This window comes from Ruegeria sp. I3, from assembly GCF_056532525.1.
In genome coordinates this window covers 1-55,118 of the sequence record NZ_JBQFNI010000003.1, presented here as the reverse complement: position 1 = coordinate 55,118, position 55,118 = coordinate 1, and the positions used below count along the sequence as shown (strand labels likewise).

General features: G+C 57.4%; 58 protein-coding genes (1 of these 58 running past the window's edge). 33 read left to right on the top strand and 25 right to left on the bottom strand.

Annotated features, from left to right (window positions below; translation table 11 throughout):
• On the top strand, positions 1-107 hold the final stretch of the coding sequence (locus ACR0L9_RS08790; RefSeq protein WP_480895441.1) for a YggS family pyridoxal phosphate-dependent enzyme. 553 nt of this gene lie to the left of the window's left edge; the window shows 107 of its 660 coding nt (coding positions 554-660); the start codon falls outside the window, past its left edge; the stop codon is at positions 105-107.
• On the opposite strand, the gene ACR0L9_RS08785 is transcribed toward ACR0L9_RS08790, so the two are convergent.
• Together ACR0L9_RS08785 and ribA are read right to left on the bottom strand one after the other, a co-directional pair.
• Positions 91-591, bottom strand: coding sequence for a L,D-transpeptidase family protein (locus ACR0L9_RS08785; protein WP_480895440.1), 501 nt, complete (start codon positions 589-591; stop codon positions 91-93). The two genes, ACR0L9_RS08790 and ACR0L9_RS08785, sit on opposite strands and share 17 nt — an antisense overlap.
• Positions 588-1,682 carry a GTP cyclohydrolase II gene (gene ribA / locus ACR0L9_RS08780; RefSeq protein ID WP_170425856.1) on the bottom strand — a complete coding sequence of 365 codons (1,095 nt, stop codon included), beginning with the start codon at positions 1,680-1,682 and terminating at the stop codon, positions 588-590. Before ribA ends, ACR0L9_RS08785 begins: the two co-directional genes overlap by 4 nt.
• A gap of 161 nt (positions 1,683-1,843) precedes the next feature.
• Between ribA and ACR0L9_RS08775 the strand changes: the two genes are divergently transcribed.
• The 5 genes from ACR0L9_RS08775 to ACR0L9_RS08755 all read left to right on the top strand — a co-directional run bounded on the left by ACR0L9_RS08775 (position 1,844) and on the right by ACR0L9_RS08755 (position 5,493).
• Positions 1,844-2,530 (top strand): response regulator transcription factor, encoded by a 687-nt coding sequence (locus tag ACR0L9_RS08775; protein WP_170398869.1) that lies wholly within the window; start codon positions 1,844-1,846, stop codon positions 2,528-2,530.
• A gap of 318 nt (positions 2,531-2,848) precedes the next feature.
• On the top strand, positions 2,849-3,637 hold the full coding sequence (locus ACR0L9_RS08770; protein ID WP_170562325.1) for an exodeoxyribonuclease III: 789 nt from the start codon (positions 2,849-2,851) through the stop codon (positions 3,635-3,637).
• An 87-nt stretch (positions 3,638-3,724) separates the two neighbouring features.
• Complete coding sequence (locus tag ACR0L9_RS08765; RefSeq protein WP_170398864.1) at positions 3,725-4,642, top strand: thioredoxin family protein; 918 nt, start codon at positions 3,725-3,727, stop codon at positions 4,640-4,642.
• 27 nt (positions 4,643-4,669) lie between these two features.
• Positions 4,670-5,311 carry an LON peptidase substrate-binding domain-containing protein gene (locus ACR0L9_RS08760; RefSeq protein WP_170398861.1) on the top strand — a complete coding sequence of 214 codons (642 nt, stop codon included), beginning with the start codon at positions 4,670-4,672 and terminating at the stop codon, positions 5,309-5,311.
• Complete coding sequence (locus ACR0L9_RS08755; RefSeq protein ID WP_480895439.1) at positions 5,308-5,493, top strand: Trm112 family protein; 186 nt, start codon at positions 5,308-5,310, stop codon at positions 5,491-5,493. The genes ACR0L9_RS08760 and ACR0L9_RS08755 overlap by 4 nt, the downstream gene beginning before the upstream one ends.
• Here the strand turns inward: ACR0L9_RS08755 and ACR0L9_RS08750 are convergent.
• Positions 5,490-6,716 (bottom strand): FAD-dependent monooxygenase, encoded by a 1,227-nt coding sequence (locus ACR0L9_RS08750; RefSeq protein WP_480895438.1) that lies wholly within the window; start codon positions 6,714-6,716, stop codon positions 5,490-5,492. The two genes, ACR0L9_RS08755 and ACR0L9_RS08750, sit on opposite strands and share 4 nt — an antisense overlap.
• Positions 6,717-6,804: 88 nt before the next feature.
• Here ACR0L9_RS08750 and ACR0L9_RS08745 point away from each other — a divergent pair, with 88 nt between their 5' ends.
• From ACR0L9_RS08745 to ACR0L9_RS08730, 4 genes are all read left to right on the top strand, one after another.
• Positions 6,805-8,133 carry an amidase gene (locus ACR0L9_RS08745; protein ID WP_480895436.1) on the top strand — a complete coding sequence of 443 codons (1,329 nt, stop codon included), beginning with the start codon at positions 6,805-6,807 and terminating at the stop codon, positions 8,131-8,133.
• A 108-nt stretch (positions 8,134-8,241) separates the two neighbouring features.
• A complete protein-coding gene (locus tag ACR0L9_RS08740) occupies positions 8,242-9,423 on the top strand; it encodes an aminotransferase class I/II-fold pyridoxal phosphate-dependent enzyme (protein ID WP_170425846.1) in 1,182 nt (393 codons plus the stop codon).
• Between the two features lie 14 nt (positions 9,424-9,437).
• Positions 9,438-12,356 carry a DNA translocase FtsK gene (locus ACR0L9_RS08735; protein ID WP_480895435.1) on the top strand — a complete coding sequence of 973 codons (2,919 nt, stop codon included), beginning with the start codon at positions 9,438-9,440 and terminating at the stop codon, positions 12,354-12,356.
• Positions 12,357-12,395: 39 nt separating this feature from the next.
• Positions 12,396-12,992 carry a LolA family protein gene (locus ACR0L9_RS08730; RefSeq protein WP_170398828.1) on the top strand — a complete coding sequence of 199 codons (597 nt, stop codon included), beginning with the start codon at positions 12,396-12,398 and terminating at the stop codon, positions 12,990-12,992.
• A gap of 15 nt (positions 12,993-13,007) precedes the next feature.
• Here the strand turns inward: ACR0L9_RS08730 and ACR0L9_RS08725 are convergent, their stop codons facing one another.
• Together ACR0L9_RS08725 and ACR0L9_RS08720 are read right to left on the bottom strand one after the other, a co-directional pair.
• Positions 13,008-13,589, bottom strand: coding sequence for a transglycosylase SLT domain-containing protein (locus ACR0L9_RS08725; RefSeq protein ID WP_480895434.1), 582 nt, complete (start codon positions 13,587-13,589; stop codon positions 13,008-13,010).
• 60 nt (positions 13,590-13,649) lie between these two features.
• On the bottom strand, positions 13,650-14,531 hold the full coding sequence (locus ACR0L9_RS08720) for an AEC family transporter (RefSeq protein ID WP_170611299.1): 882 nt from the start codon (positions 14,529-14,531) through the stop codon (positions 13,650-13,652).
• 80 nt (positions 14,532-14,611) lie between these two features.
• Between ACR0L9_RS08720 and hspQ the strand changes: the two genes are divergently transcribed.
• Entirely contained in the window at positions 14,612-14,938 is a 327-nt protein-coding gene (gene hspQ, locus ACR0L9_RS08715; RefSeq protein ID WP_170398818.1) for a heat shock protein HspQ, read from the top strand.
• A 24-nt stretch (positions 14,939-14,962) separates the two neighbouring features.
• Here the strand turns inward: hspQ and ggt are convergent, their stop codons facing one another.
• From ggt to ACR0L9_RS08700, 3 genes are all read right to left on the bottom strand, one after another.
• Entirely contained in the window at positions 14,963-16,540 is a 1,578-nt protein-coding gene (ggt, locus tag ACR0L9_RS08710; RefSeq protein WP_480895433.1) for a gamma-glutamyltransferase, read from the bottom strand.
• Positions 16,541-16,752: 212 nt separating this feature from the next.
• A complete protein-coding gene (locus ACR0L9_RS08705; RefSeq protein WP_370644320.1) occupies positions 16,753-17,169 on the bottom strand; it encodes an ATP-binding protein in 417 nt (138 codons plus the stop codon).
• A 55-nt stretch (positions 17,170-17,224) separates the two neighbouring features.
• Positions 17,225-17,563 (bottom strand): STAS domain-containing protein, encoded by a 339-nt coding sequence (locus tag ACR0L9_RS08700; protein WP_170398809.1) that lies wholly within the window; start codon positions 17,561-17,563, stop codon positions 17,225-17,227.
• A gap of 101 nt (positions 17,564-17,664) precedes the next feature.
• Between ACR0L9_RS08700 and ACR0L9_RS08695 the strand changes: the two genes are divergently transcribed.
• Both ACR0L9_RS08695 and ACR0L9_RS08690 read left to right on the top strand, forming a co-directional pair.
• Positions 17,665-18,837: a thiolase family protein gene (locus ACR0L9_RS08695; protein ID WP_480895432.1), complete on the top strand. Its 1,173-nt coding sequence runs from the start codon at positions 17,665-17,667 to the stop codon at positions 18,835-18,837.
• A gap of 75 nt (positions 18,838-18,912) precedes the next feature.
• The gene (locus ACR0L9_RS08690; protein ID WP_480895431.1) at positions 18,913-19,365 is read left to right on the top strand and encodes a GAF domain-containing protein; all 453 of its coding nucleotides are present in this window, start codon (positions 18,913-18,915) and stop codon (positions 19,363-19,365) included.
• Positions 19,366-19,376: 11 nt separating this feature from the next.
• On the opposite strand, the gene ACR0L9_RS08685 is transcribed toward ACR0L9_RS08690, so the two are convergent.
• On the bottom strand, positions 19,377-19,661 hold the full coding sequence (locus ACR0L9_RS08685; RefSeq protein ID WP_170398800.1) for a DUF1294 domain-containing protein: 285 nt from the start codon (positions 19,659-19,661) through the stop codon (positions 19,377-19,379).
• 117 nt (positions 19,662-19,778) lie between these two features.
• On the opposite strand from ACR0L9_RS08685, the gene ACR0L9_RS08680 reads away from it, so the two are divergent.
• The 9 genes from ACR0L9_RS08680 (at position 19,779) to rarD (ending at position 30,495) form a co-directional block, all read left to right on the top strand.
• Positions 19,779-20,348, top strand: a complete 570-nt coding sequence (locus ACR0L9_RS08680) for an XRE family transcriptional regulator (protein ID WP_170425828.1) — start codon at positions 19,779-19,781, stop codon at positions 20,346-20,348.
• Complete coding sequence (locus ACR0L9_RS08675; protein WP_480895430.1) at positions 20,348-20,971, top strand: LysE family translocator; 624 nt, start codon at positions 20,348-20,350, stop codon at positions 20,969-20,971. Before ACR0L9_RS08680 ends, ACR0L9_RS08675 begins: the two co-directional genes overlap by 1 nt.
• A gap of 4 nt (positions 20,972-20,975) precedes the next feature.
• Entirely contained in the window at positions 20,976-21,356 is a 381-nt protein-coding gene (locus tag ACR0L9_RS08670) for a GFA family protein (protein WP_480895429.1), read from the top strand.
• Positions 21,357-21,371: 15 nt separating this feature from the next.
• Positions 21,372-23,822, top strand: coding sequence for a GcvT family protein (locus tag ACR0L9_RS08665; protein ID WP_480895428.1), 2,451 nt, complete (start codon positions 21,372-21,374; stop codon positions 23,820-23,822).
• Between the two features lie 24 nt (positions 23,823-23,846).
• Positions 23,847-24,893 carry an alcohol dehydrogenase family protein gene (locus ACR0L9_RS08660; RefSeq protein ID WP_480895427.1) on the top strand — a complete coding sequence of 349 codons (1,047 nt, stop codon included), beginning with the start codon at positions 23,847-23,849 and terminating at the stop codon, positions 24,891-24,893.
• 11 nt (positions 24,894-24,904) lie between these two features.
• Positions 24,905-25,798 (top strand): homocysteine S-methyltransferase family protein, encoded by an 894-nt coding sequence (locus ACR0L9_RS08655; protein WP_170514791.1) that lies wholly within the window; start codon positions 24,905-24,907, stop codon positions 25,796-25,798.
• Between the two features lie 9 nt (positions 25,799-25,807).
• A complete protein-coding gene (locus tag ACR0L9_RS08650; protein ID WP_480895426.1) occupies positions 25,808-26,788 on the top strand; it encodes a GlxA family transcriptional regulator in 981 nt (326 codons plus the stop codon).
• Positions 26,789-26,877: 89 nt separating this feature from the next.
• Positions 26,878-29,331 (top strand): GcvT family protein, encoded by a 2,454-nt coding sequence (locus ACR0L9_RS08645; protein WP_480895425.1) that lies wholly within the window; start codon positions 26,878-26,880, stop codon positions 29,329-29,331.
• Positions 29,332-29,589: 258 nt separating this feature from the next.
• Complete coding sequence (gene rarD, locus ACR0L9_RS08640; RefSeq protein WP_480895424.1) at positions 29,590-30,495, top strand: EamA family transporter RarD; 906 nt, start codon at positions 29,590-29,592, stop codon at positions 30,493-30,495.
• On the opposite strand, the gene ACR0L9_RS08635 is transcribed toward rarD, so the two are convergent.
• Both ACR0L9_RS08635 and ACR0L9_RS08630 read right to left on the bottom strand, forming a co-directional pair.
• On the bottom strand, positions 30,492-31,043 hold the full coding sequence (locus tag ACR0L9_RS08635) for an SGNH/GDSL hydrolase family protein (protein ID WP_480895423.1): 552 nt from the start codon (positions 31,041-31,043) through the stop codon (positions 30,492-30,494). The genes rarD and ACR0L9_RS08635 overlap by 4 nt on opposite strands.
• Positions 31,044-31,198: 155 nt before the next feature.
• Positions 31,199-31,609, bottom strand: a complete 411-nt coding sequence (locus tag ACR0L9_RS08630) for a nuclear transport factor 2 family protein (protein WP_170398766.1) — start codon at positions 31,607-31,609, stop codon at positions 31,199-31,201.
• Positions 31,610-31,706: 97 nt separating this feature from the next.
• On the opposite strand from ACR0L9_RS08630, the gene ACR0L9_RS08625 reads away from it, so the two are divergent.
• Positions 31,707-32,354, top strand: a complete 648-nt coding sequence (locus ACR0L9_RS08625; protein WP_480895422.1) for an RluA family pseudouridine synthase — start codon at positions 31,707-31,709, stop codon at positions 32,352-32,354.
• 2 nt (positions 32,355-32,356) lie between these two features.
• On the opposite strand, the gene ACR0L9_RS08620 is transcribed toward ACR0L9_RS08625, so the two are convergent.
• Positions 32,357-32,548 (bottom strand): hypothetical protein, encoded by a 192-nt coding sequence (locus tag ACR0L9_RS08620; RefSeq protein WP_170398761.1) that lies wholly within the window; start codon positions 32,546-32,548, stop codon positions 32,357-32,359.
• Between the two features lie 104 nt (positions 32,549-32,652).
• On the opposite strand from ACR0L9_RS08620, the gene ACR0L9_RS08615 reads away from it, so the two are divergent.
• From ACR0L9_RS08615 to ACR0L9_RS08600, 4 genes are all read left to right on the top strand, one after another.
• On the top strand, positions 32,653-33,345 hold the full coding sequence (locus ACR0L9_RS08615) for a helix-turn-helix transcriptional regulator (RefSeq protein WP_170406614.1): 693 nt from the start codon (positions 32,653-32,655) through the stop codon (positions 33,343-33,345).
• A gap of 118 nt (positions 33,346-33,463) precedes the next feature.
• Positions 33,464-34,135: a YiaD family glycine zipper/OmpA-like lipoprotein gene (locus ACR0L9_RS08610; protein WP_170398755.1), complete on the top strand. Its 672-nt coding sequence runs from the start codon at positions 33,464-33,466 to the stop codon at positions 34,133-34,135.
• A gap of 96 nt (positions 34,136-34,231) precedes the next feature.
• Positions 34,232-34,774 carry an NAD(P)H-dependent oxidoreductase gene (locus tag ACR0L9_RS08605; protein ID WP_170646722.1) on the top strand — a complete coding sequence of 181 codons (543 nt, stop codon included), beginning with the start codon at positions 34,232-34,234 and terminating at the stop codon, positions 34,772-34,774.
• 45 nt (positions 34,775-34,819) lie between these two features.
• A complete protein-coding gene (locus tag ACR0L9_RS08600; protein WP_480895421.1) occupies positions 34,820-35,632 on the top strand; it encodes an HTD2 family dehydratase in 813 nt (270 codons plus the stop codon).
• On the opposite strand, the gene ACR0L9_RS08595 is transcribed toward ACR0L9_RS08600, so the two are convergent.
• The gene (locus ACR0L9_RS08595) at positions 35,624-36,658 is read right to left on the bottom strand and encodes an NAD(P)/FAD-dependent oxidoreductase (protein WP_170406605.1); all 1,035 of its coding nucleotides are present in this window, start codon (positions 36,656-36,658) and stop codon (positions 35,624-35,626) included. The two genes, ACR0L9_RS08600 and ACR0L9_RS08595, sit on opposite strands and share 9 nt — an antisense overlap.
• Before the next feature lie 55 nt (positions 36,659-36,713).
• Between ACR0L9_RS08595 and mnmC2 the strand changes: the two genes are divergently transcribed.
• A complete protein-coding gene (gene mnmC2, locus ACR0L9_RS08590; RefSeq protein ID WP_480895420.1) occupies positions 36,714-37,379 on the top strand; it encodes a tRNA (5-methylaminomethyl-2-thiouridine)(34)-methyltransferase MnmC2 in 666 nt (221 codons plus the stop codon).
• On the top strand, positions 37,376-38,254 hold the full coding sequence (locus ACR0L9_RS08585) for a DMT family transporter (protein ID WP_170596824.1): 879 nt from the start codon (positions 37,376-37,378) through the stop codon (positions 38,252-38,254). Before mnmC2 ends, ACR0L9_RS08585 begins: the two co-directional genes overlap by 4 nt.
• Here the strand turns inward: ACR0L9_RS08585 and ACR0L9_RS08580 are convergent.
• The gene (locus tag ACR0L9_RS08580) at positions 38,219-40,192 is read right to left on the bottom strand and encodes a transglycosylase SLT domain-containing protein (protein WP_480895419.1); all 1,974 of its coding nucleotides are present in this window, start codon (positions 40,190-40,192) and stop codon (positions 38,219-38,221) included. The genes ACR0L9_RS08585 and ACR0L9_RS08580 overlap by 36 nt on opposite strands.
• A 123-nt stretch (positions 40,193-40,315) precedes the next feature.
• Here ACR0L9_RS08580 and dapA point away from each other — a divergent pair, with 123 nt between their 5' ends.
• A complete protein-coding gene (dapA, locus tag ACR0L9_RS08575; RefSeq protein ID WP_170611261.1) occupies positions 40,316-41,188 on the top strand; it encodes a 4-hydroxy-tetrahydrodipicolinate synthase in 873 nt (290 codons plus the stop codon).
• A gap of 133 nt (positions 41,189-41,321) precedes the next feature.
• On the opposite strand, the gene ACR0L9_RS08570 is transcribed toward dapA, so the two are convergent.
• The 5 genes from ACR0L9_RS08570 to pdxR all read right to left on the bottom strand — a co-directional run bounded on the left by ACR0L9_RS08570 (position 41,322) and on the right by pdxR (position 49,397).
• Positions 41,322-42,209 carry a dimethyl sulfoxide reductase anchor subunit family protein gene (locus tag ACR0L9_RS08570; protein WP_170425791.1) on the bottom strand — a complete coding sequence of 296 codons (888 nt, stop codon included), beginning with the start codon at positions 42,207-42,209 and terminating at the stop codon, positions 41,322-41,324.
• A complete protein-coding gene (locus ACR0L9_RS08565) occupies positions 42,209-42,958 on the bottom strand; it encodes a 4Fe-4S dicluster domain-containing protein (protein WP_170398728.1) in 750 nt (249 codons plus the stop codon). Before ACR0L9_RS08565 ends, ACR0L9_RS08570 begins: the two co-directional genes overlap by 1 nt.
• Positions 42,959-43,049: 91 nt before the next feature.
• Entirely contained in the window at positions 43,050-45,866 is a 2,817-nt protein-coding gene (locus ACR0L9_RS08560) for a molybdopterin oxidoreductase family protein (RefSeq protein ID WP_480895418.1), read from the bottom strand.
• A 170-nt stretch (positions 45,867-46,036) separates the two neighbouring features.
• Positions 46,037-47,812 carry a sulfoacetaldehyde acetyltransferase gene (gene xsc, locus ACR0L9_RS08555; protein WP_170398722.1) on the bottom strand — a complete coding sequence of 592 codons (1,776 nt, stop codon included), beginning with the start codon at positions 47,810-47,812 and terminating at the stop codon, positions 46,037-46,039.
• Between the two features lie 124 nt (positions 47,813-47,936).
• Positions 47,937-49,397 (bottom strand): MocR-like pyridoxine biosynthesis transcription factor PdxR, encoded by a 1,461-nt coding sequence (gene pdxR / locus ACR0L9_RS08550; protein WP_170398719.1) that lies wholly within the window; start codon positions 49,395-49,397, stop codon positions 47,937-47,939.
• A gap of 146 nt (positions 49,398-49,543) precedes the next feature.
• Here pdxR and ACR0L9_RS08545 point away from each other — a divergent pair, with 146 nt between their 5' ends.
• Positions 49,544-49,852, top strand: a complete 309-nt coding sequence (locus ACR0L9_RS08545) for an ArsR/SmtB family transcription factor (RefSeq protein WP_170398716.1) — start codon at positions 49,544-49,546, stop codon at positions 49,850-49,852.
• A complete protein-coding gene (locus tag ACR0L9_RS08540; RefSeq protein WP_480562321.1) occupies positions 49,845-50,876 on the top strand; it encodes a permease in 1,032 nt (343 codons plus the stop codon). The genes ACR0L9_RS08545 and ACR0L9_RS08540 overlap by 8 nt, the downstream gene beginning before the upstream one ends.
• 42 nt (positions 50,877-50,918) lie before the next feature.
• Here the strand turns inward: ACR0L9_RS08540 and ACR0L9_RS08535 are convergent, their stop codons facing one another.
• Entirely contained in the window at positions 50,919-51,308 is a 390-nt protein-coding gene (locus ACR0L9_RS08535; RefSeq protein ID WP_480895417.1) for a hypothetical protein, read from the bottom strand.
• 54 nt (positions 51,309-51,362) lie between these two features.
• Positions 51,363-52,124: a DUF1013 domain-containing protein gene (locus ACR0L9_RS08530; protein WP_170398707.1), complete on the bottom strand. Its 762-nt coding sequence runs from the start codon at positions 52,122-52,124 to the stop codon at positions 51,363-51,365.
• Between the two features lie 130 nt (positions 52,125-52,254).
• On the opposite strand from ACR0L9_RS08530, the gene ACR0L9_RS08525 reads away from it, so the two are divergent.
• Entirely contained in the window at positions 52,255-52,884 is a 630-nt protein-coding gene (locus ACR0L9_RS08525; protein ID WP_480895416.1) for a ribonuclease T2 family protein, read from the top strand.
• On the opposite strand, the gene ACR0L9_RS08520 is transcribed toward ACR0L9_RS08525, so the two are convergent.
• The 4 genes from ACR0L9_RS08520 to ACR0L9_RS08505 form a co-directional block, all read right to left on the bottom strand.
• A complete protein-coding gene (locus tag ACR0L9_RS08520; RefSeq protein WP_480895415.1) occupies positions 52,881-53,369 on the bottom strand; it encodes a hypothetical protein in 489 nt (162 codons plus the stop codon). The two genes, ACR0L9_RS08525 and ACR0L9_RS08520, sit on opposite strands and share 4 nt — an antisense overlap.
• Positions 53,370-53,546: 177 nt before the next feature.
• Complete coding sequence (locus ACR0L9_RS08515; protein WP_480895414.1) at positions 53,547-53,906, bottom strand: hypothetical protein; 360 nt, start codon at positions 53,904-53,906, stop codon at positions 53,547-53,549.
• A gap of 77 nt (positions 53,907-53,983) precedes the next feature.
• Positions 53,984-54,577, bottom strand: coding sequence for a recombination mediator RecR (recR, locus tag ACR0L9_RS08510; RefSeq protein WP_170398696.1), 594 nt, complete (start codon positions 54,575-54,577; stop codon positions 53,984-53,986).
• A 64-nt stretch (positions 54,578-54,641) separates the two neighbouring features.
• Positions 54,642-54,986: a YbaB/EbfC family nucleoid-associated protein gene (locus tag ACR0L9_RS08505; protein WP_170398693.1), complete on the bottom strand. Its 345-nt coding sequence runs from the start codon at positions 54,984-54,986 to the stop codon at positions 54,642-54,644.
• Positions 54,987-55,118: the final 132 nt, after the last annotated feature.

Genomic DNA, 55,118 nt, shown 5'->3' with positions numbered 1-55,118 from the left:
TGTCGATGGGAATGAGCAGTGATTTCGAATCCGCGATCGCCCTGGGTGCCACACATGTCCGTGTCGGGTCTGCCATCTTCGGGGCGCGGGTCAAGCCTCAGGAATGATCAGCCGTGTGCCCGGCGTGATTTGCTGGGCAATCCAACGTAGGTGATCGCGCCTGAACGCGATGCAACCTTCGGTTGGAAACCGTGGACGTCGCCATTGATGCAGGAAGATGGCTGATCCCCGACCGGGTTCTGAATTGGGATAGTTCCAATCGGTTATCAGGATCAGGTCATAAAGCGGATCTGGGCGACGCAGTTTTTCGTGACTGAAATCATGAGGCGCGTGCACCAAATGGTTATACGCATCGTCCTCTATGTCATCAGACCATAAATCGCGGGGTCCGATCGGTCGTGCCCAATGCGCCGGTCGTGGCATTCGGTCTGCGCGATAGAGCATACCCACAATGTGATGCACACCTGATGGTGTTGCCCCATCACCTTCCTGCTTGGTTGGGCTCAAGCCCCCTTTGCCTATAGCGCAGGGGAACAGGTGCCCGAGATACCGAACGCCACGCGGTGTCAAAACCAGATCGCTTGGTGTCACAGCAGGTGGCCTGACTTTGCCGCTTTGGTCGCCAGATACGCGCGGTTGAAATCTGTTTCACCTACTTTCAACGGAACCCGTTCGGTGACGGCGATACCTGTGCGTTCCATCATCGCGATTTTTGCAGGGTTGTTGGTCAGTAGACGGACCGAATTGAAGCCCAGCGATTTCAGGATATCCGAGCCGAGCCTGAAATCCCGTTCATCGTCTTCGAATCCAAGCCGGTGGTTAGCCTCGACAGTGTCAAATCCCTGATCCTGAAGAAAATAGGCGCGCATTTTGTTGGCGAGCCCGATCCCACGCCCTTCCTGATTCAGATAAAGCAGGACACCCGCACCCTCGTCCCCCATCTGGGCCAAGGCCCCGCGCAGTTGCGGGCCACAGTCACATTTCAGGCTGCCCATGAGATCGCCTGTGAAACAGGCCGAATGCAGCCGCGCGAGGACGGGCTTGTCGCGGTCGGGGCGACCGATTTCAACCGCATAGTGTTCCTCTCCACCATCTTCGGGGCGGAATACATGCAGGCGCCCGGCCTCCGACACTTCCATTGGCAGGCGTGCGGCGACGACAGGATGCAGAGCACTGCGATCTGTCAGATGTGGCGCGGCCCGGGCATGGTCAATGCAGGTCAGACCATGATCTGCCGCAAATTCGCGCCCGTCTTGAATTGGGGCGACGACCGCGGCCGGAAGCAAGTGCGCCGACTTGGCCAGCGCAATAGCGATCCGGTGCAGATTTGCGCTGCCTTGCCGTTCGGTCATCAGCGGGCCTTTCATCGGGGCGTTTAGATCATCGGACGGGTCGGCCACCGCCTGCACCCAGCTCAGCCCAGCATCCGCCGGGATCATGACGCGAGCAAGATCGCCGTCATATGCGCGCGCTTTAAGTGTTTCAGCGCGCCGAACCGTTATGGCGACAACGGGATCCCCGCCCAAGCCGCGCAAATCGGCCAACCTTTGCGGGCTCAGGGTCTCGGTGGCAAATGCGAGTACTCCAAATCCCAGTTCGTCGGTCAGAACAACGGGAACACCCATACGCAGGTCAGCCCGCGCCCGTGCCAGCAATTCGGTGATGTCGGGAGTGAGACTCATGCAGTTTACCTTGAAACGATCAGACCCTGTCCTACCCCGATCACTGGAAAATGTGAAACATTTCCTCGGCGTCAGACACGAGGGCGTGAGACGATTGCAGCAAATCTTGCTGATTGCATTCTTCATACGCAAGTGATGGAAAAGGCTTAGGAGGACCGTACATGGCTCAGCTCAAGAAAATCCTGCTGGTGGATGACGACGAAGACCTGCGCGAGGCGCTCAGCGAGCAACTTGTCATGACCGAAGACTTTGACGTGTTCGAGGCGTCCGATGGCGCGTCGGCAATGGAGCGCGCGCGCGAAGCAATTTACGATCTGGTGATTCTGGATGTCGGCCTGCCGGATACCGATGGCCGTGAGCTGTGTCGCCTGATGCGCAAGCAGGGCGTCAAAAGCCCGGTGCTGATGCTGACTGGGCACGACAGCGATGCTGACACGATCCTGGGCCTTGATGCTGGCGCTAATGATTATGTCAGCAAGCCTTTTAAATTTCCGGTTCTTCTGGCCCGGATTCGGGCCCAACTGCGCCAGCATGAACAATCCGAGGATGCGGTCTTTGTTCTGGGGCCCTACACCTTCAAACCGGCCATGAAGATGCTGATGACCGAAGATGATCGCAAGATCCGCCTGACCGAGAAAGAGACCAACATTCTCAAGTTCCTCTATCGATCAACTGACGGCGTCGTTGCACGTGATGTTTTGTTGCACGAAGTCTGGGGTTACAACGCGGGCGTTACAACACACACCCTTGAAACCCATATCTATCGTCTGCGTCAGAAGATTGAACCCGACCCGTCGAATGCACGCCTTTTGGTCACAGAATCGGGCGGATATCGCCTTGTTGCTTGACTAATGGTGGATTGACTTGGATCAAAGTGATACTCTGTAGGCATCTTTAGATTACTCCCAACCCGCGCATGTCCGGGTTATGACATGCACCTCCCTGTTGGACTGCCGGGCCTGATGGCCCGGCTTTTTTCGTAGGGTGCAACTGTATCGTGCAGGGCGATATCGGCACCGGGCATCCGATTTCATTCAATGAAATCGGACCGGAAACTTTGCAAGTTTCCGTAACCGCCGGGTCAGGCAACATTGCTTTGTTTTTCGATGGCACCTCGCTTGGCGCCGCGCTAACCTGCGGCAACTTCGACAAAGGAACCCCCGGATATGCCCTTCACCCTTGCCACATGGAACATCAATTCGGTCCGCCTGCGCGAGCCTATCGTTCTGAAATTGCTGCAGGAAGAGGCACCGGATGTGCTGTGTCTACAGGAATGCAAATCGCCGGTCGACAAAATCCCGACCGAAGGGTTCGCCGAGCTGGGCTATACGCATATGATTGCGCGGGGCCAGAAGGGGTATAACGGCGTCGCCATACTGTCGCGCCTTCCGCTTAAGGAAGTAGGGGATAAGGATTTCGCGGGTCTGGGTCATGCGCGACACATTGCGGGGCGGTTGGAGAATGGCGTGACCATTCATAATTTCTATGTCCCCGCTGGGGGCGACGTGCCGGATCGCGAAGTGAACGAGAAGTTTGGCCAAAAGCTGGATTACCTCGCTGACATGCGCGATTGGTTCCGTGCGGAAAAGCCGAAAAAGTCCATTCTGGTAGGCGATCTGAATATTGCGCCCCGCGAAGATGATGTCTGGTCGCACAAGCAGTTGCTGAAGGTGGTTTCACATACGCCGATCGAGGTTGAAACGCTGGCCGAGACTCAGGATGCAGGTGGCTGGGTCGATATCACCCGGCAGGATATTCCCGAGGGCCAGCTATACAGCTGGTGGTCTTATCGGGCACGAGATTGGGATGCCGCCGACAAGGGACGCAGGCTGGATCATGTCTGGGCTACGCCCGATATCTCGAACGCGGGTCATTCCAGCCGCATTCTGCGCGACGCGCGCGGATGGGAAAAACCCAGTGATCATGCCCCGGTATTTGCCACGTTTGACGTCTGACCGAAGCAAATTCGCCGAACTCTCCCCTTGGTTTCTGCCGCATTGGACTGCATATAGGGCGCAAGTTCGAACCAGAGAGTATAAGCCATGGACCTTCTGAACGGCGCAGGCAGCCCCCAAGCCACTGATCTGATTAAAGACGGGACCGAGGCCACCTTCATGGCCGATGTGGTCGAAGCCTCACAAGAGACGCCGATCATCGTTGACTTCTGGGCGCCTTGGTGCGGCCCCTGCAAAACGCTGGGCCCGGCGTTGGAAGAGGCCGTGACCGCTGCCAAGGGTGCGGTCAAGATGGTCAAGATCAACGTGGACGAAGCGCAGATGATTGCAGGACAACTGCGCATCCAGTCGATTCCGATGGTCTATGCATTTCACAAAGGCCAACCGATCGACGGGTTTCAGGGCGCTTTGCCAGGGTCCGAGATCAAGGCCTTCATAGATCGTGTGATCGAAGCCGCGGGCGGTGAAAGCCCGGGTGGTCAACTAGATGATGCTGTGCAAGCTGCCGAAGAAATGTTGACCGAGGGGGCCGCTGTAGACGCGGCACAGACTTTTGCCGCCATACTGGGTGAAGACCCCAATCACGCTGCCGCTTATGGCGGGTTGGTGCGCGCGCATATCGCATCGGGGGATCTGGATCAGGCTGAGGCGATCCTCAATGGCGCTCCTGCCGAGATTTCCACTTCACCCGAGGTTGAAGCGGCCCATGCGCAACTGGAATTGGCCAAGCAGGCTGCAGATGCTGGTCCGGTAGGTGAGTTGACTGCAACAGTTGAGGCCGAGCCAGACAACCATCAAGCCCGTTTCGATCTGGCGCAGGCCCTGCATGCCAATGGCGATGTCGAAGAGGCAGTGGCTCAACTGTTGGAATTGTTCCGCCGCGATCGCGAGTGGAATGATGGGGCGGCAAAGGCGCAGCTCTTCACAATTTTCGATGCGCTCAAGCCCAATGACCCGATTGTTCTGAACGGGCGGCGCAAGCTCAGCTCGATGATATTTGCCTAATCCCCGATCAGAACTAAACTCGGGTACATGATGCATCCTGCCGATTTGCCGGAAACGGTATCCGTTTTCCCTTTGCCCGGAGCGCTGCTGCTGCCACGGTCTCGCCTGCCGCTGCATATTTTTGAGCCGCGCTACCTACAGATGCTGGACGACGCGCTGAAAACGCAAGAACGCCTGATCGGGATGGTGCAACCGAATACCTGTCAGGGCGACGAAACCAAGCTGCACCAGATCGGCTGCGCTGGACGGGTCACCCAGTTTTCCGAGACCGAAGATGGCAGGTATCTGATTACGCTGACGGGAATCTCTCGGTTCAGGGTCAAATCAGAGTTGGACAGTTTCACCCCGTATCGCCGGGTTTCGGTGTCCTGGGACGGGTTTGACCGAGATCTCGGCAAGGCCGAGGTGGATGATGGTTTTGATCGGAACAGGTTCCTGCGGCTGTTGGAACGGTTTTTTTCGTCCCGTCAGTTGTCCACCGATTGGGACACAATGAAAGATGCCGATGATGAGCTTTTGGTCAATTCCCTGTCCATGATGCTGGAATTTGACCCGGAGGAAAAGCAGGCTTTGCTTGAGGCCCCTTGCTTACGCACCCGGCGCGAAACCTTGGTGACATTGATTGAATTCGCCATGCGCGGCGGATCGAATGAGGAAAAACTGCAATGAGCGATACCGAACACGCCTTTGACCGCCATATGCTTGAGGCGTTGATTTGTCCGCAGACCCACACGACGCTGCACTATGATGCCGAACGGCAAGAGCTGGTGTCAAAAGCCGCCGCTCTGGCCTTTCCAATCCGCAACGGTATTCCAGTGATGCTAGTGGATGAGGCCCGAGATCTGGACTAGATCGGGTGTCCCTGCAGCAGTTTCGGCAGGTCTCCGGTCAGACCTGCAGCCTCGCGCACGAAACCTCGGCGCAGCCCGGGCAGCGATCCGACGATACCCATTCCAATATCCCGACCTATGCGGAGTAGGGGATTATCGTTCGAAAACAGCTTGTTGAACATATCAGTCGCCATCGCAAGCGAGGCTGTGTCGAACCGGCGCCACTCTTGATAGCGCTCCAGCACAAGCGTTGATCCGATATCCTCGCCACGTCGTCCCGCAAGGGTCAGAACCTCGGCCAATGCACCGACATCACGCAGACCTGCGTTCAGGCCTTGCCCGGCGATGGGGTGCATGCCATGGGCGGCGTCTCCGACCAAAGCCAACCGGTCCGAGATGAAGGAATTGGCGATGGTCAGGTTCAACGGGTATGTGAACCGGTCACCCTGCAGGCGGATATCCCCCAGGAAATCGCCAAAGCGCGGGCGCAGAACTTGTAGGTAATCTGCCTCGGGCAGCGTATTGATCTGCGCGGACGTCTCAGTGCGTTCGCTCCAGACGATGGAACTGCGGTTCCCGGTTAGCGGCAGAATCGCCAACGGGCCGGGGGGCATGAAGAACTGATGGGCGATACCGTGATGCGGTAGCTCGTGTTCAATGGCGCAGACCAGAGCGGTCTGGCCATAGTCCCAGCCGGTTCGTTTGATTCCGGCGCGCATAGCGGTGCCGCTGCGGCGGCCATCGCAACCCACCAGTAGGCTGCCGGACAAGGTGGCCCCGTCATCCAGCGTCAGCGTTGCCCCGTTTGCCGAGATGTCCTGAGACACGACCGTTTTGCCGCTGATTTCGGTAATCCCGTCTTGTTCGGTCATGGCCTCCAGAAAAGCCCGCCGCAGGTGGCGATCTTCAACCATAAAGCCCATCGGGCCTTCTTCGATCTCGGCATGGTCGAAATGCATAAAGAATGGGGAAGGTCCGGCACCGGCATGGCCATCCGTTACCTTGATCTCCAGCATCGGCTGGGCGTGCTCTTCCACCTTTTCCCAAACGCCTATTGCGTCGAGCAGACGTTGCGACGCCAATGCCAGCGCATAAGCGCGCCCGTCGAAGGCCGCATTCTTGCGCACTTTCTCTGCCAGAGCGTCAACAACCACGACTGAATGCCCGGTCTGGGCCAGCGCCAGCGCAAGGGCAGGGCCGTTCAGGCCACCACCAACGATCAGGATATCGGATCTGTGTTCCATGTGCTGCAGTATGCGCGCCCTTTCGGGATTGTCCATGTGCGGTCCTGTCGCTACCGTCCGATCACGGAATTACTCGGGAGGGGACCGGATGCAAGACTGGCTGACCATGACGGCATGTGATTTGGGCCGTGGCATCGGAATGGGGCAGATCGATCCGGTTGAACTGACAGAAACTTATCTCAGCGCGATTGACGCCCATCCACATCGCGATCGGATCTATGCCCGGGTGACCCACGATCGCGCCCGCGCCGAGGCCCTTGCGGCGCAAGAGCGGGCAAAGCTTGGCCTACGTCGGTCTTTGTTGGATGGCGTCCCGATCAGCTGGAAAGACCTGTTTGACACGGCAGGCGTAGGGACCGAGGCCGGTTCGGCCCTGTTGGAAGGCCGCGTGCCCGAATCCGATGCGCAGGTGGTGCGGAACGCGACCGCGATGGGTACGGTCTGTCTGGGTAAAACGCATATGAGCGAATTGGCGTTCTCGGGTTTGGGTCTAAACCCTGTGACGGCTACGCCTCCATGCGTGAATGACGAAGACGCAGTGCCGGGCGGCTCATCTTCAGGTGCAGGAGCTTCGGTGGCTTGGGGGCTTGCTGCAGGCGGCGTTGGCTCGGACACGGGTGGATCGGTGCGGATTCCCTCGGCCTGGAACGATCTGGTGGGGCTGAAAACCACGGCGGGGCGCGTTAGCCTTGAGGGCGTCGTGCCGCTGTGTCTGAAATTCGATACCGTTGGGCCGCTGGCGCGATCAGTTGAGGACGCCGCACAAATGCTTGCCGCGCTTGAGGGCACCGCCCCGGCTGATCTGCGCGGGGCGTCATTGATCGGTCGCCGCTTTGCTGATTTGCAGAACGTGGCCAAGGACGATCTGCGCGAAGCTCCAGCCAACGCCTATGATGATGCGCTGGCGCGCCTGAAAGAGGCCGGGGCCGAGATCGTTCCGCTTGACGTGCCTGAGCTGAACGAAGCGATGAGCCTGTCGGGCGTGCTTTATACAACCGAAGCCTACGGCTTGTGGCGTGATGTGATAGAAGCGAACCCCGAGGCGATGTATCCCGAAATCCTTGAACGGTTCCGAATGGGCAAGGCCTATTCCGGCCCCGATTACGTGGCCGCTTGGTCAAAACTAACCGCTTGTCGACAGGCTTGGGATGCGGCCACTGCGGGCTTTGATGCCGTGCTTGCGCCGACGGCCCCGATCCTACCGCCCAATCTCGACCGGTTGATGAATGATCATGACTACTATGTTACCGAAAATCTCTTGGCTCTCCGCAACACCCGGATCGGCAATCTGATGGGGCTTGCGGCACTGACTTTGCCCACGGGAACACCCGGTTGCGGGCTGATGATGTTGGGCTATCCGGGGTCGGAAGAGGCCTTGTTACGGCTCGGGTCAGCAGCCGAAAGCGCTTTGACCTGAATGCCACAATCCCCTGATTCGGCACCTCTTTGTCTGGACGAAGCCCGGGTCGATCTGTAATCTGCCATAAAACGGGGCGCAAAATGACCCCGAAATTGAGGCAGTATCATGAATTTCCCCGAGCGGTTTTCGAACCTACCGGAATACGCATTTCCGCGTCTGCGCGCCCTGTTGGATCATCATCAGCCGGGTGGTGAAGTCGTTCACATGACCATTGGCGAGCCCAAGCATGATTTCCCATCTTGGGTGACCGACGTGATCATGGAAAACGCCGCCGGGTTTCAGGGCTATCCCCCGAACGAAGGCTCACCTGAATTGCGCGCAGCGATCACGGGTTGGATCAACCGCCGCTATGGTGTGTCGATGGATGCAGATGCCAATGTGATGGCACTGAACGGCACGCGCGAGGGTCTGTACAATGCCGCAATGGCGTTGTGCCCTGAGAAGAAGAACGGACAGCAGCCAATCATCCTGTGCCCGAACCCGTTTTATCAGGTTTACATGGTCGCCTCGATTTCGGTCGGCGCGCAGCCCTATTTTGTACCTGCAACCGCTGCGACCGGCCATCTACCGGACTATGCAGGCCTGCCCGAAGAGATTCTGAACCGCACTGCAGTGGCTTATATCTGCTCACCCGCGAACCCTCAGGGGGCGGTCGCCTCGCGCGATTACTGGGTCGAGCTGATTCAATTGGCTGAAAAGTACGATTTCCGCATCTTTGCCGATGAATGCTATTCCGAAATCTACCGCGACGCCGCGCCGGTTGGCGCGCTGACCGTTGCGCAGGAACTGGGTGCTGACCCCGAACGTGTCACGCTGTTCAACTCTCTGTCCAAGCGGTCGAACTTGGCCGGGCTGCGGTCGGGGCTGATCGCAGGTGGACCTGAAACAATCAGCCGTGTCAAACTGTTGCGCAGCTATGCGGGTGCCCCTTTGCCCGCCCCGCTGCAGGCCGCCGCCGCCAAGGTTTGGGCGGATGAAGCGCATGTGCAGGAAAACCGCGCGCTGTATCAGGAGAAATACGCCGTCGCGGATGAGGTTTTCGCAGGCGTACAGGGCTACATGCCGCCCGAGGCCGGGTTCTTCCTGTGGCTACCCGTCGAAAACGGCGAAGAAACCGCATTGAAGCTTTGGCAGGAAACCGGCGTACGGGTTCTGCCGGGTGCATATCTTTCTCAAGGTGATCCGGGGCAAAACCCGGGCGAGCAATTTATCCGGGTCGCGATGGTGGCCCCAAAAACAGAGATGAAGCGCGGGCTGATTACACTCCGCGACTGCATCTATTCGTGAGGTACGAGGGCAAAATGGCATCATATAACGCGCGAAACCGTGACCCGCTGCTGGACAGCAACACGCAAGCCGCCATTGAACGGCGTAGCAAAGAACTGATCGGGATCGCTTTGATCCTGTTGGGGTTGGCCGCTGCAGCGATGATCTGGTCCTATACGCCCGATGATCCAAACTGGATGGTTTCGACCGATGCGCCCGTGCAAAACTGGATGGGGCGCATTGGGGCCTCGATTGCCGCGCCGTTGTTTATGATCGTGGGTTGGGGCAGCTTGGGTGTCGCCTTGGTGCTGATCACTTGGGGCGTTCGATTTGCAGGTCATTTAGGTGAAGACCGTGCCATTGCCCGCCTGATTTTTGCGCCGATCTGGATCGCCGTTCTGGCTGTCTATGCAGCGACTCTGGTGCCGGGTGCCGAATGGCGGGCGACGCACAGCTATGGCTTGGGCGGTCTATTCGGCGATACAGTGATGGGCGCGATTTTGACGTTGTTGCCGATCTCATCGCATTTCCTGGTCAAGCTGATGTCGCTGGCGATGGCGGTCGGTATGCTGGCTCTGGGTGTATTTGTGTTGGGTTTCGGCAAAGCGGACGTTCGCAATGGCTTCCGGGCGTTTCTGTTGGGACTGGTCATGGCCTATGATCTGTTGATGAACGCGCTGGGACGCGGGGCATCGGCGACAGCGCGGGCAGCACGGGACCGGAAGGCCCAATGGGCCGAGCGCAAGGCCGAACGTGCAGTTTCGGTTCAGGCGGATTTTGACGACGACCTGGCCTACGCTGATCCGGTCTTTGAAGACCCTGAGATTGAAGCGCAGGAACCTGTCGCCAAGACAGGCCTTCTGGCTCGAATGCCTTCCCTGATCCGTCGTCCTGACCCAATGCCCGAGCCTGAGTTGGTCGAAAACGTTGCGGTCGAAGGGTATTACGACATGCCGGGTGAGGATCGCATCCGGTCCAAGATTTCCGCCGCTGTACGCAATCGTAAAGTGGCCGCTGGTGTGCTAACGCCCGAACCCGATCCCAACTTGCCATTGACCAAAGGGCGGGGCAGGGGACCTGACCCGTTGATTTTGAACTCTGGCGCGGCAGACGAGTTGCCGCCCGAACCCCCGATGACCTCTGCAGGTTTGCCCCCCGAACCACCGCTGACAGCAGGATCTGATGTTGAGACGCTGGCGGCAGACTCCGAGGCTGATAATTGGATGCAGCAGGACTATGTTTCCGAACCGGACTATGATGATGAGGCCGTGTTTGATGATGCCCCCGAACCCGCGCTCCAACCGAGACAGGCTGTCAAGATTCCTGTCGCTGAGCCGCGTAAACCTGTAGTAGCTCAACCGGTCCGACGCACTCCTCCACCTTCGCGCAGGGCGCAAGCCGAAGCACAGCCGACACTTTCTTTCGAGGAACGGCATTCCGATTTCGAACTGCCACCGCTGGGCCTTCTGTCCAACCCTGCAAGCATCCAACGCCATCACCTAAGCGATGAGGCGCTCGAGGAAAATGCGCGGATGCTGGAAAACGTGCTGGATGACTACGGCGTCAAGGGCGAGATCGTAAGTGTCCGCCCCGGTCCGGTTGTGACCATGTACGAATTGGAGCCTGCACCGGGTTTAAAAGCCAGCCGTGTGATCGGTTTGGCCGACGATATCGCACGCTCAATGTCGGCTTTGTCCGCGCGGGTTTCAACTCTACCGGGGCGCTCGGTTATTGGCATTGAACTGCCCAATGAAAACCGTGAGATGGTGGTGCTGCGCGAAATCCTCGCCAGTCGCGATTTCGGCGATGGTAATCATGCGCTGCCCTTGGCGTTGGGCAAGGATATCGGTGGTGAGTCCGTGGTGGCGAACTTGGCAAAAATGCCTCACCTCTTGATCGCTGGTACGACCGGTTCCGGTAAGTCGGTGGCAATCAATACGATGATCCTGTCGCTGCTTTATAAGCTAACGCCGGATGAGTGCCGCCTGATCATGATCGACCCCAAGATGCTGGAACTGTCGGTCTATGACGGTATCCCGCACCTGCTCTCGCCCGTTGTGACCGACCCGAAAAAGGCGGTTGTGGCCCTGAAATGGGTCGTGGGCGAGATGGAGGATCGCTATCGCAAAATGTCCAAAATGGGCGTGCGCAATATCGCGGGCTACAATGGCCGCGTGAAAGATGCGCTGTCCAAGGGCGAGATGTTCAGCCGCACGGTCCAGACCGGCTTTGACGATGAAACCGGCGAGCCAATGTTCGAGACCGAAGAATTCGCGCCCGAAGCAATGCCTTATATCGTTGTGATCGTCGACGAAATGGCCGACCTGATGATGGTCGCGGGCAAGGAGATCGAGGCCTGCATCCAGCGTCTGGCGCAGATGGCGCGGGCTTCGGGCATTCACCTGATCATGGCCACTCAGCGCCCCTCTGTTGATGTGATCACCGGGACGATCAAGGCGAACTTCCCGACCCGGATTTCGTTCCAGGTGACTTCGAAAGTCGACAGTCGAACCATTTTGGGCGAGATGGGTGCCGAACAACTTCTGGGGCAGGGCGACATGCTGTATATGGCGGGCGGGGCTAAGATCACCCGTTGTCACGGTCCGTTTGTCTCGGATGAAGAGGTCGAAGAAATCGTCAACCACTTGAAACAGTTCGGTCCGCCGGCCTACATGAGCGGCGTGGTCGATGGCCCGGCCGAGGAAAAGGCTGACAATATCGACGCTGTTCTGGGCCTAAACACGGGTGGCAACACGAACGGAGAAGACGCCCTTTACGACCAGGCAGTGGCGATTGTGATCAAAGATCGCAAATGCTCGACGTCCTACATTCAGCGAAAACTTGCCATTGGCTACAACAAAGCTGCGCGGCTTGTTGAGCAGATGGAGGACGAAGGCGTTGTTTCCGGGGCAAATCACGTTGGAAAACGCGAAATCCTCGTCCCCGAGCAGTAAGATATTTAATAACAAGGGCAGAACGCCTATCTGGGTCCTATGAAACAGATTGCTTTTGCCCTTGCTCTGACACTGGCTGCGCCCGCCGCGTGGGCGGCTGAAAAGCTGCCACTGTCGCAAATCTCTAACTACCTGAACCAGATGAAGACGGTTCAGACCACATTCACGCAGGTGAATGATGACGGATCGCTTAGCACCGGTAAGCTGTGGCTCGAGAGGCCCGGAAAAATGCGGTTCGAATATGATCCGCCCAACAGCGCGGTAGTTTTGGCGCGGTCAGGGACGGTGCAGATCTTTGACCCGAAATCCAATCAGCCGCCCGAACAGTACCCGCTGAAACGCACACCGCTGTCACTGGTGTTGGCGCGGAATGTCAATCTGGGGCAAGCCAATATGGTTGTTGGGCACGATTTTGACGGTACCGCCACGGTTGTGACGGCTCAGGACCCCAAGAATCCGGAAAGCGGGCGGATCGAGTTAATGTTCACATCCAATCCGGTTGAGCTGCGCAAATGGGTGATCCACGATAACGCTGGAAGTCAAACGACCGTACTGCTGGGGCCGTTGACTGAAGGCGGAAATCTCGATTCTAGCGTGTTTTCAAGCAAAACCCGTATCAGGTCAGACGATCGCTGACCTGACAGGGTTTGTTTAGTAACGGCAGTTCGCCAGCTGCGCCTGATACAGTTGCGCTCGGGCGTCTACATCGTTCGCAACGTTCAACAGCCAAGATTTGCTGTTGTAGCTGCCGCGCGCGTAGCCGGTTTGCCCTTCGTGATAGGCCAGGTATTGGTTACGCGCGTCGGTGGGATGAATCCCGTTCCGCTCATAGCTTTTGTTCATGTACCAGCCAATGAAATCCGACGCATCACGGATGCGATCACGCTTGGCGCGGCGTTTGCCGGTTTCGCGTTGATACTGCTCCCACGTGCCATCAAGTGCCTGACCATAGCCGTAAGCACTGCTTTGGCGACCCATCGGGATGACGCCCAGCACGTATTTGTGCGGTGTGCGCGCATCTGCGCGATAACGGCTTTCTTGGTAAATCGTGGCCATCTGAACGTGAACAGGGACACCCCATTTGCGCTCGGTGTTTTTGAAGGCCTTGATATAATCGGGTTTTTCGCGCGCAATGCTGCACGCGTCATTCAGTCTGCTCGGTGGCTGTTTGGACCCGCCACCACAGGATGCCAAAAGCAGCACCCCGAAGAGTACGAAAAGAATTCTGCTCATGTGCCTCGTGCCTTTTTTCTTTATTCTAGCGCAGATTGAGCTCTGAGGAAATCACAATCGTTACAGAATAATAGCGAGAATTATAGGCAGTGCGGCAACCGATAGCACGGTCGAGACCATGACCATGCCCGCAACCGCATCTGAATCCGCCTCAAACCGCTCTGCCAGCAGGTATGAGGTGACAGCGACTGGGGTACACATCTGCAAGACTAAAACTCCGAAAGCCACAGGGCCCAGTTCAAAACTGATGGCAAGAACCCAGCCCAACCCGAAGCACACCGCGAGTTTCAGCAAGGACAACCATATAGCCTGTTGCAGCTTCTGTGTTGTCAGGCGTGCAATCGCGACCCCAAGGGTGATCAGCATCATAGGCACCGCCATCTGGCCCAACAGTTCCAGCGTGTTGGTTAGAAACAGTGGCGTCTGCCATCCACGCCACAGAAACAATGCCCCCAGCAGCGTGGCCCAGACCATCGGCTCGCGCAGAACCTTGCCAAAGGCGCCGCGTCCCGCGACCAGATAGATACCGTAGGTAAAAGAAAACAGAGCGGTTACGGCCAAAAAGATCACCGCGAAACCCAACCCAGCCTGCCCAAAGGCAAAGATGCACAAAGGCAGGCCCAGATTCCCAGTGTTACCGAAGATAAGAGGTGACAGATAGGTCCGCTGCTCAAGCCCTGAGGCACGTACAAAGACCCAGAAAACCACCGCCAAAGCAACATGTGATGCAATCGCAGCGAGCGTGAAAACGGTCAATTCACCGCCAGGAATGTCGGTTTGCATCAAAGCTACGAAGATCAGGCTGGGCACTGCAAGCGTCACCGCAAACCGCGTGACAAATTGCAGCCGATACTCGAAGCCGAGCTTGACCCACGCAAACCCGATCCCGGCCAGAAGGAACACCGGGGCAACGATTTCGAACACTGTTAGGAGTAGGTTCACAGACTGTTTCCCCGAATTTCAGCGCATTGGTTGGCTTTTCTGCCCGAAAAGATGTACTAAATGCTTTGGGGGCCGAAACAATGCTAAAGACACAAGCCAAGTACCGCCTGGGACAGGTGGTTCGACACCGTAGACACCCTTTTCGAGGGGTTATTTTTGATGTCGATCCGGAATTCTCGAACTCGGAAGAATGGTATCAGGCCATTCCTGAAGACAGTCGCCCGCTGAAGGATCAGCCGTTCTATCATTTGCTGGCTGAGAATGATCAATCCTTCTATGTCGCTTATGTTTCAGAACAAAATCTGGTTGAGGACCAATCGGGTGAGCCGGTAGACCATCCCGATATCCCCAACATGTTCGGCCCGTTTCAGGATGGATCTTATCCGCTGCACTTTCAGTTGAACTGAATATGTCCGTCATAATGGCGTGTGTCAGTAGCCTAATGCGCAACCATCTTTACGGGGATCGCTAGCACCTTCCAGAACTCCGTTTGAACAGATTCGAATGGCTTGCGCACCACCCAGAGACGTTTCCGGTATTTGGACAGTGTGCCCCATATCGGATAATTGTTGCAGAACGGCATCGGAATAGCCTCGCTCAATTTTCAGAACACCCCCATCTGCAAATGCCCGAGGCGCATCGATGGCTTCCTGCAGCTCTATGTCGAAATCCGTGAGATTTGACACTAGCCGAGCGTGTCCGGTTGGTTGATAGGCACCTCCCATGACGCCAAAGGGCATCGCGATGCGGCCTTGGGCGCGCAACATTCCCGGTATGATTGTGTGCATTGGTCGCTTTCCACCGGCAAGCTCATTTGGATGACCGGGTTCGAGGTTGAAACCAGCACCCCGATTCTGCAGCAAAATGCCGAACTTTTCCGAAGCGATGCCCGACCCGAACCCGTGGTAGATCGAATAAATAAGTGAAACGGCCATGCGATCCCGGTCAACCACGGTGATATAGACGGTGTCTTTGTGAACAGACTCGGTCAAGGGAGCGGCGGCAGCCATGGCGCGTTTCGGATTGATCAGCGCGGCAAGTTGGGCGGCTGTCTCAGGTGCAAGAAAATGAGCCATCCGCGTGCTGTGGTCGGGATCGGCGATGAAACGATTGCGTGCGTCGTAGGCCAGTTTGCTGGCCTCGGCTTCGATATGTACGCGTTCAGCCCCCCAAGGGTCCATTGCGGCCAGATCGAAGTGCTTCAAGATATTCAGCAACAGGATTGCCGTCGCGCCCTGACCATTCGGTGGGTGCTCTACCAGTTCGACACCGCCATAATCTCCGCTGACGGGCACAGTTTCATCGCTTTGCACGGCCGCGAAATCCTGCGCAGTCTGTACTCCACCCAGATCGGACAGGGCCGCAAGCATGTCATCGGCAATCTCACCAGAATAAAATGCCTTTTGACCGTGTTGGGCAATGCGCCGAAGAACTTCTGCCTGACCGGGGGCGCGAAAAACCTGCCCGGTTTGCAAGGGTTTGCCGTCAATCAGATAATGATCACGTGCCGCGCCTTGCAGGGTGGACGCGCTGTTCATCCAATCAAAGGCAACGCGTGGAGCCACCGGAACACCTGACTCGGCATAATGGATTGCGGGTTGCAGAATTGCTTCCAGGCCCAGCCGACCTTCGGTTTTTGCTAGACGGCAGAATGCCTCAACCGCTCCGGGAATTGTCACGGCATCCGGGCTGGTCTCGGGAACCGAATTTAAACCGCGATCCCGCAATGCCTGTGCATCCGCTGTTGCCGCGGCCCGACCCGAACCGTTTAGTGCGCGAACAGTCTGCTCGCCTGCGCGATTGTACAGAACAAAGCAATCTCCGCCCAAGCCGGTCATTTGCGGCTCGCAAATTCCCAGAAGCACCGCGCCTGCAATGGCTGCGTCCATGGCATTGCCGCCCTGCTGCAGAATATCCAGCGCGATTTTGGCGGCCAACGGATGGGACGTTGCGCACATCCCTTCGGTTGCCAAAACTTCAGAACGGCCTGTCTTGTGAAAATCGCGCATGGGTCTTTCCTTCTGCAAACACGCAGACACTAAGCCGCAGCTGGGAATTGTCCAATGCTATCAGAGGAAGGAGGTCCTCGGCGCCGCTCACTGGGTGGGGGCTGTGACGCTAGGCGCCGAGGGAAGCTATCTGAGCTACCCCTTACTTATGACCTTTGTTTGCGGCGCGACAATGGTTCGATCTAGGCCTTATTGTGGCCATTTGATGCCTGCTAGGGCATCTCGTCAAAGTCGAACCGCAAGCAGAGCAGGTTCCCGCCGCTTTTGCGTTCATATTGTATGTCGCTGGCAAGTTGATGAATCAGGTGCCAGCCAAAGCCGCCCTCGGGCAGGTCCTGCAAAGCAGTGTCGACAGATGGTGGAGTGCCGCTCGGTATCCGCAATTCAGGCATCGGGTCGCCGGTATCGGTGATCTGAATCACCAGCTTCTTTGCACATAATGAGCAATCGATTTGAACGTCAGCGGCGGCCACCCCGGCATAGGCATGTTCGACCACGTTGTTGATCGCTTCCGTCAGCGCGATTCTTACGTCATCTGCTTTGCTTTCCGGCAATCCCTGCGCCGCCAGCCGTGCGCTTAACGCCGCGATCCCTGCGCTGGCCTGCACTTGTGTCGCGGGAAAGCTCACCTCCAGGCAGTTTTGTTTGCAATTCGAGCACACGCTGTTTCACCTCTGCCGATCGTCAGTCTGCACCAGCGCCGATCGCCTCATCCAGCGATTTGAACAGTCTGAACACGGTGTCCATGCGGGTCAGGCGGAACACTTTTTCAACGATCGGGCGCAAGCCGGCCAGATCCAATCTGCGCCCTTTTTCCAATTGTTTCATCGAGGCGACAATGGCGCCCAGACCGCTGGAGTCGATGAATTCGACAGAAGACAAATCCAACACCACCCGTTTGGCATGGGTTTGGGTTTCCGCGCGCATATCTTCCTTGAATTGAATTGCCATCGCGGCATCAATTCGATCACAATGAACGGATATTATCTGTGTCTCGCCGGTGATCTCGCTGCTGAGCCCCATGTTCGTCCGCCTTTGGCAATGCAAAATGATGGTAGAAATACGCTAGACGGTAATTCTTACCATTCGGTATCCATAGGCTGGAAAGTTCAAGGAGATTTCGGATGAACGAGGTTGTGATAGCAGGTGCCGCGCGTACACCAATGGGCGGATTTCAGGGCATGTTTGACGGCGTCGCCGCTGCTGATCTCGGCGGTGCTGCTATCCGCGCAGCGCTGGAGGGTGCAGGCATTCGGGCCGTGGATGAGGTGCTGATGGGCTGCGTCCTGCCTGCCGGCCAGGGACAGGCCCCGGCGCGTCAGGCTGGGTTTGCCGCCGGTCTGGGAGAAGATGTACCTGCCACAACGCTCAACAAAATGTGCGGTTCAGGCATGAAGGCCGCAATGATCGCGTTTGATCAGATCGCTTTGGGCCATACTCAGACCATGGTCGCTGGCGGGATGGAGAGCATGACTAACGCGCCCTATCTGCTGCCCAAGATGCGCGGTGGCGCCCGGATCGGACATGGGCAGGTCGTCGATCACATGTTTCTGGACGGGCTCGAAGACGCCTATGACAAAGGTCGGCTTATGGGCACGTTTGCCGAGGACTGTGCCGAATCCTATCAGTTCACGCGCGAGGCGCAGGACGAATACGCCCTGCGATCGCTTTCGAACGCGCTGTCCGCGCAGGAAAATAATGCGTTCGACCAGGAAATTACACAGGTCAAGATTCAGACTCGTAAAGGCGAGGTTGTGCTGGAAGCGGATGAGCAACCAAAATCGGCGCGGCCCGAGAAGATACCCACTCTGAAACCAGCCTTTCGCAAGGATGGAACGGTTACGGCAGCCAATTCTTCTTCGATCTCGGATGGCGCAGCCGCCCTTGTGCTTGCCTCGGCAAAGGCAGCAGAACAGCAGGGCCTGACCGTGCGCGCACGAATTCTTGGCCACGCCAGTCACGCGCAGGCACCGGGGTTGTTCACAACTGCTCCGGTTCCGGCGGCGCAGAAATTGTTGGACCGTATCGGTTGGAAAAAAGATGATGTCGATCTGTGGGAGGTTAACGAAGCCTTCGCCGTGGTACCGATGGCTTTCATGCACGAAATGGGCTTGTCGCGTGAGATCGTGAACGTGAATGGCGGCGCATGTGCGCTTGGCCATCCGATTGGCGCTTCTGGGGCCCGGATCATGGTCACGCTGCTGAATGCGTTAGAAAAGCGGAACCTCAAGCGCGGTGTCGCGGCAATCTGCATCGGCGGCGGAGAAGGGACGGCCATCGCAATAGAACGCGTTTGACGCTTTGTCTTTTTGCAAATACTCCGGGGAATTGGCGGCAGCGCCCGCAGTTCCCCGGATGCAAGGTCTACCGACATGAAAGCCGACTACGACACACTCGCCAAAACCATAGCCGCCTTGACCGACAGTGAAACCGACGAGGTTGCACTGATGGCTACGGTGGCATGCGAAGTGCATCACTCGGACGACCGATTCGACTGGACGGGATTTTACCGCGTAACTGAGCCCGAAGTGCTAAAGATCGGGCCTTATCAGGGGGGGCATGGCTGCCTAGTAATCCCTTTTGAACGCGGTGTGTGTGGTGCGGCTGCCCGTACAGGGCAAGTGCAATTGGTTTCGGATGTAGATGCTTTCCCCGGCCATATCGCTTGTGCGTCATCCACCCGGTCCGAGTTGGTTCTACCGGTGCGGGATGCGAATGGTAACGTGATCGCTGTCTTTGATATCGACAGCGACCAGCCCGACGCGTTTACCAAAGATGATGCGACCGCACTTGGTGCTATTCTAACGGATGTATTTGCGCGTTAGAGGGTTCCGAGCTATCGCAAAAATGCGCCAAGATCTCGGGACATAATCAGATAGCAAAGCCCGGCCTGAAACGCTGTGATCGTGTATAGCCAAGCCGAGAAACCGCGCTTGCGGGTCTTGTGCCCGAAGATCCAGCGCCCCAGTAGCGCGGCCAAGCTGCCACCTAGTGCCGCCAACCATAACAAGCGCCGCTCGGGGATGCGTCGCCTTCTACGGCGCGCGCGCAGCTTATCCCAGCCAAACGCCATCAAAGTCAGGGTATTAATGGCCCAAAGATAGATTACGGCAATCCACATGGACCGTGCATAGCCAACTAAATTTGCAGACCCAAGTGAAAAAATGCTTGGAAATTTCACCGATTCGAGGCACCGTGAAAAAGTAACAGAAAATTTCACGCAGACTCGGAGCGCAACTTGAATTCGCAAGCCCCTCATAGCGCATCCCTCGGTGCCGATCTGCGCGCACTGCGCAAGGCGCGCGGGCTGACTCTGACCGAGATCGCCAACCGATTGGATCGGTCCGTTGGCTGGCTCAGCCAAGTCGAGCGTGACATGTCCGAGCCGTCGATTTCGGATCTACGCCAGATTGCCGAATGTCTGGGTGTGCCGATGTCGATGCTGTTTGCCCATTCCGCTGCGCCGGTGGATGAGCAAGGGTATATTGTGCGGGCAGGGTCCCGTCGCCCGATGGGCTCTGGCGAAGAAGGGTTGATCGAAGAACTGCTTTCGCCTGACCTGACCGACGATTTCGAGATGGTGCATTCGACCTTTGAGCCGCATTCGCAGATGCAGACCCCGGCAAACCGGCCGACGCAGGAAGTCGGCTATATGGTTTCAGGCCGTCTGGAACTGACGATCGGCTCGCGCAGCTTTCAGGTCGGCCCCGGCGATAGCTTCCGGATCAAGCACGAGCCCTACACTTGGTCCAACCCCTTTGATGAGCCCGCTGTGGCCATCTGGGTTATCGCCCCACCGGTGTACTGATGAGTTTCGAGGCCTGGACCATATTCGCTTTGTTCTGGGTGGTGTTCGTGACCACCCCGGGGCCGAATGCGGTCAATTGCATCTCAAATGGGATGAGCCTGCCATTCCCAAAAGCTATGCTGGGTGTACTGGCTATTCTAACGCAGGCAAGTGCGTTCCTGATCCTCTCGGCAGTGGGGATCACTGCGTTGATTGCCGCGTCGCCAACAGGTTTCTTTGTCGCCAAGCTGATCGGGGCCGGGTTTCTGATCTGGATGGGCATTCGCGGTTGGATGAACGCAGCGAAACCCGCTCCGGCGTCAGAGCGTCCGGCGCGGCATGTTTACTTTCACGCGTTGGCTGTTGCCACGATCAACCCCAAAAGCGTCGCCGGATACCTTGCGGCGTTTTCGCAATTTGTGCAGCCGAATGTACCCATCTGGCAGCAGATGGCGGTGATCATGCCGACGGCACTGGTCATCACGACGCTCAGCTATACCGGGTTCACCTCGCTGGGGGCGCTGATGGGCAAGGCTGCGTTGGGGGCGGTGTTCAATATCTGGGTACGCCGCGTGATGGCGACCTTTTTCATCATTTATGGCGTTTTGCTGGGTGCCAGTTCGACGCCGACAGCGAGGGGGTAAGGATATGCATGCCGGATCATGTCTGTGCGGCGCGGTCGCTTTTGTTGTTGACGGAGACCTCACGCCACCAAATGCCTGCCATTGCGGGCAGTGTCGCAAACAGTCGGGTCATCTGTGGGCCTCGACCGTTACGCATCAGGACAATCTCAGCTTTACCACCAGCGAAACGCTGGGCTGGTATCGCGCCTCTGCCATTGCCAAGCGCGGATTTTGCCGCGCTTGTGGCTCGTTCCTCTTCTGGCAGCACAATGACGAGGACACGATCGCAATTTCCGTGGGCTCATTGGATGAGCCGACCGGGTTGAAACTCGCCCAGCACATCTTTGTGGCAGACAAGGGCGATTACTATGACATCAAAGACGACCTGCCCCAGCGGGCACACTAATAGGGAACCAAACACATGAGTGATTTTCCAACCAAGGCCCGTGTGGTCATCATCGGCGGCGGCGTTGTGGGCTGTTCATCGCTGTATCATCTGGCCAAGAAGGGCTGGACGGATTGTGTTCTGCTGGAAAAGAACGAACTGACCGCAGGCTCGACATGGCACGCGGCGGGTAACGTTCCGACTTTTTCGACCTCGTGGGCGATCATGAACATGCAGCGCTATTCGACCGAACTGTATTCGCGCCTCGCGGACGAGGTCGACTATCCGATGAACTACCACGTTTCTGGGTCAATTCGTCTGGCGCACAGCAAGGAGCGGATGCAGGAATTCGAACGGGCCATGTCCATGGGCCGCTATCAAGGCATCCCGATGGAGAAGTGGACTCCGGAAGAGGCCAAGGAACGCTATCCTTTCCTGGAGACTCATGATCTTGAAGGCGTTCTGTATGACCCGACCGATGGTGACATTGACCCGGCGCAGCTGACTCAGGCTCTGGCCAAGGGAGCGCGGGATATGGGGCAAAAGATCATCCGATTCTGCCCGGCAACCGGTGTGACACAGCAGGACGACGGCACATGGACCGTGCATACCGAAAAGGGTGATATTGCCTGCGATTATGTGGTGAACGCCGCCGGTTACTATGCGCAGCGCGTAGGGGAATGGTTCAAACCCTTTGGCGGCCGAACCGTCCCGGCAATGGTCATGAGCCATCAGTATCTGTTGACCGACGAAGTTCCTGAAATCGAAGCGTGGTCGAAAGAAAACGGTGGCAAGAAGCTACCGCTGCTGCGAGATGTCGATATCTCGTACTACCTGCGGCAAGAGAAGAATGGCTTCAACCTCGGCCCTTATGAGCCTAATTGCAAGGGCCACTGGATGACCGAGGATGACCCGATGCCCGAGGATTTCAGCTTCCAACTGTGGAACGATGATCTGGACCGGATCGAGGATATCGTCACCGATGCGATGGAACGGGTTCCGCTGATGGCAACCTCGGGTGTTGGTCGCGTCATCAATGGCCCGATCCCCTATGCGCCAGATGGTCTGCCGTTGATTGGCCCGATGCCGGGTGTGACAAACGCGTTCGAGGCTCATACTTTCACTTTCGGTATCGCCCAAGGTGGTGGTGCAGGCAAAGTTCTGGCCGAATGGATCGTCGATGGTCACACCGAATGGGATATGTGGGCCGTCGATCCGCGTCGTTACACCGACTACACCGATCAGGATTATTGCAATCAGAAAGGGATGGAAGTTTACGGCAACGAATACGCCATGCATTTCCCACATCACGAATGGCCTGCCGCACGCGACAAGAAGGTCTCGCCTGTGCACGCCAAGGTCAAGGAATTGGGCGGTGTCATGGGCGCGTACAACGGCTGGGAACGCGCAAACTGGTTTGCGCAAACCGGCGATGACACGTCACTGGAAGCCACCCATACCTGGGGACGTTCGGGCCCCTGGGAGCAACGGGTCAAAGAAGAATGCGAAGCCGTGCGCGATCACTGCGGGGTGCTGGATCTGCCGGGCTTCTCGCGGTTCTGGATACAAGGCGAGGGGGCGGATGACTGGCTGCGTGGCTTCTGTACCGGAGGTATCCCTAAAGCAGGGCGCATGAATCTGATCTATGTCTCGGATGAAAGAGGGCGCATTCTGACCGAGCTGTCCTGTATCCGTCTGGCTGAGAACAATTTCGTCCTAATCACCGCTGCCACGGCACAATGGCACGATGGTGATTTGATCCGCAATTCGGTGCCCGAAGGTGTGACCGTTCGGGAAACCACAACCGAGCGCGACACACTGATCGTGACAGGACCGATGACGCGGAACGTATTGTCCGGCATCACCGATGCAGATTTGCAGCGAGGGTGGCTGACCCACCAATTCGCCAAAGTGGCCGGGCAGGATGCCTTCTTGATCCGTGTATCTTTCGCGGGTGAGTTGGGTTGGGAAATCCATGCTGAAAATGATGCGATGCCCGCCATCTACGAAGCTGTGCTGGCCGCTGGAGCGAAACCCTTTGGCATGTATGCGTTGAATTCGCTGCGGATCGAGAAAGGCTATCGCGCGTGGAAAGGCGACCTAAGCACGGATTACTCTCTGCTGGAAGGTGGTTTGGGGCGCTTTGTCAAGCTCGATAAACCGCAGGATTTTGTTGGCAAAGCAGCCATTCAGAACGAAAAACAGCAAGGCGTTAAAAAGTCCTTTGTCACTCTGATCGTGGACGCAGGTGAGGTCGATGCGCCTTACATGTCCTGCATCTGGAGCGGTGATGAGATCGTGGGTGAAACCACATCGGGTGCGTGGGGGTATCGCATTGGTGCCTCGGTCGCGCTGGGCATGGTGCGCGCAGATTTGGCTGTCCCGGGAACTGAGCTAGAGGTTGAAATCTACGGTCAGAAATGTCGTGCTGTTGTTCAGGAGGATCAGCCGCTCTGGGATCCTGCAAATGAACGGTTGAGGGCCTGACCCCTACGATAGAAAGGCGCTGATATGACCCGGCAGATGGAAGGCGTATATCTGACTGGCCATGGAGGTCCTGAGGTGTTGGAATGGCGGGAAGGCGTCCCCGTTCCGACCCCCGGTCCAGGGCAGGTTCTGGTGCGCGTCGCCGCTGCCGGGGTGAACAACACCGACATCAACACGCGGATCGGCTGGTACTCGTCGGATGTTACAGAAGCGACGGATGCGGTAGATCAGAATGTTGAGGCCGGCGGGTGGGGAGGTGCGCTGCACTTTCCCCGCATCCAAGGCGGTGATCTGTGTGGGATTGTCGAAGAGGCTGGACCGGGGGCGGCGTTCAAGCCCGGACAACGCGTGACTTGTCCTATCAACTTGCCACGCCCGGGGCCAGGTAGACCGCATGGTTTTATTGCACTTGGTTCAGAAATCGACGGAGCGTTTGCCCAATACTGTCTGGTCGAGAGCAATGATCTCTATGATGTGACCGCCTCGCCCCTATCAGACGTGGAAATCGCCGCTATTCCCTGCGCGTTTGGGACCGCAGAAAACCTGCTGACTCGCGCTGGTGTATCGGCAGGCCACACAGTGCTGATTACAGGGGCTTCAGGCGGTGTGGGCCTCGCCGCGGTCCAGCTCGCGGCGCTACGAGGAGCGACGGTCTGGGGGGTGACAAGTGCTGCCAAGGCGGATGTGGTCAAAGCGCAGGGGGCGTCGGCAACCTTTGACCGGGATGTGCAGCTGCCGAAGGATATGTTCGATGTCGTCATCGATGTGGTGGGCGGCTCGGCTTGGCCCGATCTCATACTGGCGCTGAAACCCGGCGGGCACTATGCGGTGTCAGGTGCAATCGCTGGCCCCATCGTCAGCGCCGATTTGCGAGACATCTATCTGCGCGACATCACAATCCATGGCTGCACCCATCAGCCTCCCGAAGTCTTTGGCCGACTTGTTGTGCTGATGAATGCAGGTCGGATCAGGCCTTTGGTCTCAAAAACCTACCCGTTGCGTGACATTGTTCAGGCGCAAGAGGATTTTATGTCCAAGACCTTGCCCGGGAAACTGGTATTAATACCGTGAAAGGGGGGTAGATGGCTGATATTACGCTTTTAGATGGTTCGATCGGGCAGGAACTGGTGAAACGCAGCGGTGACCAGCCCACGCCTTTGTGGTCAACGCGGGTGATGATCGACAAACCTGACTTGCTGACCGAAGTTCACGCGGCCTATTTCCGCAGTGGCGCGACGATTGCCACCACGAATACCTATGCCATTCACCGCTCGCGGCTGGTGCGTGAGGGGATCGAAGACCAGATGCCACTTCTGATCGAGGCTGCTCTTTCGCGGGCCGAGCAGGCTTGCGCGGGAACTGACGGTCGTATCGCTGGTGCGCTTGGTCCGCTTTTGGCCAGCTACCGGCCCGATCTGAATCCCGACCCAGACGATGCGGCTGAAAAATTTGCCGAGCTGGCTCAACTGATGGCAGACCGGGTTGATCTATTCCTGATCGAAACCGTGTCCTCGGTTCTGGAAGCCGAAGGTGCGCTTCGCGGTACCGAGAATTGCGGCAAACCCGTCTGGCTGGCAATGTCGGTTATGGATGATGACGGCACGCGATTGCGGTCAGGCGAAGCGCTGGAGGACATCGCCCCGCTTGTTGCGCGTTACGCCCCCGAGGCCGTTTTGATCAACTGCGCGCGCCCGGAAGCGATTCCGGCTGCACTGGAGATCATCGCAAAGCTGGGTCGCCCGTTCGGCGCTTATGCTAATGGCTTTACTGGTATCAAAGACGGTTTTTTGAAGGATGCCCCGACGGTTGACTCTCTGGAAAGCCGTCATGACCTAGACCCTGACGCCTATGCGCAGCATGCCATGGGCTGGGTGGCGCAGGGCGCGACGATTGTTGGCGGTTGCTGCGAAGTTGGGCCAGATCATATCGAAACACTTGCCGACAGTTTACGTGCGGCTGGGCACACAATTGTTTGAGTGTGCCTCATGTCGATCCGCAACAAATCTGAACGGCGAAAAGAACGGGATCAGCAGCATTTCGATATTCTGGTTGCACCCGGTTTCGTGTTGCTTGAATTGGCCTCGTTGGTCGATGTGTTGCGCCTGGCCAACCGGGTATGCGCGCATCCTCCGTTCACATTCACATACCGGTCCCGAAAGGGGGGACCTGTTGAAAGCAGCAGTTGCGCGACGGTGTCGACCGAAACCATACCTGCGCAGCCCGATGCGGATTATCTGTTTGTGATCGGAAACTCGGATCCGGATCAGCCAGAGCTTTCTTTAGGTCGCGTCGTGCCCGACTATACGTACCGGGGAGCCCAGGTCTTTTTGCTGGCCGAAGCGGCAAGCAGGTACATCGACGAAAACGGCGCTGACCATATGGCAACCCATTGGGAAAACGCTTCTTTCTTGCGCGAACGTGGCGCGCGGTTTGAGGCCAAGCTTTCAATTGCGACCGAACAGGGTTCAGTGGTCACCTGCGCGGGAATGGAGGCAACGACGGATGTGGCACTGGCGGTGATTGGGCGGCACATTTCGGGTGCCGCCAAGATGACAGTTGCGGATATCATGCTGCACGAGAACATCCGCGATTTCTCATCCATGCAGCCGTTTTCGGGCGCTCGGAATACAGCCACAGGTGACGCAAAGCTGGATCAATGTATCAAGCTGATGCAGGCGAATATCGAAGAACCGTTACCGATAAATCAGATCGTTGACATGTTACACGTGTCGAACAGATCGCTTGAGCGCAAGTTCAAGGCAACTTTCGCAACCACTCCAAACGGATTCTACCGAGAAATGCGCTTGGCCAAAGCCAACAACCTGCTTTTGAACACAACGATGAGCGTGCGGGAAATCGGCTTGGTGTGCGGCTTTCCAAACGGATTCTCATCCGTTTACAAAAGCGTCTTTGGCGTCACTCCGTTTGTTCTGAGACGTCAAAAAAGACGTGCAGAATATAGGTGATTTTCGCGATTGAGATGACGTTTTTGACGCTTTTTTTGTCGATCCTTCATGGCATTTTGCAAAAAACCTGAGACAGCGGAGACATCAGGATGGTTGATCTTCCCACCAAGGCCCGTGTGGTCATCATCGGCGGCGGCGTCATCGGATGCTCGGTCGCGTATCACCTTACCAAGAAAGGGTGGACCGATGTTGTGCTGCTTGAGCGCAAGCAACTGACCAGCGGCACCACATGGCATGCTGCAGGTCTGATTGCGCAGCTGCGCGCGACCGCAAACATGACCAAGCTGGCTAAGTACAGTCAGGAACTATATGGCGCACTTGAGGAAGAAACTGGCGTTGCCACAGGGTTCAAGCGTTGCGGATCGATCACGGTGGCGCTGACTGAAGAGCGCAAGGAAGAGATCTATCGTCAGGCCGCCATGGCACGTGCTTTCGGGGTTGAGGTCGAAGAGATCGGCAATGATCGTGTGCAAGAGCTGTATCCCCATCTCAACCTCGAAGGGGTCAAGGGGGCGGTTTATTTGCCTTTGGATGGGCAGGGTGATCCGGCAAACATTGCACTGGCTTTGGCCAAAGGTGCGCGCCAACGCGGTGGCATCGTCAAGGAACGTGTGAAAGTCACCGATGTCGTCAAGCAGGGCCGTCAGGTGACCGGCGTGGACTGGATTGCGGACGATGGCAGTGCCTCGGGCCATATCGAATGCGACATGGTGGTGAACTGTGCGGGCATGTGGGGCCACGAGGTTGGTAAGATGGCAGGTGTGAACGTGCCGCTTCACGCCTGCGAACATTTCTATATCGTGACCGAAGGGATCGACGGGCTGACCCAACTGCCGGTGCTGCGCGTACCGGATGAATGTGCCTACTACAAAGAGGATGCCGGAAAAATCCTGCTGGGCGCGTTTGAGCCAAATGCAAAACCCTGGGCGATGAACGGCATCCCCGACAGTTTCGAATTCGACCAGTTGCCAGAGGATTTCGATCACTTTGAACCAATACTCGAAGCGGCCTGCAATCGGATGCCGATGTTGGCCGAGGCGGGGATTCACACCTTCTTTAACGGCCCCGAATCCTTTACGCCGGATGATGCCTATCACTTGGGACTCGCCCCCGAGATGGATAACGTTTGGGTCGCTGCAGGGTTCAACTCGATCGGTATTCAGTCGGCGGGTGGTGCCGGTATGGCACTGGCCGAGTGGATGGACTCGGGCGAGAAACCGTTCGATCTGGGCGATGTTGACATCAGTCGCATGCAGCCGTTTCAGGGCAACAAGCAGTACCTCTTTGAACGTTCGAAAGAGACGCTCGGCCTGCTTTATGCCGACCACTATCCCTATCGCCAAAAGGCCACCGCGCGCGGTGTGCGCCGGACACCGTTTCACCATCACCTGATCGAACAGGGTGCCGTGATGGGCGAATTGGCTGGGTGGGAGCGCGCCAATTGGTTTGCCAACGAAGGGCAGGAACGGGAGTATCAATACAGCTGGAAACGGCAGAACTGGTTCGAGAATTCGGCTGCCGAACACCGTGCCGTGCGCGAAAATGTAGGCATGTATGACATGTCGTCCTTCGGCAAAATCCGCGTCGAAGGGCCGGATGCCGAGAAATTCATGAACTATATCGGCGGCGGCGATTATTCAGTGCCCAATGGCAAGATCGTCTACACCCAATTCCTAAACCGTAGCGGTGGGATCGAAGCAGATGTCACGGTCACACGGTTGACTGAGACCGCCTACCTGGTCGTCACCCCCGCGGCGACCCGATTGGCGGATCAGACCTGGATGATGCGTCATGCAGGCGGCTTCAATGTGGTTATCACCGATGTCACCGCTGGCGAGGGCGTTTTGGCCGTCATGGGGCCGAATGCACGTGCATTGCTTGAAAAGGTTTCGCCCGCTGATTTCTCGAACAGGACCAACCCCTTTGGCACGGCGCAACAGATTGAGATCGGTATGGGTCTCGCTCGCGCCCACAGGGTAACCTATGTGGGTGAGCTTGGGTGGGAGATCTATGTGTCGTCCGACATGGCAGGTCATGTTTTTGAGGCGTTGCACGAAGCCGGACAAGATATGGGCCTGAAACTCTGCGGCATGCACATGATGGACAGTTGCCGGATCGAGAAGGGTTTTCGCCATTTCGGTCATGACATCACCTGCGAGGATCACGTGGTCGACGCGGGATTGGGATTTGCCGTCAAAGTGCACAAAGGCAGCGATTTCATCGGTCGTGAGGCGGTGATGGCCCGCAAGGAAAGCGGGCCCAAGAACCGGCTTGTCCAGTTTAGACTGACTGATCCCGAACCACTGTTGTTCCACAACGAACCAATCGTGCGCGATGGTGAATATGTAGGTTACCTTAGCTCGGGCAATTATGGTCACACGCTGGGTGGTGCCATTGGTCTGGGCTATGTGCCCTGCGAGGGCGAAAAGCCTGCAGACGTGCTGGCCTCGACCTATGAGATCGATGTCTGTGGTGTGAAAGTCCAGGCAGAGGCGTCGTTGAAACCGATGTATGATGCGAAATCCGAGCGGGTCAAAGTCTAGAAAATATCGACAGGGGTAGGCTCTGCCCCACCGTCCGTACCAGGCGACGCTCGCAAGAGTATTTGTGGCCAGATCAACAAGGGATCACCTGCTCATCTGGCCAACAATATCCATGAGCGTGAGACAGCGCTTCGCACGTAGGTTGGCTGCAGAACGCGCGACCTATCAGAAACTTTGATGCCCTGCTTCACAGTTTTGATAGTTCCCAAGCCCATCTGATTTGCCGTAGAGAAACACGGTATCAGTCGGAGACTCGCTGTGGCAGACACCCGCCTACCACCAAACAATACCGATACGCCCAAAGGGCTGGTTCTGGCCGTGATGGCCTATGTGCTTTGGGGCTTTCTGCCGCTTTACATGAAAGCGATGGAACATATTGGCCCGATCGAAGTTGTCGCGCATCGGGTGATCTGGTCGGTGCCGGTGGCCGGGCTGCTGCTGATAGCGCTCGGGCGGACCGGCGATCTGAAAACTGCACTTCGCAATCCCAAAATGTTGGGTATGGCGGCAATTACAGCGGCGTTGATCTCTGTCAACTGGGCGATTTATGTCTGGGCGATTTCATCGGGGCATGCGCTGGACGCGGCTTTGGGCTATTACATCAACCCTTTGTTCAGCATTGCGTTGGGTGCGATATTGCTGCGCGAACCTCTGAACCGAACACAGTTGGTTGCGGTCGGGTTGGCCGCTTTGGGGGTGTTGGTGCTGGTGTTTCAGGCGGGAAGCTTACCCTGGGCGGCTTTGGGCCTGATGTTCAGTTGGGGGTTTTATGCGTTCTTCAAGCGCTCACTCCCAATTGGGCCCAACCAAGGGTTTTTGTTGGAAGTCCTGATTCTACTGATACCCGCCCTGGCCTACGTCACCTGGCTTGGAACAAGTGGTGCCGGGCATTTTGGAGCAGCCGTGTCAGACACTGCGCTGCTTGCGGGCGCGGGGCTGGTGACTGCAATTCCGTTGCTGCTTTATGCCAATGGGGCCAAACTGGTGCGTCTGTCGACGATGGGTATCCTGCAGTACATCGCGCCCACGATGATTTTTATCACCGCGATCACGTTGTTCGGAGAGCGTATTGATCAGGCAAGATTGATCGCGTTCCCCCTGATCTGGGCCGGGTTGATTGTATATTCGATCCCGATGATCCGGCAAATACGGTCTCAGGCCTAGCGAATGAGCTGGGCAAGCTGTTCCGCCCAGATTGCATAGGCCTTGGGACTTGGATGATATCCGTCCGGCGCGGCGAGCGCCGGGTCATCGGGCAGGTTCAGCGCCAGATGTGAAACTTGCGGATATGCTGCAGCCACCTTCTGCAAGCCGTGATCCAGCCTTGCAGCCTGTTGCCCCAAAAACCAGGCCAGAGGCTGAGGCAGAGCGGGAAAACGCGCCATCTGAGGAACCGCAGACACGATCACCTGCCGGGCTTTCATCGGCCCGGTCAGAAGGTCCAATAGGCGTGCTTGGTGGTCCTCAAAGCTCTGTCTACTTACCGCTCGGGTCACGTCGTTCACACCCAGCGCCGTTATGGCCACATCAAACTGTTCGGAAAGCCCTTGCAGCTGCTCAATTGTGTTTTGAGTGGTATGCCCGGTGGCCGCCTCAAGCCGCCATTCCACGGTATAACGCTTTGCCAATCGGCCGACCAGTTGCCCGGATAGCGCCTGGCCTTGTGTGCCCGCCCCAACGCCAGCGGCCGAGCTGTCCCCGGTGATCAACAAGCGCAGTCTGGGCCCGCGCCCTGCACACCCTTGGCGGGGACCAGTCGGTTCTGGCAGAAATTGCGCATTGCGTCTTACCGCGAACCCCTGAATGGCCAGAATAGGCAAAAGCGGAATTCTGAGAATCTGATCGGCGGCAACAGGCAAAGGAACCGTTAGCTCAGCGCATCTTTGAACTTTAGAAAGCGCGCATCTTTCATGACTCGTGCCATCATGGCTTCGCGCAAGGCTCCGACGGTCTTGTAAGGACGCATGACGACCTCAAATTCCTGAATAAGTCCGTCTGCGTTCAGCGTGATCAAGTCTACACCCACGGCGTCCAAGGCACCGACTTTGCATTGAAACTCCAATGCCCAATCGTCGCCGTCGCCCATGATCCGACGATACTGAAATTCGGAAAACACCTGACCCACATGACCCAGAACCGCTGCAACAGGTTCACGCCCGGTCCAGGTGCTGTAGTAAGTGGGTGGTGAAAACCGCACATCTTCGGCCAGCAACTCTTGGATCAGGCCTTCATCGCCTTTGGCCACCACTTCTTGCATTCGTTTGATCGTCGGGTGCATACCGTCTTCCCTCTTGTTGACCAAAGAGTTGCTGAACCTTTTCACTCACGCAAGGACGACGTTGCGGGAGGGGGCCGCCTGAGATAGGCAAGCGCGCATGAGCGAAACTTATGATCCCCCAAACTCCCCTCTGGATGTGCTGTTTGAAGACACGCAATTGATCGTGGTGAACAAGCCGGCGGGTTTGTTGTCCGTGCCGGGGCGGGGCGCGCATCTTGCTGATTGCCTGCTGACCCGCGTACAAGTTGCGTTTCCACAAGCGCTGCTGGTGCATCGGTTGGATCGGGATACATCCGGTGTAATGGTGTTTGCACAGACGCCGCATGCCCAGCGGCATCTGGGGCTACAGTTCGAAAATCGCCAGACCCGCAAAACTTATGTCGCGCGCGTATGGGGGCGGGTAGAACCAAAAACGGGAACGGTTGATCTGCCGCTGATCGTCGATTGGCCCAATCGCCCCCGTCAGATGGTCTGTCACGACACCGGCAAGCCTGCTGTTACGGATTGGCGCGTGGTTAAATACGAGGGCGAGACAACGCGTGTTCGCCTGTCTCCCAAGACCGGACGATCGCACCAGTTGCGGGTTCATATGCAGGCGCTGGGGCATCCTATCTTGGGTGATCCGTTTTATGCCGATGGCGTGGCGCGCGACTTCCCGCGGTTGATGCTTCATTCGGAAGAACTGCGCCTCAAAAATCCCGAAGGCGGGGTGTCGATGAAATTTCGCGCGCCAGCCAAATTCTGATTCTAGGCGTTACTGGTCCAAAGCATCTTCAGGTTTCCCAGCGAAAACCGCCGGGTGCGTTTGACCGGGCGTATAACTTGGCGTTCCCGTGCGGCAGCAATTTCACGTTCGATTTCGAATCCGCGCAAAACGTGATCTTGGGACCAGCGATCCAGTTTTAAGGTCATCATGACGTGATTGTCGAGGTAGGGCATGGTCACTCTCCTGAGTTGCAATTGCCCAATCTTCGCCCAACACTCCTGACACCACCTTGTCAGGGGGGTGTGCTAAGTTGTCAGCAGATCTTTAGGAGACCCGGATGCGCCGATCGACACGTCTGTTCGAAATCATTCAGATCTTGCGTGCTGCTGAAGCGCCCGTGACGGCCGATGCGTTGGCCGCCAAGCTCGAGGTTTCGGTGCGCACCGTCTACCGCGATATTGCCGCGTTGCAGGCCCAGCGTACGCCAATCGAAGGCGAAGCGGGTGTTGGCTATCTGATGCGGCGCGGGTATGATCTGCCTCCGCTCAATTTCGACGCCGAAGAGGTTGAGGCCCTCTGGGTGGGCCTGTCGATGCTGGCCCGCACGGGTGACAGCACCTTGCAACAGGCCGCTGACCGAGTTTGTCGGAAGATCGAGGCCCTGCGCGCGCCAGCCGACTGGCTACAGGTTGCGCCCTGGGGTGCACCGATGGATGATCCGGAAAAGGGATGTGTGCCCGTCGTGAACTATCGCGAAGCGATCCGGGCTGAACGTAAAATTCGCATCACCTACGTGAATTCGGAAGATGAGCGTACCGAGCGCACGATACGGCCCGTCGCCCTGATCTACCATATTGAATGCACCATGCTGGCCGCGTGGTGCGAGCTGCGAAACGGGTTTCGCCATTTCCGCACAGATCGGATCTGGGCATGCGAACTGACCGAGGATCATTTCTGCGGGCAAGGGGAACCTCTGCGCGCGATCTGGCAGGAGCAGAACAGCTGGGATAGCTCCAAAGGGGTCGCCTGAATGGCAGGTATTCGCCGATTTCACTCAATTGTTGCTTGAGGGTCTTTGTTCTCACTGTGTTATACTAAGCGGAACGAAACAAACCCGGTGAACGGGTACGTGAGCAGAAGGTGATTCAATGACGATTTCCAAATGTGTACTGACGGTTGGACTGTGTTCAGCCCTGTTTTTGGGGGCGTGTACCGACCCGGGCACTCTCAGCGTGCAGAACGATCCCAACCAGAATGCCAAGCAAGGCGCGTTGCTGGGTGGTCTGATCGGCGCTGGTGTGGGCGCAATTGCCAATGACTCTGATCCACTGTTGGGGGCGTTGGCCGGTGGTGCCATCGGTGCCGCAGGCGGTGGCGTGATCGGCAACCAACTTGACCGGCAGGCTGCAGAGCTGCGGCAGCAGTTGGCAAATGACGGCATCACGATCGTCAACGCGGGTGATCGCTTAATCGTCACGGTTCCGAATGACATCACCTTCGACACCGACAGTTCCACCGTGCGCCCGGCCTTGCGTGCCGATTTGGTGAAGGTGGGGCAGAATTTGGTTAACTACCCGAATTCGAATGTCCAGATTATCGGTCATACTGACAGTGACGGAGAGGCGTCCTACAACCTCGGACTGTCTGAACGCCGCGCCAATGCGGTGGCTGATATTCTGCAGGCCAATGGTGTCAGCTACGCCCGTATCACTACTGTCGGGCAAGGTGAAAACAACCCGATCGCATCGAACCTGACACCCGAGGGGAAAGCCCAGAACCGGCGGGTCGAGATTGTGGTAGTTCCCAGCGACAACACCTGATCACGCGTCTCGCGCACAATGACTGCGCGTCATCGGGCCTTTGGTTCGATGGTGTCTCGGGATAACTAAGGGGAAACACCAAAGCGGAGTTTCCCCATGTCCCAACCGATCCTTCTTGGCCTTTCCGGCTCGCTACGGCAGGATGCGACCAACCGTAAATTGCTGCGCGAAGCTGCACGCCTGTTCGAACCCGGCACGTTCATTGAGGCTGATCTCAATCTGCCGCTTTATGACGGCGATCTCGAAGTTGGCGAAGGCATACCTGAAGCCGTGCAGGTTTTGGCCGATCAGATTGCCCAGGCCCACGCGGTGATCATATCAACCCCGGAATACAACAAAGGGCCTTCGGGTGTTCTAAAAAACGCGCTGGACTGGGTCAGCCGGACGAAGGGCAAGCCTTGGATGGATAAACCGCTCGCCGTCATGTCCGCCGCTGCGGGCCGGGCCGGGGGGGAGCGGGCGCAAATGATCTTGCGGTCCTTCATGGTTCCCTTTCAGCCACGCATTCTGCAAGGTCCCGAGCTTCACTTGGCGGACAGCTCGAATGAATTTGATGCAGACGGGCGGCTGTCTAACGACCGCTACGAGCATACGCTGCATAACCTGATGCAGAAGCTGCGGGCAGAGGCCGGGTTTTAATCCTCTTTGCTTGCCGGTCTGTACCGCAACTTCTAGGTTATGCGGATGAAGGATCAAGACCAGATAGAGACTCAGGCCGATGTCGTAGATCCTGCCCGAGCGGCTGCACTGCAGGTAGCATTGGGGCGGGAACCGACGATTGAGGCAGGCTCAGTACTACCTCCCTTCTTTCATCAGCTCTATTTCTGGCCGCCGCATGTGCCGAGCGATCTTGGGCGTGATGGACATCCGCGGGTAGGCCAAGGTCTGATCCCCGATATGGGACTACCAAGGCGCATGTGGGCAGGTGGGCGACTGCAGTTTCATCAGCCCTTTGTGGCAGGGGTCGCAGCCGAGCGTCGGACGGTCAGAGAAAGCGCCGTGGCAAAGACAGGACGTAGCGGACCGTTGGCATTTGTCACACTGCGTCACGAGATTTGGCAAAAGGGCGCGCTGAGCGTGACCGAATGGCAGGATCTGGTTTATCGTGAAGATCCCTCATCAGACGCACCGGCTCCAAAAGTTCCGATGGCTCGAACGGATGAGTTGGATCACCGCATTGTTGAATTTGATACAACCCTGTTGTTCCGCTATTCGGCGCTGACGTTCAACGGTCACCGGATCCATTACGATCTTGACTATGCACGCGACGTGGAAGGCTATGCCGGGCTGGTTGTCCATGGGCCTCTGCTGGCCCAATTCCTCATGTTGTTCGCAACCGATCTGATGGGGCCTCTGGCGGAGTTTACGTTTCGCGCATCGTCGCCGCTGATGCATTTCGAAACGGCGACCCTGTGTCGGGATGGTCAGGAGTTTTGGGTGCGTGGACCCGGAGGCCGACAATGCATGTCAGCCAAGGCAATACCGCAATCAGAGTGAAGCTTCGGGCAGAAAATCCTGCGGGATTCTATCGCGTCCTTCCAGCATCAAGTCGGCCATGACCTCGGCCACCTTCGGTGCCATACCAAAACCGATCTTGAATCCCCCATTGGCGATAAACTGCCCTTTGTGCAGGGGATGCGCGCCCAGCATCGGCGCGCGGCTTTTGCTGCGGGGGCGAACACCGGCCCAGCGTTCGATCACTTCCGCCCCGTGCAGGACCGGCACGGCACGCATGGCGCGGTCCAGTACATCGTCCAGAGCGGCATCTGTGCTGGTCGGATCGTCGTATTCGCGTTCTGATGTCGAGCCAATGGCCAACGTACCATCGGCATGAGGCACGATGTGAACAGCATCGGCAAACAACTGTGGTACGTCGCCCGCATCAAATCGCAGCAACGCCGCCTGTCCTTTCACGCCGTTACCGATTGTCTTGCCAAACGCCTTGCTGAGCTCTTGCAGACCCGCAAGTCCAGTGGCGTGTACGACTTGTCCCTTGTCGGGCGCTTCGGCGGTAACTTCTACTCCCATTACGGCAAGCGCAGCCACCAGCGCTGCGCAGGCACGCCTTGGGTGCATGCGCGCGCTTAGCGTATCGTGGACGACATATCCCGTCGGGCTGGGTGGGCACCAGGCACCAATCTGATCTATAAACCGGACGCGCCAATTAGCCTGACCCTGCCAGAGTGTTGCAGCTGTTTGTTCACGCGCTTGGGCCAGCTCCAAACCGCGTGCGTCTGGTATGGGTTGCAGACGCCCAAGACGTGCGTAGCCGGGCGACACACCACCGGTGGCCTCGACCTGTTTCCAGAACGGTTCAGCCATGATTAAACTTTCAAACTGGAACGCCTTTTTGGTGTTCCAGTTTTCGGGCACATGTGGGGCCAGCGCGCCAACAAGCCCTCCACTGGACCCCGCGCCCGGACCAAATGGGTCGACGATCTGAACCTTCGCGCCGCGCCGTGCGCAGGTCCAGGCGATGGAGAGGCCAAATATTCCTGCGCCCCGCACCGTCACATCGACCATTGCCAATCCCCTTTTCGTTGTTCAGTGTCGCGCCGCTTAGCTACAGGATTCCCCGATGGCAGACCAGCGTGCCGAACTTACTTGGACGGAAGACCAGATCCCGGTCTCGGATCGGTTCGATGACCCCTATTACTCGTTGCAGAACGGGTTAGGGGAAACGCGTCATGTGTTTCTGGCAGGCAACGATCTGCCATCGCGCTTTGTACCGGGGTTTCACATCGCTGAACTAGGCTTTGGCACCGGCCTGAATCTGTTGACCGCGTGGTCGGCGTGGGAAGCAGCAGGGCAGACTACACCATTACGGTTCACCAGCTTCGAGGCCTATCCGATGGCGCCTGACGATATGGCGCGTGCTTTAGCCGCCTTCCCCGAGATGACACCGTGGGCCGATCGCTTTCTGAAAACATGGAATGGGCAGAAATGCGTGCTGGACACGTTGCATCTTGAGGTCATGGTCGGAGACGCGCGCCAGACCTTGCCCACATGGGCAGGTGTGGCAGATGCGTGGTTTCTGGATGGCTTCTCACCCGCAAAAAACCCCGAGCTGTGGGAGGCTGAACTGATGCAGCAGGTGGCGGAGCACACGATTCAAGGCGGTACAGCGGCAACCTATACTGCCGCGGGTTTCGTGCGTCGGGGCCTATCCGACGCAGGTTTTGATGTTACCCGCAGCCCCGGCTTTGGCCGTAAACGGCACATGACCCGGGCGGTGAAGCAATGAGCCAGAAGAACAACGTCAACGCCGGTATAGCGCTTATGGTCAGCGCGACGATCGTGTTTGCTTTGCAGGATGGGATTTCGCGCCATCTGGCCGGTACCTACAATACGTATATGGTGGTGATGATCCGGTACTGGTTCTTTGCCGCATTCGTGATTGCTCTGGCTGCGAGATCTAGCGGAGGTTTGCGGGCGGCGGCGCAAACCAGCCAGTTGGGACTCCAGATATTCCGGGGTGTGTTACTGGCCGCAGAAATTTGTGTCGCCGTTTTCAGCTTTACCATTCTGGGCTTGATTGAAAGCCAGGCCGTTTTCATCAGCTATCCGCTGCTGATCGCTGCCCTCAGCGGCCCGGTTCTGGGTGAGAAAGTCGGCTGGCGTCGCTGGGCCGCCATCGGGGTCGGCTGCATCGGGGTGTTGATCATCCTGCAGCCCGGTGCCGGTGTGTTCAACCCTTGGGCTGTGATCCCGCTGATCTCGGCGTTTATGTTCGCGATTTATGGCCTACTGACACGGTATGCGGCTCGGCGGGACAGTACTGCGACCAGTTTTTTCTGGACTGGGGTGGCTGGTGCAGTCGCAATGACTGCTGTTGGTGTCTGGTTTTGGGAACCCATGGCCAGCAGCGATTGGTTTTGGATGGGGTTGCTTTGCATCGCAGGCGCTCTGGGACACTGGCTATTGATTAAGTGCTACGAAATGGCCGAGGCCAGCGCCGTGCAACCCTTTGCCTATTTCCATCTGATGTGGAGCGCAATTCTGGGCATCACGATCTTCCACGAGACGCTGCGCCCCGAGGTTGTTTTGGGCGCAGCTTTGGTGATCGCGGCGGGCCTGTTCACCTTATGGCGCGAACGACGAAAGGGTCGAACCGGTTAGTTCCTTTGAGAATGGCACTGGTAAAGCTGGCTGCCCAAGCCGAGCGCGATAGACCGGCAGGCTTTCGGCGACACGCATGACATAGTTGCGCGTCTCCTTGAAAGGAATGGTCTCGATCCAGTCGATCACATCCACCTGGCCCCGGCGCGGGTCGCCATAGCGTTCCATCCACGAAATCGGCCGTCTTGGCCCCGCGTTATATCCAGCGGCCATCATCACGACATTGCCGTTGAAATCCTCTGCAAGCGTTGCAAGATAATTCGCCCCCAGCTTTGCGTTATATTGCCAGTCCGAGGTTAGGCGCGCGGTTTTATGGCCACCCAGAATACCCAAATCCTGAGCCACAAGTTTGGCGGTAGCGGGCATGACCTGCATCAAACCGCGCGCGCCTGCGCCACTGATGACTACCGGATCGAACTCACTTTCGCGTCGGGCAATTGCCAGCGTCATTTCCTTCGCCATGGGAAGTCCCATATCTGCGACCGGGTGCACTGGGTAATAAGCGGCAGGCAAAACAACACCGGTTGTTGCCGCGCGCTTGGCGATCATGACGGCCAGATGCGGTTCGTTCAGTTCGATCACCAGGTCACCCAGCTGAGCGGCCTGGGTTTGATCGAGACCTTCCACCAAATGGGTCAGAAACCGTTCTGAAAGGTTTCCCTCTCCTGCGCGCTGCAACAGCAATCCAGCCTCCAACACGCTTGAGTCAGCGAATGCGGCTTGTTTCCAATGCGGCGCGCGGCGTGGGTTGGCCAATTCGCTGTCAAACGGACGGCCGATTTGTTCCGCCGCCAGCAACCCGTAGAACGAGGTCTGATAGTTCGCGCCTTCGGCATAAGCCTCGTGCGCCTTGTCAGCATCCCCCTGCGCCGCATAGGCGCGGCCCAGCCAATATCCACCGCGACCCTTCGAAATCGGCGATTGCACCGCCTCCGAGAAATTCTGGAAATGCCGCACCGCCGTGGCCGGATCATTCAGCTTGCGCAGCGCCAGAAATCCCGAGAGCCACTCCAAATCAGCGTAGCCATAGCCCATTTCGGGGGTCATGTGGTGATTGGCGGCAATCGCATAGGCGCGTTCGGCATCTCCCGTGCGCATCTCAAGACGTGCCAGTCTGCGTCGCCCTTCCGCCCATTTGTCGGGTTCACCCAGCGATTTTGGTCCGGTCGAGCGTGCCAACATCAGATCAATGGCGCTGTCGTCCAGTTCTTTGCGATCCCGCCACACGAAACGATCAAATGCCAGGCCAGGGTCTTTGGCCAGTGATTCCGGCACTGCGGCGACTTTGCCGTCCACTCCGTTTTCGCGCTTTTGCAGGGCAATGCGCGCCTCGGCCAGTTTGCGCTGCTCAGAGTTGACCAGGGGCAGCATCCGCCCGGCGCTGACCAGATGCCCATCCCACAACATCCGATCCAACCTGGCCTCGTGATGTGGTCTCAGAAGCTTCCCGAAGTTCTCAAGATAATCCTTTTGTAGGCCCGACCCCATCGGCATGGTTCGCCACGCGGTTACGACGTCGGCTTCTGCTTCACCATTGCGGCCTTGGCTTTTCAAGGCCACGGCATAATTCAAAGCACCTTCTGCTGTTTGCGGTGGCATCCCTTCGTAGAATTTCAGAACTCGATTCGGATCGGCCCCGGTGAATGATGGCTCGCTCTTACGGCGCAGCCAGGCCAAACCGGGCCAATCCGGGCGCCGCTCAAGAAACACCAGCACATCGCCCGAGCTGCCAAAACCTTCGCGTAGCCAATGCCAGACAATAATGTCCCGCGCCACCGATCCACGCTGGCCTGCAACGCGCAGCGCGGCATTCCAATCGCCCTTGCGCATCTCATAGAGCCCCGCGCGCAAATCCTGCGTCGCATCCGCCCGGGTGGCATGCGGCTGTAGCATCAGCGCCAGAATCATCGCTATTCCAAGCGACAGAATACGTCTCATCCCTTGCATTCCCCAACAAACCAAGGATACAGCCATGCAGGATAAACCTTGCGCCGCCGGGATCAACTCACAAACCCTTAATCGTGACAGACCGGTGCGCAAAAAACACCTAAGGAGCGTTCCATGTTTAAAGGCTCAATGCCAGCCCTGGTCACCCCGTTCAGCAACGGCGCGTTGGACCTGGAAACGCTCAAACACCTGGTGGAATGGCAAATACAGCAAGGTTCGACCGGTCTGGTTCCGGTTGGTACGACCGGCGAAAGCCCGACCCTCAGCCATGAAGAACATGAAACGGTTATCGCCGAAGTGGTGAAGGCTGCAGCAGGTCGCGTGCCTGTCATCGCAGGCGCGGGCTCCAACAATACTGTCGAGGCCATTCGGTTTGTTCAGTTTGCGCAAAAAATCGGTGCGGATGCGGCGCTGGTCGTAACCCCCTATTACAACAAGCCGACCCAGAAGGGGCTGCTGGCGCATTTCCAAACTCTGCATGACAGTGCCGATATCCCGATCATCATCTACAATATCCCGGGTCGTTCGGTCATCGACATGACTCCTGCAACGATGGGTGAGTTGGCGAAACTGCCGCGCATCATCGGGGTCAAGGACGCGACCGGAGATCTGGCGCGCGTCAGCCAGCAGCGTGCAAGCTGTGGTGCGGATTTCTGCCAGCTATCCGGTGAAGACGCCACAGCACTGGGCTTCAACGCTCATGGCGGAGTGGGCTGCATCTCGGTCACCGCAAACGTGGCCCCGAAGCTCTGTGCTGAATTCCAGCAGGCAACGTTGGCGGGCGATTATGCAAAGGCACTGGATTATCAGGACCGCCTGATGCCCCTGCACGAAGCGATCTTCATCGAGCCCGGTCTGGTTGGCGCAAAATACGCGCTCAGCAAACTTGGCCTGTGTAGCACCGAAGTGCGCTCGCCTCTGACCGAGCTGGAAGACAGCACCAAAGCCGCTATCGAAGCAGCAATGGCGCATGCTGGATTAATCTGAAATCAATATACGGACTCGTAAGGGCGGCCTCGAAGATCGAGCGCCACCCTTTTCTAATTCGGGATCCAAATTTCATCTGGCTAGAAATACCTCGGGGGAGGCGCGGCTTGCCGCGACGGGGGCAGAGCCCCCATCAACGCTTGCCGTAGTACAACCCAACCACATGCTCTGCTTGCGCGAAGAACAACCAGCGTGAAACAGCAACGCCGGTGACATGCGACAACACCGCCACAAGCGCAAAGACATGCTTGATCAGAACGCCGCCAAAGGGGATCAGAAGCAGCAGTAAAGGCAGCACAAAAGCCAGACCAAAAGATATCATCCGTAGTTTCTGCGCATGCTTCCGACCGACCACATGCACAAACTCACGCAGCAGATAGTTTGTACCTGTATGAGGTGGTTCGAATGCGCGGACAGCGCCTCGCTCACCAAGCCCTGTCGCGGTTGCCAGCGTGGTTCCCGATCGGGACAACGCACCGTCGCCCTTGGCCCAATAGGCAAGCTGTACAGCGCCGGCAATGGCCAGCAACCAAGGGGCAAGCGCTTCTGCTCCGGCCAACAACGCCCCGCCTGCAAGGCTGAACGACAAGAACATGGCTGGTGTCAGGTTCATGTTCCAGCGTGGGATGGTCTTGAGCTGCGTGTAGATCATCGATGTGGTGAAGACCGTGGCCAGCGAGAATGCCGCGCCGATCCAGCCTAGCACACCCCAGCGTTGGCCTAGAAAGACCGCACCAATAGCATAAAGCCCCATGACAAGCAGCGCGATGACCGCGCACCAGCCCTCGCGGCTGAGCCAGCTTGAGCGCCACTGGGTGAAGGCTTTCCAGGCGCGCTCTGGGTGGCCGAGGTGGAATGTCGACGCGAGCAAACCGCCGACGGACAAGCCATAGGCAATTGCGAAAAACACAAACGCGACCCAGCCCGAGACGTCAGGTATGCCGAGCCCCAGGAAGAACAAGAGTCCAAATCCGAGACCGGACAGGGTGGTAAAGATGATAACGGAAGGTGCCGGGTGCATCAGAGCTTCTCCAGGGTCTTGTCGAGCCAGCCGAGGAAACCCTTGGGCTCTTCGGCGACCGGGGCCAGCAGAGGGGCTAGGATGTCAATCTGCTCCTCAATTTTGTCCTTGGGTCGGGGCGGCAGGTATTTGTTGACGGGTTTGGTGCCCTGTTCAGGCATCAGGTCCATGCCGCCACGTTCGACGACCAGCTTACTGACATCACTGCCAGGGTCGCCGAGATCGCCAAAGTGTCGGGCACCTGCCGGGCAGGTGCGCACACAAGAGGGCACACGATCCACCTCGGGTAGGTTCTCGTTGTAAATCCGATCGACGCAAAGCGTGCATTTCTTCATAACGCCTTCGGCCTGATCCAGTTCGCGTGCGCCATAGGGGCAGGACCACGCGCACAGGCCGCAGCCGATGCAGTCATTTTCGTTGACCAGAACGATTCCGTCCTCAACCCGCTTGTAGCTGGCACCGGTGGGGCAGACGGTCACGCAGGGTGCGTCTTCACAATGCAGGCAGGATTTTGGGAAGTGGATCAATTGGGCATGCCCTTCGGCGGGTTGCACCTCGTAAGAGTGCACCCGGTTCAAGAAGGTGCCTGAAGGGTCAGCACCATAAGCATCCTGATCCGACAGTGGCGCGCCGTAGTTTTCGGTGTTCCAGCCTTTGCATGAAATGACGCAGGCATGGCAGCCAACGCAGGTGTCCAGATCAATGACCAGACCCATCTTGCGTTCGGTTGATTGGGGGAGCTGGGTCATGACTGCCTTGCCTCTGCGATTGTGGTCAGGGCGGGCTGGGGCTCTGCCCCAGACCCCGAGATATTTATAGCCAGATGAAGAACGGATCGGGTCATTTGCCCACCTTCCAGGCCAAATCCTTTGGCCCTTGCCCGACCGGCGATTTGATTGGAGCGAATTCTGGCTGGCTTTCAGCATCGCTTGGAGCGGCGGCCTTTTCGATTTTTACCTTCAGATCGAACCAGGCGGCCTGACCGGTGATCGGATCAGAGTTTGCCCAGCGCAGGCCGTCACCTTTGGGGGGCAGCAGCTCGTGGATCAGGTGGTTGAGCAGGAAACCCTTGGTGGCCTCGGGGGCGTCTTTCTGCAAGGCCCAGGCCCCTTTGCGCTTTCCGATGGCATTCCAAGTCCACACGGTATTGTTGTTCAGCGCAGCCATCTCCATGACGGGTACCGTGATCTCGCCATGTGGAGAGCTGACTTTGGCCCAATCGCCGTCTTGCAGCCCGTGTTCACGCATCAGCTTGGTCGGGACGTATAGCGGGTTGCGCCCATGTAGCTGACGCAACCAGGCGTTTTGTGTGCCCCAACTATGATACATCGCCATTGGCCGCTGGGTCAGAGCGTTGACGGTGAAGCCTTCATTGCCGGTCTGATCGGTTTCGTACCAAATGGGCAGGGGGTCCATTGTATCTTGGATCTGCGCGCGCAGGTGATCTGGGGGCTGGCGTTCCCCGTAGCCTTCGGCGGCCAGTTGGAATTTACGCATCGGCTCGGAATAGAGCTGGAATAGATAGGGCTGTGGGCTGTCATAGATACCCATGCCCACAGCCCAGTTTTGATAGGCAGTGTTCCAAGGTTTGTAGTAATCCGCACCTTCGGGAATATGCGCGACATAGAAGCCACCATTCTCGATGTATTGGTTCAATTGGTCGGGGTTAACCTCGCCACGACCTTCCTTGTCGCCGTTTTCGCCCCGGAAACCGGCAAGCGGTCCAATCCCCGGCTTGCGTTCGTGGTTGACGATATAGTCGGCGTAATCCGTCCACTTGGCGCTGCCATCATCGTTGGTAAAGCCGGGCAGGCCCATGCGGTTGGCCAGATCAATCAGAACCGACTGGAAGCCGCGTACGTCGCGGTCGGGTTCAATCACCGGCCAGCGGATCGCGTCTGCCGCTGCCTCGGCCTCGCAGATCGGGCGGTCCAGTAGCGAGATACAGTCGTGTCGTTCCAGATAAGTTGTATCGGGCAGGATAAGGTCGGCATAGGCCACCATTTCCGAGGAATAAGCATCGGAATAGATGATATGCGGGATCACGTAGTCGCCGTTCTCATCCTTGTCCGTCAGCATGTCCATGACACCCTTGGTGTTCATGGTCGAATTCCAGGACATGTTGGCCATGTACATGAACAACGTATCGATCTTGTAGGGATCACCTGCATGGGCATTCGAGATCACCATGTGCATCAGCCCGTGGCTGGACATCGGGTTTTCCCATGTAAATGCTTTGTCGATCCGCGCCGGGCTGCCGTCTTCTTTCAGCGCCAGATGCTCGGGGCCGCGAACAAACCCCAAATGCGGCCCGTCCAGAGGTGTATTCGGCGTCACCTTACAATGCGGAGTCGGATGCGCCTCAACTGGCTTGGGGTAGGGTGGCTTGAAGCGGAAGCCGCCGGGGACTTCGACCGTTCCAAGCAGGATCTGCAACACATGCAGGGCGCGGCAGGTCTGGAAACCGTTGGCATGGGCTGAAACGCCGCGCATCGAGTGCATCGCAACGGGGCGACCAATCATCTTCGAGTGTTTCTCGCCCCGGAAATCGATCCATTCATGGTCCAGTTCGAACGCTTCATCAAAGGCCACACGGGCCAGCTCGCCAGCAATCGCGCGAATGCGGGTCGCTGGCACGCCGCATTTTTCTGCGATTGCCTCGGGGGCGTATTCATCCGCCAGATACCGTTCTGCCATGTGGTGGAAGACGGGGCGGTGGGTGACACCGTCCTTTTCGTAGGTCGCTGATAGGTCAGGGCGGACGCCGTGGGTGTCGAAAGCAGTCAGCTTGCCGGTATTGCGGTCGATGACCAATGGCTTGCCGTCATCGTCTTTCAGGAACAGACCCTTTTCCGGACCGTCGGATGCGTTGATCAGGACCGGCGCGTTGGTGTAGCGACTTAGGTAATCCAGATCGATTTTGCCTGCCTTCATCAGCACATGGATCATCGACAAGATGAACAGGCCATCGGTACCGGGGGTGATGCCGACCCAATCATCTGCCACGGCGTTATAGCCCGAGCGGATCGGATTTACCCCAATCACCCGGGCACCGCGCGCCTTGATCTTGCCGATGCCCATTTTAATCGGGTTGCTGTCGTGGTCTTCTGCAACGCCGAACAGCATGAACAGCTTGGTGTGATCCCAGTCGGGCTGACCGAACTCCCAGAATGCACCGCCCATCGTGTAGATGCCACCGGCTGCCATGTTGACCGAACAGAACCCGCCATGGGCCGCATAGTTACAGGTGCCGAAATTCTGTGCCCAGAAACTGGTGAAGCTCTGGCTCTGATCACGGCCGGTGAAAAAGGCCAGTTTCTCAGGGTTGTCTTCGCGGATCGGTTTTAGCCAACCGACAGCGATCTCGAGCGCCTCGTCCCAACTGATCTCTTCGAACTCGCCAGACCCACGCGGGCCGACGCGTTTGAGCGGTGCGCGTAGGCGCGACGGGGCGTTCACCTGCATAATCCCCGCGCTGCCTTTGGCGCAGAGAACGCCCTTGTTTACCGGATGATCCCGATTGCCTTCGATATAGGCGACCTTCCCATCCTTCATGTGCACGTTGATACCGCAGCGGCAGGCACACATATAGCACGTGGTCCGGCGGATCTCGTCTGACACGGGTGGGGATAGGTTGAGGTTCGGTTGTTGATTCACGCTGTCTCTCCCTGTGGCGGATCGCCTTGGTACCTGTACGTGTTGAACACACTGGAGCGTAAGCACACCGGGCTCAACCATATAGAGGAAGAGAGTGCAGGCACCCCCTTCCTCTGCTTTTCTTTAAGCGGACCGGTTGAACCCGGTCCGACTTATGTTTTTGACAGCAATCAAACCTGCTGCAGACGCATGTCGCTTGCGTCGATACCTGCAACCTCAACCGGCTTCTTCATCGCGTCGCGACGGAAGGGTTCACCCAGTTCCTGGTTGATCATTGCTTCGATCAGGGTGGTGATGCCGTTCTTCTGATCCTCGATCGCCTGGCTCAGCGCCGCTGTCAGTTCATCCTGAGTGCGCGCGATGACGCCTTTCAAGCCACAGGCGTTGGCGATGCCGGCATAGGACACTTTGGTGTCCAACTCGGTGCCGACGAAGTTGTCATCGAACCACAGGGTCGAGTTGCGCTTTTCCGCACCCCACTGGTAGTTGCGGAACACAACCTGAGTGATGGCTGGCCATTCTTCGCGACCGATGGCGGTCAGTTCGGTGACTGCAATGCCGAAGGCACCATCGCCAGAGAAGCCGACAACTGGTACATCCGGGCAGCCGATCTTCGCGCCAATGACCGAAGGCAGACCATAGCCACAGGGGCCGAACAGGCCGGGGGCCAGATACTTGCGGCCTTCTTCAAACGAAGGATAGGCGTTGCCGATGGCGCAGTTGTTGCCGATGTCGGACGAGATGATCGCCTCTTTCGGCAGCGCGGACTGGATCGCGCGCCATGCTTTGCGCGGGCTCAGCCAGTCCGGCTTGGCAGCGCGAGCGCGCTCGTTCCAGGTGGTGCCCGGATCGTCCTGCTCGTGATCCATCGAGGTCAGTTCTTGCGCCCAACGCGATTTGGTTTCGGCGATCTTAGCCTTGCGCGCATCGCGGCCTTCGTCACCGGCTGTGTCGGACAGTTGGTTCAGGATGCTGGTGGCAACGGTCGCCGCATCGCCCACGATACCAACCGAGACCTTCTTGGTCAGGCCGATGCGGTCGGGGTTGATGTCGACCTGAATGATCTTTGCATCTGCAGGCCAGTACTCCATGCCGTAGCCTGGAAGGGTCGAGAACGGGTTCAGGCGTGTACCGAGGCACAGAACAACGTCTGCTTCCTTGATCAGCTGCATACCGGCTTTTGAGCCGTTGTAGCCCAGCGGGCCAGCGAACAGTGGGTGCGAGCCGGGGAAAGCGTCATTGTGCTGGTAGCCAACGCAAACCGGAGCGTCCAGACGCTCGGCCAGTGCTTTCGACGCTTCGATGCCGCCTTTCGACAGAACGGTGCCTGCACCGTTCAGGATAACGGGGTTCTTTGCGTTCGACAGCAGAGCGGCAGCTTCGGATACGGCCGATGCACCACCCGAAGGCAGTTCAAACTCAACAACAGCAGGCAGCTCGATGTCGATCACCTGAGTGAAGAAGTCGCGCGGAACGTTGATCTGCGCAGGTGCCGAAGCGCGCTTGGCGTTCATGATTACGCGGCTCAGAACCTCGGCCATACGGCTGGGGTCACGCACCTCTTCCTGGTAGCAAACGCAGTCTGCGAACATGCGCATCTGCTCCATTTCTTGGAAACCACCTTGACCCATGGTCTTGTTTGCGGCCTGCGGAGTGACCAGCAGCAGCGGAGTGTGGTTCCAATAGGCAGTTTTGACGGCGGTCACAAAGTTGGTGATGCCGGGGCCGTTCTGGGCGATCATCATCGACATCTTGCCGGTTGCGCGGGTATAGCCGTCGGCCATCATGCCGCCGGACCCTTCGTGGGCACAATCCCAGAAAGTGATGCCTGCTTTGCCAAAGATGTCGGAGATCGGCATCATGGCCGAGCCGATGATACCGAACGCATGTTCGATGCCATGCATCTGCAGGGTTTTTACAAAGGCTTCTTCGGTGGTCATCTTCATCTGCGTAATCTCCGATCATAGAAGGATGGAACGGGGGTTTTGCACCCAGTTTTCTGATCGGTTTTGGCGTACGGGTGTCTGTGGCGTTAGGGCCAGAACCGGTAGCGGTTTAAGTCCAGAGTGCTTAAGAACGCCGGATCGCTTCAGCAATCTGTTGGATTCCCGGTTCGATACGATCCGACGAGATTGAAGAGTAGCCCAGCCGATAAAAGTTCTTTGGTCTGTTCTGGCTTGAAAAAAATGCCTCACCCGGTTCGATATGGACGCTTTGGCGCTGCAGGTCTCGGGCCAGTTTGCTGGTGTCTACATGCAGCGGCGCTTGCATCCAGATCGATGATCCGCCCAGCATCCCGCGCCCAGCAACAGTCAGACCATATTGTCCAATCGCCTCCTCAATCGCTTCGCGACGGCGTTGCAGCGTTTTAGACATGCGCCGGATCTGAGCATCATAGTGGCCGAGCGATAGGAAGTAGGCTGCGGTTCGCTGCATGTGGCCAGGAGGGTGACGCAAGACCAGAGATCGCAGGGCGCGCGCTTCACGGATAAAGGGTTCGGACCCGACCATGTAGCCCAATCGAAGCCCCGGAAACAGCGACTTGGAAAAGCTGCCCACGTAGATCACCCGCCCATCGCGATCCATTGACCTGAGCGCCGGTGACGGGGCCCCGAGAAATGACATTTCGAATTCATAGTCATCCTCGACGATCATGGCATCCAATTCGCGGGCACGACGCAGCAGTGCATGTCGGCGGTCCACCGGCATGGTCGCGGTTGTCGGGCTCTGGTGGCTGGGGGTGGTGAATATGACGTCGGTATCGTCAGGGATTGTTTCCGGGGGCAACCCGTCCCGGTCGACCTTCAGATAAGACAGCTTGCATTCCGAGTGAATCAGAAGATCGCGCAGGGCGTAATAGCAGGGGTCCTCGATCGCTGCCCTACGGTTCCGGTTCAGCAATATGCGAGACGCCAGCCAAAGGGCGTTCTGAGCGCCCAGGGTGATCAAGATTTCTTCGGGCCGGGCTACAATTCCGCGGCGGGGAAGAGTATGCCGGGCGATGAATTCAAGCAGCAGCGGGTCATCTTGATCGACATAGTCTCCGGTCAAAGAATCAAAGTCCTTATGTCCCAACGCCCGAACTGCGCAGAGACGCCAGTTTGCATGATCGAACAGCTTTCTGTCGACTTGGCCATAAATGAAGGGATAGCGGTAGTCACGCCAGTTGCTGGGTTTTGTCAGCACATCACCGCCCGAGAAACGGCGGGCAAACGCCTGATCCCAGTCAACCACTTCGGTGTCGCGCCGCACTGGCGTGTAGGTCGGCGGCACTGGCGCATTTTCTGAAACATAGTATCCCGACCGGCCTTTGGCGGTCAGGTAATCATTGGCCAGCAGTTCAGTATAGGCAAGCGTGACCGTAATCCGGCTGACACCCAAATGGGCAGCAAGTTTACGGGACGAGGGCAGCTTTTCCCCAACGTGGAAGCGTCCTGACAGAATGCCTTCGGCGATCAACTGTTGCAGCTGCGCCTGTAAGGTGCCTTGCCCATTGCGTTCCAAAAAGAATGTGTCGACCGAAATACCCATTGCCTCGTTATAGGTTGGACCTAAGGCGGTGGCAATCTGGACTTATGGCCCTGCGAACCATGTTGGGAGTTTTACGCACACGCGTGGTTGACGCAGGATACAAATTAAACTAAATAACCAGAAATCTAGTTTAATGGAGATAAAGGATGTGGGAAGAAGCTGCCGCAGGTTTCTCTGCCATGGGCTCGGAAGCCCGATTGAAGGTTCTTAAGACCTTGGTTCGTGCTGGGGAAGCAGGCCTGACCGTTGGAGAAATTCAGACGAGGACAGGAATCGCACCCTCGACTCTGGCGCATCATCTGCGGTTTCTGGCTGCTGGCGGAGTAGTTGAGCAAGAGAAGATCGGGCGTAGCACGATCAACCGCGCGTGCTTTGACGAATTGAGAAACCTGGCGCAGTTCATCCTTAGTGAATGCTGCGCAGACGAAATCGGAAAGGCCGCAAACGATGGCTGAACTAACACAAAACCCCAAGCCACTTGCCAGAAACCTGATCGACCTGATCAAAACGCCCTGGGCTCTGATCGTGGTCATACTGGCGCTGGTGGCCGTTCTTGATCCGGGCAACTGGACCGAGGTTGTGAGTTTTGCAGCCAAAGCGCTTGCGCATACGGGCCAGTACATCCTGTTTGCTGTTCTGCTGCTATCATACCTGAAGGCAACCGGGGCCGAAGTGATGGTCGCCCGTGCATTTGAGGGTCGCGAGACACGGATGATCTTTCTGGCCGCGTTGTTTGGCGGGCTGGCCCCATTTTGTTCCTGCGAAGTGATCCCATTCATCGCGGGATTGCTGGCTCTGGGTGCGCCATTGTCGGCCGTGATGGCATTCTGGCTCAGTTCACCGTTGATCGACCCCCCGACGTTGCTGATTACTGCGGGTGCGCTGGGTTGGCCGTTTGCAATTGGTAAAGCGGTTGCCGCTGTCGCGTTGGGTTTGTTCGGCGGGTTTGCCGTGCGCACCCTGATGCGGGGAGGTGCCTTTGCGCAGCCGTTGCGTGAATACAAACCCGCTGGTTGCTGCGGTTGCGGACCAAAGCAAGATGACAAACCCGTCTGGAAGTTCTGGCAAGACCCTGACCGTCGGACGCGCTTTCGGGTTGAGTTCGTTCACAATGGCCTGTTCCTGCTCAAATGGCTAGCATTTGCCTACGTGCTCGAAGCATTGCTGGTCAGCTATGTTCCGGCAGACCTGATCGCCCGCGTTGTTGGTGGTGAGGGTGTTGTGCCAATTGTCATCGCTGCCTTGGTCGGAATGCCTGCCTATCTGAACTCTTACGTCGCACCACCGCTTCTTGCGGGTCTGATGGAGCAGGGTATGAGTGCGGGTGCTGCGATGTCATTCATGGTGGCCGGTGCCGTCAGTTCGATACCTGCGATGGCGGCCGTGTGGTCACTGGTGAAACCGCGCGTCTTTGCCACCTATCTGGGGTTGGGCATCAGCGGTGCCATCGTAGCAGGCATCCTGTTTCAAATGATCTAAACAAAAAACCGCCCGGTTGAGCCACCGGGCGGTTTTGCTTTTCTAGCTAGCTTCGCAATATCGTGGCAGTTTGAACCGATACCTTGGCTCTCCACTTTCAACGAAAACCCGTTTCTCGATACAGGCTTGGGTTCCAACTGTCTGAGCAATCGGCCCTTCGGTCGAAGTGATTGATGCAGCTGAGCCATCCGGCAAGCGCACCGAAGCAATGACCCCGTTCTTGAGATCGCCATTGATCGGTGTCGCCGACAAAACCGCGACGGTGAGAAACGCCTCGTGCTCGTGCTTGCCGTCGTCATTCAGCAACAGCAAGCCAGCGACTATCGCGATCATAACTAAGGCACCTGTAATGGCCAACCACCAGGATTTCAGGAACACATAGATTGAAACGGCACGATGCGCGTCGAAGAATAAGGATAGAACCTTTAGCATCAAATCACCCAAAAAATCGGGTCCCGGCTATTCGAGGCCGGGACCATGCGCATCTCAGGGGCGCAGATCGTCTTCGTCTTCTTCATCACCACCACCCTTGGGTAGGTTGAAGAAGCTATCCGCATCGACGATGGGCTCTTCGTCTTCCTTCTCGTTGGTGTCCTCGGACAACGAGAATGTCTCGAGACCTTCGATCGCGGTCGGGATCTTGGGCGCTGAATCCATCTCAAGCGACTGTTCGGTCGACACCAGTTTGCGACGCTCATCATCGCTCATCACGCCACCTTCGGCTGCTTTCTTGGCCGCGGCCTTTTGCACGATGGCATCCAGTTCGGACTGTTTGCACAGTCCCAGGGCAACCGGATCGATCGGCTGCATGTTCGAGATGTTCCAGTGCGTCCGCTCGCGGATCGACTGGATGGTCGGCTTGGTGGTGCCGACCAGCTTGGCAATCTGGCCGTCGCTGAGTTCCGGGTGGAACTTGACCAGCCACAGGATCGAGTTCGGACGGTCCTGACGCTTGGACAGCGGGGTGTAGCGCGGACCACGGCGTTTCTCTTCGCCTGATGCCGCCGGATTGAACTTCAGCTTCAGTTTGTGCAGCGGGTTGTTTTGCGCGGTGTCAATTTCTTCCTGAGTCAGCTGGTTGTTGGCAATCGGGTCAAACCCTTTGACACCTGCAGCCACATCACCATCCGCAATACCCTGCACTTCCAGCTCGTGCATGCCTACGAAATCCGCGATCTGCTTGAAGCTGATCGTGGTGTTGTCCACCAGCCATACGGCGGTTGCCTTGGCCATAAGCGGTTTTGCCATCAGCCCGTCTCCTATAAATACATCTGTCCCGTCGCCGGAATTCGGCGGCCCCGAAGCTATGGGGCAGGTTTCCGTTGTCGGGGAACTTGGGGCCTATATAGTCGCGACAGCTAAAGAAGGGAAGAGGCGAATGCGCTGGGCGATTTTGTGGGTGCTGAGTGCCATGGCTGCGATGGCCGAGGGCAAAAAGGCGGGCGAGTTCGACTACTACGTCCTGTCGCTCAGCTGGTCGCCCAATTGGTGCGCCCGCGAAGGCGATGCGCGCGGATCGGATCAGTGCAACGCACGACACGATCACGGATGGATATTGCATGGTCTCTGGCCGCAATTCCATCAGGGTTGGCCTTCGTATTGTCGCACGTCCGAAGCGCCACCCACACGCCGCATGACGCGGGAAATGGAGGATATTCAGGGCTCATCCGGGTTGGCCTGGCATCAATGGAAAAAGCACGGCACCTGTTCGGGCCTCAGTGCACCCGACTATTTAGCCCTGTCGCGGCAGGCTTATGCAGGAGTTGCGCGCCCCGAGGTGTTCCGCAAGCTGGACGCGACGGTCAAACTGCCCGCTTCGGTGGTGGAAGAGGCCTTTCTCAAGGCCAATCCCACGCTCGAGCCTGACATGATCACCATCACCTGTAAGCAAGGCTATATCGAAGAAGTCCGCCTATGCCTGTCCCGCAATCTTGACCCGGTGCCCTGTGGCCGCGACGTGATCCGTGATTGCACCGCTAAAGACGCGGTGTTTGATCCGATTCGTTAGAGCTTTTTGTTCTGGCAGTCGCGCGCATAATCCAGCGCTTTGGCGGTGCCTTTCAGATCAATCGCCATGACGGTCTGACCTTCTGGATTGTAGACGGTCATGGTCTTGTTCTGCGCAATCGAGGTGACGAAACTCCGGTCCGTAAAGAACACCGTCGCGCCGGGCACGCGATCCTGCTTGAACCCGATGGCGGTGGCATCAAAGCTCTTGCCGTCCAGCTCAAACCGGATTGGGTATTGTTCCCCCGGTTTAATGTCGCCCCAAGCCTTGTTGTAAACTGTGAAATACCCGCGATTATCCAACGCGTCATAGCCTAGCCGCACCACCGAGAGGTCTTGATAAACGGTTTGTATCAGGCACCCATTGCCAAGATTGGGGTCCATCATGATGTTCCAGCCTTCGACAAAACCTTTGTCGATAAGTTCCTGCGACAGGGCGGCAGTGGCGGCGAAGGCGGCTAGGGTGAGGGCGAGAAGGCGGGGCATATTTGAAATCCACAGAGTTACGTTGTGAAACTGTGCCCAAGTTACAAGTTTCGACAGCCCAGCCAAGAGCATTCTTTCATTGCGCCCCAGATACTAGGTCGTATTCAGCCAATCTGAATTTTAAGATCACCTAGCTTGTGGAGCGTTCGTCGTGAAGTAATAAAGCTACTAAGAAACTTATAGGCAGGACCCGCCGAAATTAGGCTTCAACTCGACTATGGTGTCATTCTGGGCTTCCCAAAAAACGAGCCAACGAAGCATGCAGGGAAAAGACTGTTTTTCAAAATACGCATAGCTTTTTCCTTTTGAAATAGAAAATCCATCTTGCTCTAGAAATCGGACCAGCTCTTGCTCTTTCAGCGGCAATGGGTATTCAGCGATTATCCTTCGAGCAAACTCTTTGTCAGCTTCGGCAAAACTGTCGGGCAGATTTCGCCCGATTTTTGGAGGTAGCGGAAACGGCGGGGACAGCAACAAGTGAATACCAATCACGACAATCAGCGCAGATGCACAAAAAACTATAATAAACTTTCGCATCAAATGCTTAACCTCCAAGAAATCCTAAGAAAGTGCTTGGTTTCTACAAGGCACGCAAGGAGCAGGCGACTACAAATCTAGATCTCCTTCCGCGCCCGCAACGCCGCAGTAATCGTCCCGTCGTCTAGATAGTCCAACTCGCCCCCAATCGGCACACCTTGTGCCAGGGATGTCAGACGAACCTGCCCCTCCAACTGATCCGCGATGTAGTGGGCAGTGGTCTGGCCATCGACGGTGGCGTTCAGGGCGAGGATGATCTCGGTGATACTCTCGGCCACAACCCGGTCCTTCAACCGGGGGATGCGCAATTCATCCGGGCCGACTCCGTCCAAAGCCGACAACGTGCCGCCCAAAACGTGATAGCGGCCCTTGAAGACCCCGGCGCGCTCCATCGCCCAAAGATCTGCGACGTCTTCGACTACGCACAGTTCTCCGGTTGCGCGGGCCTCATCATTGCAGATGTCGCAGATATCAGTGGTGCCCACATTGCCGCAGTTCAGGCATTCACGGGCAGTTACGGCTACCTGCTGCATGGCGTCAGAAAGCGGCGTCAGCAGCAGGGCGCGTTTGCGGATCAGGTGCAGGACTGCGCGGCGGGCCGAGCGGGGGCCGAGACCGGGCAGCTTGGCCATCAGGTCGATCAGATTGTCGATGTCACTGTTCGAACTCACCGTGAGACCCTCGCAATTGGGCCAGGGAAACACGCCCCGGCCATAGATCCGTCAGGAGGGTGTATCAGAACGGCAGCTTGATGTCTGCGGGCAGGCCCATGCTTTCGGTCAGCTTGGCCATTTCTGCCTGCGAACGTTCCTGCGCCTTGGTTTGGGCGTCCTTGATCGCGGCGAGGATGAGGTCTTCGACTACTTCCTTATCGTCACCGTTAAAGATCGATGGGTCGATATCCAGACCTTTCAACTCGCCCTTGGCGGTCGCGGTGGCCTTGACCAGCCCGGCACCGGATTCGCCGACAACCATGATGGTGTTCAGCTCTTCCTGCATGTCAGTCATCTTGGTCTGCAGATCCTGCGCGGATTTCATCATCTTGGCCATGTCACCCAGGCCGCCTAAACCTTTTAGCATCGGTAATCTCCTGTCACTCGATTTGTGGCCTAGATACGAAGCGTAACCGCGCGGCACAAGAGGTCAGGATACTCCCGCCCGTCGTCAAGGTCTTTGGCAAGACCTTTCCTCCCGTTGTGCCCGGCTTCGCGC

What these genes read in the sequence shown, in the direction of transcription:
- ribA (WP_170425856.1), bottom strand. Translation starts at nt 1,682, where the DNA reads ATGAGTCTCACTCCCGACATCACCGAATTGCTGGCACGGGCGCGGGCT.
- ACR0L9_RS08775 (WP_170398869.1), top strand. Translation starts at nt 1,844, where the DNA reads ATGGCTCAGCTCAAGAAAATCCTGCTGGTGGATGACGACGAAGACCTG.
- ACR0L9_RS08770 (WP_170562325.1), top strand. Translation starts at nt 2,849, where the DNA reads ATGCCCTTCACCCTTGCCACATGGAACATCAATTCGGTCCGCCTGCGC.
- ACR0L9_RS08765 (WP_170398864.1), top strand. Translation starts at nt 3,725, where the DNA reads ATGGACCTTCTGAACGGCGCAGGCAGCCCCCAAGCCACTGATCTGATT.
- ACR0L9_RS08760 (WP_170398861.1), top strand. Translation starts at nt 4,670, where the DNA reads ATGATGCATCCTGCCGATTTGCCGGAAACGGTATCCGTTTTCCCTTTG.
- ACR0L9_RS08755 (WP_480895439.1), top strand. Translation starts at nt 5,308, where the DNA reads ATGAGCGATACCGAACACGCCTTTGACCGCCATATGCTTGAGGCGTTG.
- ACR0L9_RS08750 (WP_480895438.1), bottom strand. Translation starts at nt 6,716, where the DNA reads ATGGAACACAGATCCGATATCCTGATCGTTGGTGGTGGCCTGAACGGC.
- ACR0L9_RS08745 (WP_480895436.1), top strand. Translation starts at nt 6,805, where the DNA reads ATGCAAGACTGGCTGACCATGACGGCATGTGATTTGGGCCGTGGCATC.
- ACR0L9_RS08740 (WP_170425846.1), top strand. Translation starts at nt 8,242, where the DNA reads ATGAATTTCCCCGAGCGGTTTTCGAACCTACCGGAATACGCATTTCCG.
- ACR0L9_RS08735 (WP_480895435.1), top strand. Translation starts at nt 9,438, where the DNA reads ATGGCATCATATAACGCGCGAAACCGTGACCCGCTGCTGGACAGCAAC.
- ACR0L9_RS08730 (WP_170398828.1), top strand. Translation starts at nt 12,396, where the DNA reads ATGAAACAGATTGCTTTTGCCCTTGCTCTGACACTGGCTGCGCCCGCC.
- ACR0L9_RS08725 (WP_480895434.1), bottom strand. Translation starts at nt 13,589, where the DNA reads ATGAGCAGAATTCTTTTCGTACTCTTCGGGGTGCTGCTTTTGGCATCC.
- hspQ (WP_170398818.1), top strand. Translation starts at nt 14,612, where the DNA reads ATGCTAAAGACACAAGCCAAGTACCGCCTGGGACAGGTGGTTCGACAC.
- ggt (WP_480895433.1), bottom strand. Translation starts at nt 16,540, where the DNA reads ATGCGCGATTTTCACAAGACAGGCCGTTCTGAAGTTTTGGCAACCGAA.
- ACR0L9_RS08700 (WP_170398809.1), bottom strand. Translation starts at nt 17,563, where the DNA reads ATGGGGCTCAGCAGCGAGATCACCGGCGAGACACAGATAATATCCGTT.
- ACR0L9_RS08695 (WP_480895432.1), top strand. Translation starts at nt 17,665, where the DNA reads ATGAACGAGGTTGTGATAGCAGGTGCCGCGCGTACACCAATGGGCGGA.
- ACR0L9_RS08690 (WP_480895431.1), top strand. Translation starts at nt 18,913, where the DNA reads ATGAAAGCCGACTACGACACACTCGCCAAAACCATAGCCGCCTTGACC.
- ACR0L9_RS08685 (WP_170398800.1), bottom strand. Translation starts at nt 19,661, where the DNA reads ATGTGGATTGCCGTAATCTATCTTTGGGCCATTAATACCCTGACTTTG.
- ACR0L9_RS08675 (WP_480895430.1), top strand. Translation starts at nt 20,348, where the DNA reads ATGAGTTTCGAGGCCTGGACCATATTCGCTTTGTTCTGGGTGGTGTTC.
- ACR0L9_RS08670 (WP_480895429.1), top strand. Translation starts at nt 20,976, where the DNA reads ATGCATGCCGGATCATGTCTGTGCGGCGCGGTCGCTTTTGTTGTTGAC.
- ACR0L9_RS08665 (WP_480895428.1), top strand. Translation starts at nt 21,372, where the DNA reads ATGAGTGATTTTCCAACCAAGGCCCGTGTGGTCATCATCGGCGGCGGC.
- ACR0L9_RS08660 (WP_480895427.1), top strand. Translation starts at nt 23,847, where the DNA reads ATGACCCGGCAGATGGAAGGCGTATATCTGACTGGCCATGGAGGTCCT.
- ACR0L9_RS08655 (WP_170514791.1), top strand. Translation starts at nt 24,905, where the DNA reads ATGGCTGATATTACGCTTTTAGATGGTTCGATCGGGCAGGAACTGGTG.
- ACR0L9_RS08650 (WP_480895426.1), top strand. Translation starts at nt 25,808, where the DNA reads ATGTCGATCCGCAACAAATCTGAACGGCGAAAAGAACGGGATCAGCAG.
- ACR0L9_RS08645 (WP_480895425.1), top strand. Translation starts at nt 26,878, where the DNA reads ATGGTTGATCTTCCCACCAAGGCCCGTGTGGTCATCATCGGCGGCGGC.
- ACR0L9_RS08630 (WP_170398766.1), bottom strand. Translation starts at nt 31,609, where the DNA reads ATGCACCCGACGATCAAACGAATGCAAGAAGTGGTGGCCAAAGGCGAT.
- ACR0L9_RS08625 (WP_480895422.1), top strand. Translation starts at nt 31,707, where the DNA reads ATGAGCGAAACTTATGATCCCCCAAACTCCCCTCTGGATGTGCTGTTT.
- ACR0L9_RS08620 (WP_170398761.1), bottom strand. Translation starts at nt 32,548, where the DNA reads ATGCCCTACCTCGACAATCACGTCATGATGACCTTAAAACTGGATCGC.
- ACR0L9_RS08615 (WP_170406614.1), top strand. Translation starts at nt 32,653, where the DNA reads ATGCGCCGATCGACACGTCTGTTCGAAATCATTCAGATCTTGCGTGCT.
- ACR0L9_RS08610 (WP_170398755.1), top strand. Translation starts at nt 33,464, where the DNA reads ATGACGATTTCCAAATGTGTACTGACGGTTGGACTGTGTTCAGCCCTG.
- ACR0L9_RS08605 (WP_170646722.1), top strand. Translation starts at nt 34,232, where the DNA reads ATGTCCCAACCGATCCTTCTTGGCCTTTCCGGCTCGCTACGGCAGGAT.
- ACR0L9_RS08600 (WP_480895421.1), top strand. Translation starts at nt 34,820, where the DNA reads ATGAAGGATCAAGACCAGATAGAGACTCAGGCCGATGTCGTAGATCCT.
- ACR0L9_RS08595 (WP_170406605.1), bottom strand. Translation starts at nt 36,658, where the DNA reads ATGGTCGATGTGACGGTGCGGGGCGCAGGAATATTTGGCCTCTCCATC.
- mnmC2 (WP_480895420.1), top strand. Translation starts at nt 36,714, where the DNA reads ATGGCAGACCAGCGTGCCGAACTTACTTGGACGGAAGACCAGATCCCG.
- ACR0L9_RS08585 (WP_170596824.1), top strand. Translation starts at nt 37,376, where the DNA reads ATGAGCCAGAAGAACAACGTCAACGCCGGTATAGCGCTTATGGTCAGC.
- ACR0L9_RS08580 (WP_480895419.1), bottom strand. Translation starts at nt 40,192, where the DNA reads ATGAGACGTATTCTGTCGCTTGGAATAGCGATGATTCTGGCGCTGATG.
- dapA (WP_170611261.1), top strand. Translation starts at nt 40,316, where the DNA reads ATGTTTAAAGGCTCAATGCCAGCCCTGGTCACCCCGTTCAGCAACGGC.
- ACR0L9_RS08570 (WP_170425791.1), bottom strand. Translation starts at nt 42,209, where the DNA reads ATGCACCCGGCACCTTCCGTTATCATCTTTACCACCCTGTCCGGTCTC.
- ACR0L9_RS08565 (WP_170398728.1), bottom strand. Translation starts at nt 42,958, where the DNA reads ATGACCCAGCTCCCCCAATCAACCGAACGCAAGATGGGTCTGGTCATT.
- xsc (WP_170398722.1), bottom strand. Translation starts at nt 47,812, where the DNA reads ATGAAGATGACCACCGAAGAAGCCTTTGTAAAAACCCTGCAGATGCAT.
- pdxR (WP_170398719.1), bottom strand. Translation starts at nt 49,397, where the DNA reads ATGGGTATTTCGGTCGACACATTCTTTTTGGAACGCAATGGGCAAGGC.
- ACR0L9_RS08545 (WP_170398716.1), top strand. Translation starts at nt 49,544, where the DNA reads ATGTGGGAAGAAGCTGCCGCAGGTTTCTCTGCCATGGGCTCGGAAGCC.
- ACR0L9_RS08540 (WP_480562321.1), top strand. Translation starts at nt 49,845, where the DNA reads ATGGCTGAACTAACACAAAACCCCAAGCCACTTGCCAGAAACCTGATC.
- ACR0L9_RS08535 (WP_480895417.1), bottom strand. Translation starts at nt 51,308, where the DNA reads ATGCTAAAGGTTCTATCCTTATTCTTCGACGCGCATCGTGCCGTTTCA.
- ACR0L9_RS08530 (WP_170398707.1), bottom strand. Translation starts at nt 52,124, where the DNA reads ATGGCAAAACCGCTTATGGCCAAGGCAACCGCCGTATGGCTGGTGGAC.
- ACR0L9_RS08525 (WP_480895416.1), top strand. Translation starts at nt 52,255, where the DNA reads ATGCGCTGGGCGATTTTGTGGGTGCTGAGTGCCATGGCTGCGATGGCC.
- ACR0L9_RS08520 (WP_480895415.1), bottom strand. Translation starts at nt 53,369, where the DNA reads ATGCCCCGCCTTCTCGCCCTCACCCTAGCCGCCTTCGCCGCCACTGCC.
- ACR0L9_RS08515 (WP_480895414.1), bottom strand. Translation starts at nt 53,906, where the DNA reads ATGCGAAAGTTTATTATAGTTTTTTGTGCATCTGCGCTGATTGTCGTG.
- ACR0L9_RS08505 (WP_170398693.1), bottom strand. Translation starts at nt 54,986, where the DNA reads ATGCTAAAAGGTTTAGGCGGCCTGGGTGACATGGCCAAGATGATGAAA.